Genomic DNA, 56592 nt, shown 5'->3' with positions numbered 1-56592 from the left:
ATGGCAACCACAGCTAACATTCATGCGCCGCTCGGAGCAGCTACCATCCTGCACGTGGCGGACGCGTTCTCAAACGTCGTCAAATCTGTTGCGAAATGGAACGACGCACGTAAAACACGGAACCTTCTGTCGGAGCTCAGCGACGCACAGCTGGAAGACATCGGTCTGACCCGCGAAAGCATCGCAAATATCTGATCCTTCGTCTGGATTACCGAATTGGAACAGCCGCCCGGAACCCCGAGCGGCTTTTTCTTTGTCAGCTTTGTACGTATTTCCCCGACAGGTCGGGTAGGAATGCTTCGACCGCTGCGGTTGCAACCACGTGTTTAGTGCCGGCCTCGTTATCCATCACGTCCAGCCCGCCTTTGACCGCGCGTACTTCGGCACGGCCCCGCGGCAGATCGGCAGCAACCAGATCACAATCCACCTGATCAGGCTTTTGGACACCAATGGTCACGCTGACACGCATTTGGGAATGATCAATGCCCAGTTTGGAGAACAGTGTGATTGATGAATGATGCAACGCATCCTGCACCGCGCGGCGCGCCGCTTTGGTATAATCCTGACCGTATAGGTCGTTGCCCGTTCCCATCTCCAGAATGATGCGTTTTTCACTCATTGCGCGGGCTCCATGTCAAAGGAAACGATCAGGGCAGCGTTTGCGATGACCGTGCACTTGTCCCCATGTGGCTTTTCGATATCCAGCCCACCTTTGGTGACGGTGATATTCGGCTGGCCATAAGGAAAGATTGCCTTCAGCGCGTTAGTGTTCACCTGATCTGGTTTCTGCACCCCGATTTCGGCATCGATGATCATTGCCTCTTTAGGAAACCCGAACAGTTCGGCCATGTTGACCGAGTTGTGCCACAGCGCATCCTTGATCGCCCGCAATGACGCCTCGGTATAGTCCATTCGGCGCAGGGATGTACCCATCCCAAATTCAACAAGAACCTGCGTTTTTGCCATTGGTTTCTCCAACATATGCAACAAAAAAGGCGCCCCGATCTGAGGCGCCTTTGAAACGTTCTGCTAGGACCAGATCAGATGGATTCGTCGATCCAGCTTTGCAGCGCGGCCTTGGGTGCTGCACCTGCGCGGTTGGAAACAACCTGACCGTCCTTGAAGATGAACAGCGCGGGGATACCGCGTACGCCCATCGCAGCGGCAGAGTTCGGGTTGCTGTCCACATCCACTTTGGCGATTTTCACCTTGTCGCCATACTCGGCGGCCAGCTCTTCCAGTGCGGGGCCGATTTGCTTGCAGGGGCCGCACCATTCTGCCCAGAAGTCCACGACCACGGGAACGGTCGAGTTCTTGACTTCGGCGTCAAAGGTGTCGTCGGTAACGGCTACGGTCGACATATTCTGTCTCCTGAATGGGGTAAACTCGGGAACAGAACGTAGGTGCCGCGTGGGGTAAGGTCAAGGTGCCCGAGCGCGGGTCAGGGCATCCGTCACAAGATCGTGTGGCAACCACATGAGGTTCGCGGTTCGGGTCCAAAGAATGGCGGTTCGAATGCTGCGGTCAGGATAGATCTGAGCAAGCGCCTGCGCATAGGCCCCCATTTGGCGTAACAGGCCCTCAGGGCAGTCTTCAACACGATATGGAACAGTTGCATTTGTTTTGAAATCAATCACTTGCACGTCCGTATCCGAAACGACCAGCCGGTCGATGACCCCATGCATGCGCTGCCCATTCAAATCTGCGGTTACTGGAACTTCGGCCAGAGTTTCAGGTGCAAAAACATTCCTCAGCGATTCAGCCGTCAGAACCCGGGTGGCTTCGGTCAAAAGCTCTTGCCGGTCTGTGTCTTGCGTATCCGGTAGCAGCCGTGCGCAAAGTTCGGGCCAAATCTCCGGTTCAGGTATCGGCAAGTGTTCCAGCAGCAGATGCAGACGTGTTCCACGCAGTTTCGCAGCGTCTTCATCCAAACCGACATCACCGGGCAACGCTTTGGCTCCACCCAGATCCGAAGGGCTGAGCGCGCTTACAGGCTCAATCGGCTCAGGTGCCGGGTGACGATACATGTCCGGCAAATCGACCTGCTCGGCGACCGTTTGAGGCTGATCGACCAAAGGCAGCGCATCCCAATCCCCGTGAGACAGGCGGCGAATGTTGGAACCCGGCAGCTGCACGGCTCCGGCCCTCTCCATCGCTGCCTCGACCATTTGATACCAGCTGTTGCCGTCTTTCCCCAATTCGCCGGCTGCGGCCAGGATTAACCACTTTTCGGCCCGTGTTAGAGCCACATATAGCAACCGGAGCCGTTCATTTTCCTCACGCGTGCGCGCCTCTTCCCGCGCCTGTGCGATCAGTTTGGGCGAGACATCTGCCGACACTTTCCACAGCGGAATGCCTTCGGTCACCATGATCTCGGCATCGCGCGGTGCCTGGCGTTTGCCGGTATCCGGCAGGATCACGATCGGAGCTTCAAGACCCTTTGATCCATGCACGGTCATTACGCGGATCATATTGCCCACACCGCTCATCTGCCGTTTGATTTCCAGATCGTCGGTTTGCATCCAGACCAAAAACCCGGTCAAGCTGGGGATATCGGTGCGCTCATAGGCCAGCGCCTGAGACAGCAACGCATTGATGCCGTCTTCCGCTTCGGCCCCCAGGCGGCCCAGCAATTTGCGCCGCCCGTCATGGCGGGTCAGAATGCGTTCGATCAGGTCATAGGGGCGCAAAAAGTCGATCTGGCTGCGCAAATCGTTCAAAATGGCGAGCGTTTCGGGAAACTCCTCAGCCCGGTTGCGCAACGCAGCCCAGAGGAATTGTTCCTGCCGCCGGTGCGCCAGATCGAAAAGCTGCTGTTCAGACCATCCGAACAAAGGGGATTTCAGAACCGTTGCCAATGACAGGCTGTCTTCGGGCGTGGCCAGAAAGCTCAGCAGCGCGGCGAGGTCTTTGACCGCCAGTTCAGCGCCCACCTTAAGCCGGTCGGCCCCGGCGATGGGCAGCCCGGCTGATTTGCAGGCGCGGATGATTTCGGCGAACAGGTCTGACCGCCGCTGCACGAGGATCAGGAAATCCCCCGGCTTCACCTTTCGTCTTACAAACGTGCCGTTCTTATCATCCTCAGGGATCGTTTCGCCCCGTTCGATCATGGCCTTGATCGATTGTGCAACCTGCTCGGCCAGAATGACGGTATGGTGCCGCGCACCGGGGCGATCCACCGGATCGGTCCAGTCGCCTTCCTCGGCCTCTTCGACCTTTTCCACGACAGGCCAAAGATCAACCCGGCCCGGCAGGTCAGCTTTGAAGGCGCGGTGCAGGCTGTCCTTGTGAAACCCTGCCTCGATCCGGTTTTCAAAAAGAATATCGACCAAAGACAGGATGGCGCTGGAGGAGCGGAACGAATATTCCAGCGTCATATCCCAAAGTTTAGAGTCTGATTCAGCCAGTTTCCGGCCAAACTCCTCTTGCATCCGATCAAACGCCTGCGGGTCGGCGCCCTGAAAGGAATAGATCGACTGTTTCTTGTCGCCGACCACAAAAATAGTGCGCTCAACCCCGGATCGGGCCCCTTCCCCGCTGGTGAATTCCTGCGCCAGCTTCTCGACCACGTCCCATTGGTCCGGACTGGTGTCCTGTGCTTCGTCCACCAGAATATGGTCGATGCCGCCGTCTAACCGATACAGCACCCATTCGGCCACCGCCGGGTCATTCAGCACTTGCCGCGCGCGCAGGATCAGGTCGTCGAAGTCCAGCCATCCCCGCAATTGCTTGCGTCGCTCGTACTCTGGCAAGAAGGCTGCGGCAAAGCGGTGCAGGACGGCGGTTTTCTGTGCCGCGACCAAGGCAAGGCGCTGTTCGCGCGCGGACTCGACCCGCAGCATGAAGGATTCCAATTGCGGCATCCGGTCGGCCAGTTCGCCCTCGCGCAGGGGTTTGGTCGGAAACCCGTTGATCTTGGCGGTGAAAGGCTCTTTTGCGCCTTTCCCGGTCAGCAGCACGCTTTCCAACATAGGCAGATATGCCAATCGGGCCTCAGTGAACCCGGCCAGCTTCACCGCTGCTTTGGCATTGTTGCCGCCGCTTTCTGTCAAAGCGGTCCGCATGGACTGGATCAATTCGACTTCGCCGCCCAGAAACACCCGCTCGGCCAGGGCCGTTTCGTCAAAGCCATCCGGAAGATCGAACCGTTTCAACAGGTCGGACCAGCCCAATGGCAGTGCAAACAGGTTGCGCCTGTGCGTGATCGCGGCGGTCAATTTGTCAAAGCCCGTATCGGTCACGAACCGGGCTACATCTTCAATCAACCCGGCCTGCGGGCCTTCGGCGAAATCTTCGACGATTTCTTCCCGCAAAAGCGCTGCTGCGCGGTCTTCCATTTCGGAGAACTGTGGGCTGACCCCAGCCTCCAGCGGGAACCGCCGCAGCAAAGAGGCGCAGAACGAGTGAATGGTCTGGATCTTCAGGCCACCCGGCGTTTCGATGGCGCGGGCAAACAAAGTGCGGGCTTGCGCCAATCTGTCCGAGTCGATGTCGCCGGGCACGCCCAGATCGGTCAATTGCTCCAAAAGAGCAGCATTTTCCAGCATTGCCCACTCACCAAGGCGCTTGAACAATCTGTTCTGCATCTCGCTGGCGGCCGCCTTGGTATAGGTCAGGCACAGAATGTGCTGCGGTTGGACCCCGCCCAGCAACAGGCGCGCCACGCGGTCGGTCAGAACCCGCGTTTTACCCGACCCCGCGTTAGCCGCCAGCCAGGTTGAGGCATCCGGTCGCGCCGCCTGCACTTGCCGTTCGGTTGCATCGTTTCGCGGGCTCATTTCAGGTCCTCAGGGCAAGTTTCAGCGGTTCGGTCCCATTCGCCGAACCGTGCCAGATGATCATAGTCGCCGATATCTGTGTCTTTGTGCAGCATCCGGCGGGATGAAAACCCCTGATCAGGCTCTAAATAAGCTGAAATCAGCTCTTTCAGCTCAGCAATAACTTTATCGGTCGGCTCTTTGATCAAGGGTGCGGCAACCTCTTTGTAACTGCCGCCCATGCCGATGAAGATGGCTTCGGCCACGTCTATCGGGTCAATGCCTTCGATACCGCCCTGCTCGGCCATGGCCGCCTCGATCAGCAGCTGTTTGTCGAACTTGGATTGCTGACTTTCTGTGGGCGGCGCGCCGGTTTTGTAATCGATGATCCGCAGCGCGCCCCGGCTGTTGCGATCAATCCGGTCCGCACGTCCGACGATGGTAAAATCCAGAGGATTCAGCACCAGTTTCATAGCTGCTTCAAACGCTATTGGCCCGCCGTCACCCCGGCGCGAGAGTTCAGCGCTCAGGAAGTCGTCTGCGATCCGTTCCAACCGGGCCAGCCAGAGTTTGCGGGCGGTGGGCCAGGCCACATGCTGGTCCAGAAGGCTGTGCGCCCGCTTGAGGAAATTCTCACGTGTCAGCAAAGCGCTGTCGAGAACGCTGTCTTTAACGAAATGTTCAAGGATTTCATGGATCACGATGCCCCGCAGCAAGGCATCGGGAGCCTGCACCAAGGGGTCAAGCGGTTTCAGGCGCAACACGTGTTTGGCATAGATCGCATAAGGATCGCGGATCAGCCGCTTGATTTCGGTCACTGACAAACGACGTGGCCTTGCAGCGACCGGCGGGCGTGGCGACGGGCGAGGCGCGGGTTCAATGCACGGCGCTTCTTCCAAAGCTTCTGACCAGTCCAGCCAGCGCTGACCACGCGCACCCATTTCTTCCAGAGCGTTGCGACCGCCCTGCTCCGGCAACCCTAGCAACAAGTTTGTCAGCCGGTTGAGCCAGCGCGACGGCACCGTTTCCGCGTCATCCGAGCGGGTCGCGCGGGTCAGCCAAACCTCGGGCGCGCCGACGGCTTGCTGGAAATCATGTGCCGACAAACCGATCCGACGTTCAGGCAGCAGCAACCCGGCCTTGTCGCGCATCTGGCGGTTCAGCCACGGATCTGGCGACGGGGCCTCGGGCCAGCTTCCTTCATTCAAACCGCCCAGAATCAGCAGGTCGGCACCTTGCACTCGCGCCTCAAGGGTACCCCAGATCATGATATGTGGATGCGGGGCATCGCGATCACGAACCTCTTCGCTGGCCAAAAGCGCGCCCAGAAAATCGGCAAAATCATGTGCCGTCATCGGGCCACCATGCTGCGCTTCATCTCTGAGAGAGTTCACGACCGCCAGCGCCTTTTGACCTGCGTTTTTGTCCCAAAGCGTGCCGGTTTCACCTGTGCTGCCAGCCGAGATCGCTTCGGCCAGTGTAGTCAGCCGGTCTACCCAGTCGGAAATATGCAGCTCGCCGCTGATTTGCTGGTCGCAAAAGTGATGTACGACCCATTTGACCCAGCTTTCAGGTGCTTCTTTGCGGATCGCAAATGCCGTCAGGCTGATCGTGTCAGGAAAAGGTGGGCCATGGCGACGCAGATCCAGTTCCAGATCACGTGTGTGCAACAGATGAGTGCCACGCTCACCCCCGTCATGGCACAGCGGTTGTTTCAGCAGCGTCAGCAACGCCTCGCCTTCAAGGCGGCGCGTGAACAGGTTGGCCACATGGCGCAGAAAACGACCGGGCGGTGAGAGTTGCAGAGGCAAGCCCGCACTGTCATCCGGTAGGATATTCCACCGATCCAGTGCGGCGCTGACCTGACGGGTCAACATGCGATCCGGTGTAATCAGGGCAGCGGTTTGACCGTCTTCAGCGGCTTGTCGCAGGCGCAAGGCGATGGCCAAAGCTTCGGCGCGGGGCGATTGCGCCTCGACCAGGGTCAGGTCCTTGGTTGCGCTTTCCAGGTCGGTCAGTTCCGGCCCTTCGGTCATCCAGGCGTCAGTTACCGGCGCTGGGCGTAAAGCGAGCGAAACCAAACGGTTGCGCGCGCGTGAAGGCGAGGACAAGTCAGTCCATGCAGCAACCTGATCAGGCGCAAGATCCAGCGCGCGCATCAGTTTGTGGAACCGGTATTGTGGGTGGTCTTCCGATGTCAGCGCATCGTCCAACCCCTGCCAAACGTGGTCTGGCTGGTCGAAATCATAACCCGGCAGGACCAAGGCCCCCTGTGGCAGACGCGCGATGGCCTCCATCAACATAAGCGTTGTTCCGCGCGACCCGGTGGAGCCTGCCAGAATGACTGGGTGCTGCGGAGGATTCTCCTGCCAGCGCGCGATCAGGTTTTCGACAACGCGGCGTTGGCGGGCTTGCGCATCCATCGCTTGTGCGCCGGTATCGATGAAGTGGTCTGCAATGCCAATGAAAGCCTGCGCTCGTGCCCAATGCCCCGACATGTCGCTGACATCCAACTGCCGAATGGCCTCGGGCGACACACCTTCGCCCTGCATTTCATCAATGAGGGCCGCCAAGCTGTCCGAGAGGTCGAAGACCGAAGAGCGCGCCGCCAGATCCGGTTGCTGTTCCAGCAGTTTGGCCACCAATTGCGTCAGTTCCAGACGCCGCCGCAGGGGTGGAATGGCAGGGGGAATCTTTGCCAAATCAACGCTTTCCCCCAAATCCGTGACCAGCGACAGGCGTGGCAGCAGGCAGGGCGGCCCTTGATTGAACAGCTCGCGAACGCGCCGTTCCATACGCCTTGTATTCAGAACCAATTCCACCCGCGCCAAAGCTTCCGGCGGGCCAGAGCAGCGCTGCCGCAGGCCATCCACCAGTGCTTTTGGGAAATCTGTGCCGGGCGGCACAGCAAAGACGCGGGGCAGGGTGCTGGGTTCAAACATCTGTCAGCAGACCTTCGGCCAGTGCGATCCCTTCGGGGCGACCGACGTCACACCATCGCCCCGGATACTCTATAGCAAACAGGCGATTTTGATCGTGCATTTGGTTCCAAAGCAAGTTTAGCGAGAACGCGGATTGCGGGAACGCGTGCAGCCCATCTGTTTTGACAATCTGCGCGCCCCCATAGACCAAACCCGGCCCGCGCGTGATACGCCCGTCCGCGTCGGCCGAGAAATCTCCGTCCCCCGTGTGACCAGTGGCTTGGGCAATAGGAACACACATCAAAAGCGCATCCATACGGGTCGGATCCCACGCTTTCTGCAACAGGGTCAGAGGGTTTGGGCCAGACCAGATGGCGTCGGTGTTCAGCGAGAAAACGGGGTCGGTGCCCAACAAGGGCAGGGCGGCCCTTAATCCGCCGCCCGTTTCCAGAATCTCTGGCTCTTCGCGTGAGATTATTACCCCTTTGGGGTTGAGATGCGCATACAGCTGATCGGCATGGTAATGCACGTTCGCCACGATGCGCACAGGGTCAAGTTCGTAAACAAGATCCAGCGCATGATCAATCAGAGGGCGCCCGGACACGTTGATCAACGGCTTGGGACGGTCCTTGGTCAAAGCGCCCATGCGCGTGCCAAACCCTGCTGCAAACAGCATCACGCCAAAGGGTGAACCGGTCATTGCACCCTCAGCTTGTTCAGGTTTTCGGGGGTTGGGCTGGGCAAAGCCTCGTGCAGCAATGGTGCGATCGACACCAGGGCCGGATGATCCAGATCGCGCATCAGATGGTCCCAGACCGCTGGTATCATGTCCACGTAGTGCGGTTTGCCAAAGCCCGTGGCAAGGCGCGCGAACACACCTAAAATGCGCAGGTTCCGTTGTGCGCCCAGCACGCTGTAAGCGGTGCGAAAATCGTGATCGTCCATGCCAGAGGCCGCAATATACCGATTGATCATCTGCATTTCGACCCCGGGAGAGACCTTGCGGCGAATGTCCTGCAGCAGAGAGACCAGATCATAGGCGGGATGTGCCAGAACGGCTGATTGGAAGTCCAGCAGGCCAACGCGTTTTAACCCGTCGCGATCCGGGAGCCAAATCAGATTTTCCGCGTGATAGTCCCTGAGCGCGACCACTTTCGCACCTGATGTTTCGCGGTGCAGAACATCCGCGAAACGGTGTTCAAACCGGCTTAGTGCGCGTGCGTCGTAAGACCCCACAATTCCGGCCGCGTAACTTGTAAAGGCCAGCGTGCACAGTTCGGTCATCAGCGGCGGGTCAAAGGATGTCAAAGACAAAGACGGCGCTTGATGCAGGTGCAGCAAAACGTCTGTTGCCGCTTCATACAAAACACGTTCTTTCGAAGGATCCTTTGCCAGCACCCGGCTAAAAAGATCGTCACCCAGATCTTCCAGCAACAGAAAGCCGTATTGCGCATCTTCTGCGTAGATCTCAGGCGCGCTCAGGCCAACCGAACGCAGGTAATTCCCGATGCGCACAAAGTCCTCGACATCCTCGCATTTTTCAGGTGGTGCATCCATCAAAACGGCCGTTTGTCCACTGGCCTGATCGGTCAGCCGTTCGTAGCGGCGGTCCGAAGCGTCGCCCGCCAGCGGTGCACGGGTGGCATCGGCCCATTGGGTTTGAGCAATCAGGGCCTCGGCAAGGATCGTCCTGTTTGTCATCCGAAGGTCTCCAGTTTCTTTGTCCATTTCGGATCAAGCCATGACAGGGTCAGATGGCGCATGCCTTCCGTGTTAGGGTCTGTTTCAAAGGTCAGTTTCAAAGCTGCATCTGGGGTAAGTGGACCAAGTTTGTCAGGCCACTCGACAAGGCAGATAGCGGTTTCGAAAGCGTCAATCAGGCCCAGTTCCTCAACCTCGTCTACTGCACTAAGACGATAGAGATCGCTGTGCCAGATTTCACCAATTGGCGTATCGTAGACCTGCACCAAGGTAAACGTGGGTGAGGGGACATCTTCGGGCTCGGACATGAGCGATTGAATAAGCGCGCGCGCAAAATGTGTCTTACCGCTGCCGATCTCACCTTCCAACAACACGACATCGCCCGATTGCAGGTTTGCACCAATACGCTCGGCGAATTTGGCGGTTTCTTCGGGGGACTGAAACGTCAGGGATCGCGGCTTTGTCGTCATGGCGCCACCATGGCCTTGCGTCTGACGGGCTGCAACCCGGTTCAAGCGCTGATCTGTTCTATCTGCTGGATTTTCGACGGGATTCTAGAAATGGAAAAACGAACTATGGTCGCGCCGTTCTGGAGCGGAGTGACCGTGCATTGAATAGGGGTACCGGTTCTCAAATGAATTTCAGCCGTCCATTCCGCCCGATCATCACGCATTTCCAAGAAATCCCTGATCTCGCCCAGGATCGGGGTTGCAAGACAGAGATCCTGCCAGCGTCGTGTGACATCTGTGGCCGTGTCAGTTTGAAAACCGGCATCTTCTGCATCACCCCAAAGTTTTTGATACGCGTAGTTGGTCAATGCCAGGGTGCCGTCATCTGCAAACACGGCAATTCCATCTGCAAGCTTGTCCAGTATGGACTGCATAAGGTCCATTTCAGACCGAAAGCGGCGCGTCAGGGTGATCTCGGCTGTGATGTCCTCAAATAAGAACGCCACGGCCCCGTCGGGATGTGGTCGACCACTGACCGAATAGACCGAACCGGATGGGAGCGACCATGTCTCGTGATAGTTTCCATCTTCTGCGGCTTCGAGAAGGTCATTCATCTGGCGCCGCCAACTGCGATAGTTCTTGGGTTCGGGCATCATGTGCTGATCCCGAAGGCGGTCGAAAAAGCTGCTTAGACTCGGACGACAGCTTAGAAAATCTGGCGGTAGGGTGGTCAGGTCGATCAAAGCTGGATTGAACAGTGCAAGCTGCCGGTTGCGATCGAAAATGGCCAAGCCGATTGAAAGCTGCGCAAAGGTCTTGGTCATCGTCTGGACAAACTTGCGCTGGGCGGTTTCTGCTTGGACGATGGCGTTGATGTCGACGGCATAACACAGGTAGCCGGACGCGTGTTCTACCTGAGTCAGATCGAACCAAAGCTTGTAACTGCTGCCTGAAACTTCAACAGACACTCTGGTCTTTCCAACGGACCGTTCCTCGGGCGTTGAAGGGAATAGGGGGTCGGTCAGGTCGGTGTCCTGATCGCGAGCTTTGCGCACGAGTGCGACATAGGCGGCGTTGCACCATTGTACCCGGTTGTTCTGACCCAGCAGCCACACTGGGTATGGGGCCTGATCCATGGCCAGCCGGGTTGGATCGTTCTGCGCTTCTGACCCTGCGGGCTTGGCCTTGGCAGCTTCACGCAGGCGGACACGGACAATGCCGTCAATCCACTCGCAAAGAACATCGCGCTCGACAGTGCAGTCGATAGGAGACACCACAACATATCCCTTATCGCGCACAGCGCCCGGAGATTCCGGAAAGGTCGGGAAATCCCTTTGTAGCAATCGGCGCAAGTCGGTCCAGTTTCTCACATGTTCGAAACCTGCCAGGGCGATGTCGGAATGGCTGATCAGCCTTTCTTCGTCGAACAGAAACACTGCGTCAAACAATGAAGTGTTTGAAAATAGCCCAAACGCATGGTCCCTTTGCGCACGACGCGGTAAGAGCCACTGAACGGCAAAACAGCCCGAGACAATGCTGATCGCGGCCAAAATGATCCAATCGGCCATTGTGTTCCCCAAAGCAGACTCCAACCCGCTTGAACTATGAGCAGGATTGGTTAACGGTCTCTTAACTCACACTTGAATGCGTTCGTTCAGACCCGATGGGACAGGCGTATCGCCCTTTTGTGCGTCAATCAGCTTGCGTGGCCAGGAGACTTTAACAATGGCGCCTCTGCGAGCAGGGTCGTCAGTCAGGCGTTGATAGGGATCAGCGCCATTGGCGAACTCCAATTCGGCACCACTGCGTTCCAGCAAGGTTTTGGCGATGAACAGGCCAAGGCCCATGCCTTCATATTCGGGGCGGGCCTTCTGGTCCGTTTCTGCCCGCCTGCGTCGCATAAAGGGATCACCGATGCGACCAATCATATGAGACGGATATCCGCGTCCGTCGTCCATAATACTGACGGTGATAAGGTTGTCGGTCCATTCAGCCTCGACCCAGACATTGTACCGTGCAAAATCCACTGCGTTCTGAATCAGGTTTCGCAATCCGTGGATGATTTCAGGCTTTCGCAGGATCGAAGGCTGTTGCACATCCCCGTCCTGCGCCGGCCCTTCGTAAAAGTGGACCTCTTTGCCGCGACCGACATGTGGTTCTGCGGCCTCATTCACCACGGTCGAAAGCGGGGCCTGCCGCAAATGAAGGTCGTCCTTACCAGCCCGGCCCATGTCCCTCAGAATGTCCCGGCACCGGTCGGCCTGCTCGCGGATCAAAGCGGCGTCTTCCTTGAGGTCGGGGTGGTCGTCCAGTTCCTCGATCAGTTCCGCGCTGGTCAGTTTGATTGTCGCCAGCGGCGTGCCCAACTCGTGCGCGGCGGCCGCAACAACGCCACCCAAATCAGTCAGCTTCTGTTCACGCGCCAGGGCCATGTGCGTCGCAGCCAAGGCTTCAGACATGGACTGAACCTCAGCGCTGACGCGGTGGGAATAGGCTCCGATAAAAACAATAGCGATGACAATCGCGGCCCAATTGCCAAACAGAAGAATATCCGGAATATCCAGAACCAGCCCCAGGCTGGTGCGCAGCGGCAGATGGAACTCGGCCAGCAGGGTCGTCAGCACAATCGCCACGGCCCCAACGATCAGGGTCGAACGCGTGCTCATGACATTGGCCGAGATCGTGACTGGCCCCAACAGCAGAAGTGCAAACGGATTGTTCAGCCCACCGGTCAGGTATAGCAATATGGACAGCTGCAAGAGGTCAAACAGAACCATCAAAAAGTTTTCAAACTCGGTCAGACGCTTGTTCTGTGGGAACAAAAGGATGGCCGTCAGGTTGCCCATGACCGAAATGCCGATGGCCAGATAGCACAGGCCCAGCTGCAACTGCACATCGTAATATTGCTGGGCAACAGTAATGGCTGTGAATTGGCCAATGATGGCCACCCATCGCAACAGGATCAGAGTGCGCAGGCGAATCCAGCTGCTCCGTTCCTGGCCGCGCCAAAAAGTCTGGTTGGATTCTGCCATCGGTTCCTTATGTCCTGTTGCAAAGGCTGATCATCTTGATAGGTGTCCCGGCCGAAACGATCAACAACCCCCTTGTGACCGGAACACTGAAATGACCCGTCTATACGCAATTCTCGCAACTGTTGTATTGGCAATTGGCCTTGGGGCCATGTGGCTTTTGACGCGGGGCAGCGGTTCTGATGACCAGTTTGCGCAGTGCCGGTCCAGCCAGATCGCAGGGGGAGCGGCCACTATCGGTGGGCCGTTTGAGCTGGTCAATGGCAAGGGCGAAACGGTGACTGACGCAGATGTGATCACCGAGCCGACGCTGGTTTATTTCGGTTACACGTTCTGCCCGGATGTCTGTCCTTTTGACATGTCGCGCAATGCTGACGCCGTGGATATCTTGGCCGAGCGCGGGTATTCCACGACGCCGCTGTTCATTTCAATCGACCCCGAACGTGACACGCCAGAGGTGGTGGATGACTATGCCTTCAACCTAGGGGGCAAGACCATCGCGCTGACAGGCTCGCCCGAGCAAGTGAAGGCGGCAAGCAAGGCTTACAAGACCTATTACAAGGCGCATGACAAAAGCGACGAGTACTATTTGGTCGATCACTCCACCTTCACATATCTGGTCACGCCCGAGCATGGTTTTCTTGAATTTTTCAAGCGCGATGACACGGCCGAGCAAATGGCGGACAAGGTCGGATGCTTTTTGGATCAGGCCGCTTCGTAACAAGGTTGTTTGACCTTTGTTCCCGCGCTGCTATTACTCATGTTCAAGCCAACGGCATGAAATAGCAGAAAGACCTAAGTATGGCAGACAGTTCTCAGCTTGATATTGGCCCTGATAAATCCCTGCTTCTGGTGGATGATGACGAGCCGTTTCTGAGACGTTTGGCCAAGGCCATGGAAAAGCGTGGGTTCGAAGTTGAAACCGCCGGATCCGTCGCAGCAGGCCGCGCTATTTCTACTGCACGCCCCCCGGCTTATGCCGTGGTTGACCTGCGGCTTGAGGATGGCAACGGCCTGGACGTGGTTGAAGTGCTGCGCGAAAAACGCCCGGACAGCCGGGTCGTGGTTCTGACGGGCTATGGCGCAATTGCGACTGCCGTGGCCGCCGTGAAGATCGGTGCTACAGATTATCTGTCCAAACCCGCCGATGCGACTGACATTACCAACGCGCTGCTGGCCAAGGGCGATGAACTGCCGCCGCCGCCGGAAAACCCCATGAGCGCAGATCGCGTGCGCTGGGAACACATCCAGCGGGTTTATGAGCTATGTGATCGGAACGTCTCGGAGACGGCGCGACGGTTGAACATGCACCGCCGGACGTTGCAGCGGATTTTGGCAAAGCGCAGCCCCAGATAGAGAAAAGCCGTTGGGTTCGGTCCGATCAGGGTCCTCTTCGGAGGATCCAAATTAGGGCTGCGCGTCAGGATTCGGATAAATGAACCCGTTCACCGGGTACAAGCTGCCATATTGACCCGGAAGGCTTTCGACCCGTACCAGCGTCCAGTCATTGTTTTTGGACACGTCTCTGACGCCCATCTTCAATGACACTTTGTTGCGGTGCCAATTGGCGTGGTTCACGATGACTTCGCGCTCGGTGACAACATCGGATACGACAGCCACATGGCCAAGTGGCATCCCGCGTGTTGCCCGAAACGACATGACAGAACCAACAACCGGCTCGTTGCCCCGATCAAACGCACTGCGCGCCTTGCCCCACCAATCCTTGGCGTTTCCACGAATTTCGATACCGCTGAGGTTGCGCGCATAGGGCACGCACCACACCCTTTGCCCGCGGGACTGCTTTTGCGAGACCTCGCGTAGCGCCATCAACTGACGGTCCGGGTCAAGCTGCGCATCGGTTGGGCCGTGGGCGCACGCAGAAATCAGACTCAAAAACCCCACCGCAATTGCGGCTCGGGTTGTGCCGGACAAACGCGGCCAATTCGTGTCTGTTTTGCGTATGCCTGTGTTCAAGAATCTTCACTGCCCATTCGAAGACATGTGAGTTTTAGGGCTAACGTGCGGGCTGTGAAAAGAGGTCTGCAAATACGCGGCAAGATTTCGCCGGTTCTCTGTTGCGTCGTTAAGACAATAGCGGGTCCCGAAGACGACTAAAAAACCGAAGTGTTTAATACTGAGCTTGGGTAGTTCGTCCGAGACGACACGATGTCTGAACATGCATCGTCGGACGTTGCAGTGGATTTTCGCAAAGCGCAGCCCGCGTTAGGGGCGTCTTTGTCTTAGCACACAGACCAAAGCGCTGACTGATCTTTGTCACGGTTGATTTGATTGGCACGGAACGTGAGCACAGAGCTGTTGGGCGAGATGCGCGTACCCGAGTGCATTGGGATGCAACCCGTCTGATGTCCAGTCGCGGACGTTATCACCGTATTCAAGTGGCGGTGCGAGAAAGGTACAGGTCTTCATGTTTGCACAGGCTTGTTGTGCAGCAGCGTTAAAAGCGGATCGGAACGCCTCGTTCTCGGGCGTCCAGGTTGCGTCTTTAACGGGCAGAACAGCGCTCCAGATCAATGTGTTGGCGGGTGCAAAAGTGTCCGCAAGCTGCGCGACAAAGCCCGGAACCTCTTCCAAGGGAGTGTTAGTCATTGCATCATTGACGCCTATCGCCAGATACCAGACCGGAATATGCGCTATGAGTTCTGGGTTAACCCTTGCAATCAGACCCGGCGTTGTGTCACGGCTAATCCCCAGGTTCAGAGAGTTTTTGACCACGTTACTGGTCAGCCACCCTTCAATGATGGAATCGCCGATAAAAGCGATTTGAATATCGGGTGAAGCCAATGCCTGAGAAGTTGGCCGTTCGTGCAACCAGACCATACGCTTGTAGTGATTGGTTTCAGTTACGGGAATGGAAGCTCCGCTGAATTTGCGGATTGTTTTTGAAAGGTATCCGGTTTTGATCAAAACGGCAGTAAGAGTCAAAAACAGAAGCAGATTAGTGAGCAGTAGAAGCTGGATTCCCATCTGTTTCTTCATCTCTTTACCACCATTTGTCGCTCGAACCGCCTGCTACAGCTGTGACAGCAGGTCTTCATGCCGTGCGGTATAAGCTTGCCGCACCTCAATTGGCGGGCGCAAGGTAATCGTCAGTCCTTCCATTACTGCTTTGTCCGGACGACCAAAAAACTTGGTGGCCTCGGCCTCTGAAAAGCCCGCAATCTGCGTCGCCTCCATCCATGCGCTGATCTTGTCTGCCTTCTTAATCTGCCGTTTCACCGTCTTCGGAACTTCGGCAGGCAAGCCGAACCGGATGTGGATCGCCGCCGCCAGACGGTCATCCAGTGCGCCATAATCCGGGCCGACGGCGGATTTGACCGGCGAGATCATGTCGCCGATCACATATTCCGGCGCATCGTGTAACAGCGCGGCCAGCCGCCATTTGATTGGCGCTTTGGGCGAAATTCGACCAAATATCTCTTCTACCAGCAAGGAATGCTCGGCCACGGAATAGGCAAAATCACCATTGGTTTGACCGTTCCAGCGCGCCACAAAGGCCAGTCCGTGCGCGATATCTTCGATCTCGATATCCACTGGGGTCGGGTCCAGCAGGTCCAGCCTGCGGCCTGACAGCATCCTCTGCCATGCTCGGGGTTGTGTTGCCATTTTGCCATGCCTTGTGAAGTCGGACACATAAAAATCGTATTTTTCTGCTATGATGTACCTGTCAGGATCACTAGCTGCCAACGTTTTCTTGAGCGTTCGTGCTTTGAAACATCACCACTCGATCCCGACATTAAAACCGAGGGGGGCACACGCTTCTCCCGGTGTGCTCCTCTCGCAAGCGAAACGCGATACGAAAGGAGTTCGCCATGTTCAAGCGTTTGTTCGCCATTACATTGACCTTTGGTATGGCTGCCACAGCCCCACCTGCTTTTGCCCAAAACTGCGCAGAGCGAGAATCGATCATCACCAAATTGCAGGAAAGCTACGCCGAGGAATTGGCCTTTGGTGGCTTGCAAAAGACGCGCGGTGCGCAATCGGTGATGGAGGTTTGGACCTCGAAGAAAACCGGTAGTTATACCGTTCTGGTCACCAATGCGAATGGCATCAGCTGTATTGTTGCCGTTGGCACGGATTTTTTTGAAGCAATACCAAAGATAAAAATTGACGGCACCCCAAGCTGACATCAGCCCTTAGCCTTCGGTTTCAACTCATCGACATTGCCACCTGCCCCAAGGAATGCTAGGGGCAGCCGGGACTGAGTAAAACCAGAAAAATGGAGCGCCTGATGGCTGGGGACTATATCGTTAAGGACATTTCACTGGCCGGGTTTGGTCGTAAGGAATTGGACATTGCTGAAACCGAAATGCCGGGGCTGATGTCCCTGCGTGCAGAATACGGTGAAAGCAAACCTCTGAAAGGTGCGCGTATCGTTGGATCGCTGCACATGACCATCCAAACTGCCGTTCTGATCGAAACGCTGGTGGCGCTGGGCGCGGATGTGCGCTGGGCCTCGTGCAACATCTTCTCGACCCAAGACCACGCGGCTGCTGCGATTGCTGAGGCCGGTATTCCTGTTTTCGCCATCAAAGGTCAGACGCTGGAAGAGCATTGGGATTATCTGGACAAGTCCTTCCTGTTCGACGAAGGCCCGAACATGATCCTGGATGATGGCGGCGACGCGACGCTTTACATCCTGCTGGGTGCTCGCGCTGAGGCGGGTGAAGACATTATCCCTGTTCCGGGCTCGGAAGAGGAAGAGGTGATCAAGAAGCAGATCGCCAAACGCATGGAAGCATCGCCGGGCTGGTTCACCAAGATGCGCGACCAAATTCAGGGTGTGTCCGAGGAAACCACCACTGGTGTGAACCGCCTGTATCAGCTGGTGAAAGACGGCCACCTGCCGTTCCCTGCGATCAACGTGAATGACTCGGTCACCAAGTCGAAATTTGACAACAAATACGGCTGCAAAGAGTCGCTGGTCGACGGCATCCGCCGCGCCACTGACACCATGATGGCCGGCAAGGTTGCCGTGGTTTGCGGTTACGGCGACGTGGGCAAAGGCTCGGCCGCTTCGCTGCGCGGCGCCGGTGCCCGCGTGAAGGTCACCGAAGTTGACCCGATCTGCGCCCTTCAGGCTGCGATGGACGGTTTCGAAGTCACCCTGTTGGAAGACGAAGTTGCCAGCGCGGATATCTTTATCACCACCACCGGCAACAAGGACGTGATCCGCATCGAGCATATGCGCGCGATGAAGGACATGGCGATCGTTGGCAACATCGGTCACTTTGACAATGAAATCCAGGTTGCCAGCCTGAAGAACCACAAATGGACCAACATCAAGGAACAGGTGGACATGATCGAGATGCCTTCGGGCAACCGCATCATTCTGCTGTCCGAAGGCCGTCTGCTGAACCTCGGCAACGCCACTGGGCACCCCTCGTTCGTGATGTCGGCATCCTTTACCAACCAGGTTCTGGCGCAGATCGAGCTGTTTACCAAAGGCGATCAGTACAACAACGAGGTCTACATCCTGCCCAAGCATCTGGATGAGAAAGTGGCCCGCCTGCACCTGGATCGCATCGGCGTGAAGCTGACCCAGATGGACGCCGATCAGGCTGCCTATATCGGTGTGAAGCCGGAAGGTCCCTACAAGCCGGAACACTACCGCTACTAAGCGCTGTCTGACGATGACGCAGACTTCTGGACGCCGCCGGTTTTTGTACTCGGCGGCGTCTTTCATTTTCCGGCTGGCAGTCGTGGTGATCCTGTTGGGCGGAGGGGGGTGGTGGCTGCTGGCGCATCCCAATACTCCGGTGCCTTCTTATTGGAATCCGTTGCGCGATCTGAAAATCAGCGCGCCGGTGACGCCGGTCACAAAATGGCAGCTGAATCGCGCGCTGGCGCATGAGGCACAGTGCCGGGCGGCTTTGGCAGAGGCTGGTGTGCAATTCCCGGCAATGCAGGATCTGGTTGTCGATCAGAATTGTGGCATCAGCGGCCGGGGTTTGCTGTCGCAACTGGTCACGGCGCGAATGGAGCCTGTGGAAACCAGCTGCACCACCACCTTGCGCCTGGCCATGTGGGAACACCACGTTGTGCAACCCGCTGCGCGCGATCTGCTTGGGACCGACATAACCCGATTGCGTCACATCGGCAGCTATAACTGCCGCCGTATGCGCACCGCGCAGGGTGAAAACAGCGGTTGGAGCAGCCACGCCCGCGCGGACTCGATCGACATTATCGGTATGGATACGGCTGATGGTCGAACGCTGACCTTGTTGTCTGACTGGCAGGGCGCAGAACCGGAAGCCGCTTTTCTGCGCCAGATCTGGCGCGGGGCTTGCGAGTGGTTTCGCGTTGTTCTTGGCCCTGATTTCAATCGTTTGCACGCGGACCATTTCCACCTGCAAGGCCCCGGTTGGGGATACTGCCGATAGACCTTTTGGCAGTTACTGTTCCAAACGCGATTTTGGGGGGAGAAATCGCGGATTTTTTTCCTTTTGGAAAAACCGTGGACGCGGCTACTCTTCCGGCCATCGGTGAGGATTGCCGGATTTATGGATTAAGGAGACTGGGATATGGGCAAGCGCGACGAGTTGATCGCTAAATACGCAGAAGATTTGAAAAGCAAATGTGGGATGGACCCCGATATGGACCTGTTGACCAAGGTCACCATCGGTTGCGGTCCGGCGATTTACGACGCAGACGCGGCAACAGTTGCAGCCAGCCAAGACTCCGAACTGGAAACAGTCAAGAACAACTTCCTGATCAAAAAGTTGGGTCTGGCCGACGGGCCGGAACTGATGGAGGGGATCAACAAAGCCATGGAAACCTACGGCATGTCCGAGCGCAACAAATACCGCGCCGTGGTTTATTACATGCTGACTAAGCATTTTGGCAAAGAAGCGGTATACGGCTGATTTGTCGATAAATTCATGCAACGCCCGTCTTCTTCGGCGGGCGTTTCTCATTTGAATCGTAGTTTAAATATTTGACGTTTGAACCACCGGCAACGGTTGGGCTAAGTTCAAACTGTGACCAGGACGGTCAGAACCTTCCCTTATTTATTACCTAAGCTCATTGAGTATGCGGTCTATAAAGGTCTCGAAGCTTGTCGGTTGCCGGTCTGAATCGCGGCTTACCCCTCCACCCGAGCCAGCCAGATAGACTTCAATGCGTCCAGGGCGTGTTTTGCTGCCAGAACCTGTGAAGTCCCGCGCAATACCACCCAAAGCCTTGGCAGCAAGATCGGCGTTCTCGGCGTCTGCGGGGTGATAATACCGCACCTGAGTTTCTCTGATCCGATAGCCTACGCGCGCCGTCGCAACCACATTCGCCTGGCTTTCGTTCAATAGTTCGAATGCTCGGTCGCTGGTGTCTTGCGAAACCCGTGCCGGAACGAACAGTGACACTTCAAGGTCGATCGAAGGTTTAGCGGGTTGAAGTGGTTTTACCTCAGAGTAATTTGGAGTCGCTGATTGCGTGATCTCTTTGGGCAATGGGTCGAAGACTGCTTGTGTCGGCTGCAAAGAACTACGCTTTTTCAGCAGGCCGGAATCGGGATATGGCGGCGCAACGGGAACTGAAAATGACACCGGTTTGGCAAGCGTTTCCGGATCCTCCAAAACAGGTTCAAGTGAGGCGGGAAGAAACACAATTGGCGGGGCAAGTGACGCTTCGGTTTCTTGCAGTGGTGTTTCATCAATTTCAATGGGAGGCGGAACTGGCTTTTTCTCAAGAATCGGAGCTTGGATTTCTTCTTCAAGCGCGGGCGCAGCAGGATCCTCTGGAATTTGCTCGGTTGATGCCGCCGTAGGCGAAAGTGTTTCGTCCAATGCAGGTTCGTCGCCAGAGTCATTCGACTGCACGACGGAGTTTTTGGGCGTGGACTGTTGGGCTTCAATCAGCTTTGTTCCTGCCCAATGCAGCAAAGCCCCACAAAACAGAGCCGCCACAATAATTGGGATTCGGCTTTTCGAAGGCGGTTTGCTGACAGGTTCATCCAGGTGGAGTGAGCGCACCCGTTCGGACACGATCTCGTCGATCTCAGTGTCATCTGTTGGCGGTAGAAGGTCTGTCTCAGTTGGTTTCAAGCGCGGTGGTTCGCGCGCTTCGACCTTTCCATCAGCCAGCGCGTTTGCACGCTTTTCGCGCGCCTCTTTCAGGCGCGCTTCCCAGGTTTTTGTGTTCTTCGCAGCGACGGCGTCTTCGAGAATCCCACTGCCGCCTTTAACGTCAGACATGGGGTCACACTTTTAAGAAAGACCGAATTTTATTCGGACACCACCAAGCGTCTGCGATTACAAAAAACAGCAGATGGCAAGCCCCCACCCGGCGAAGCCCAGAGAAACATAGCATTTTGTCGAGCGCTTGAGAAGTTTTACGCCAGACACAAGGTTTGCACGTCAATCAGGCTGCGTGTCGCCCAATGCGCAAATCACCTTCCATTCGTCCTCAGTCACCGGCTGCACCGACAAGCGCGAGTTCTTGACTAGCACCATTTCAGCTAGACGTTCGTCCCCCTTGATCTGGTCCAGCGTCACCGGTTTGGCAAAGGGACGAACTGCCTTGATGTCCACGCATTCCCATCGGTCATCATCGGTGGTGCTATCCGGATGAGCTTCGGCACAGACCTCGACGATGCCTACCACTGATTTGTCTTTTTGCGAGTGGTAAAAGAACCCGCGATCCCCAACGGCCATCTGCCGCATGAAATTGCGCGCCTGATAGTTTCGCACGCCATCCCATTCCTCGCCGCTATCCCCTTTTGCGGATTGCTGATCCCAGCTCCAGGTTGAAGGTTCGGACTTGAACAGCCAATACGCCATCAGCCGATCACCTTTTTCCACGGAATCAGCTCAACCGATTGAAACAACCCCGCCTTGGCGTAGGGGTCATTGTCGGCCCAGGTCTGCGCGGCGGCCGAATCGGCGACGTCCAAAATGATTAACGACCCGATCATAGCATCACCATTCAACAGGGGCCCCGCCTGAGAGACCACGCCCGTCTCTTCGATATAAGCTAGGTGAGCGGCGCGGTTGTCCAGCCTGGTTTGCTGCGCGTCGGGCTTGTCTTTGGCGATGAGAGCGATCAGCATTTATTCCTCCTTAAGGGGTCGATTGAGCAAGGTTTGAATGGCCTCAGACACACTGTATGCACCGTGGCTCAGATCCGCCACCGTAGTGCTGATAGGCATGTCCAACCCTTCTTTTTTAGCGATGTCCGACATGGCGCGCGCTGTGGCGACACCTTCGACTGTCGTCTGGCTGTCAAAACTCTGGTTTAGACCCAAACTCAGGCCAAAACGGTAATTTCGGGACAAGTCAGACGAACAGGTCAGAACAAGGTCACCCAGTCCCGACAATCCCATCAGAGTATCAGGACGCGCGCCTCGGGCCGTGGCGAATCGCTGCATCTCAACAAAGCCGCGGGTTAGCAACGCCGCGCGCGCACTGTCGCCCAATCCGGCTCCCATTGTCGCACCGCATGCGATGGCCATAACGTTTTTTAGCGCACCGCCCAGCTCGGCCCCAACCGTGTCGGTCGTGCGATAAAGACGAAGATTTGTCGTTGTTAGTTCGGCTTGCAGCGTTTTGCCGATCTGGGCATCTGCACACGCCAGTGTCAGCGCAGTTGGCAGGCCGCGTGCGATGTCGTCAGCAAAGCTGGGTCCGGTCAGCAGCGCGATGTTGGCAGTTGGTACAACGCTTTCAATCACGGCTATCGGCCCGAGGCCCGTGGACAATTCGATCCCTTTGCAGCAGGCAACCAGTGTTTTGCCCTGCAACAAGGGTGCATGATCCGTCAAAGCCTGTCGCAGTTTCTGCATCGGCACAGCCAGAAGAAGTGTATCTGCGGTACACGCTTCCTGTATATCTGCCGTAGCTGCAATGTTTGGCGGCAAGGTTACACCGGGTAGACGGGCTTGGTTTCTTCGTGCCTCTTGCATTTGTCGCGCTTGGTTTTCGTCACGCGACCACAGCGTAACCTGCCCATTGCCCGCCAATGAAATCGCCAGTGCGGTTCCAAATGCGCCAGAGCCCAGGACAGAAATGCTCATGCCTTGGCCCCTTTCTTGCCACTGCCCAGCATTGCGGGGCTGCGCTGATCCAGAGGCCAACGGGGACGTGCGGTAAGGTCTAGACCGTCGCGCGCGCCGGTGCGAAAACGCTCCAGCCCGGCATAGGCGATCATTGCGGCGTTGTCCGTGCACAAGGGCAGCGGCGGGGCCGTGAATCGCGTGCCTTTTTCCGCACAAACAGTCTCTAACGCAGCACGAATGGCTGAATTTGCCGCCACGCCCCCGGCAACGGCGATGACGGGTTCGGAAGGGTTGAGGACCAGATACTGGTCCATCGCGCGTCGGGTTTTCTCGGCCAAGGTGTCCACAATCGCTTGTTGGAACCCGGCGCATAAATCCGCGCGGTCCTGACGGGTCAGCCCGCCCTTTTCGGCAACGATCTGGTCGCGCATCCGCATCAAAGCCGTTTTCAACCCCGAGAAGGACAGATCGCAACCGGGCCGGTCCAGCAGCGGCCGCGGAAAGCGAAAGCGTTTGGGATCCCCTGCGCGGGCCTCAGCTTCAACAGACGGACCACCGGGTTGTGGCAGGCCCAGAAGGCGCGCTGTTTTGTCGAAGGCTTCTCCGGGCGCGTCATCAATTGTGCCGCCAAGGCGCGTGAATTGCTCTGGTCCGTGAGCAATCAGGTATTGGCAATGGCCGCCCGAAACCAGAAGCATCAAATAGGGAAAGCTGATCCCGTCTGTCAGGCGCGGTGTCAGCGCGTGCCCGGCAAGGTGGTTGACGCCGATCAGGGGCAAGCCGGTCGCGGCACTCAGCCCTTTGGCGCACATGACGCCAGACATGACGCCGCCGATCAGGCCCGGGCCAGCGGTCACGGCAATGGCGTCCATATCGCGCAGATCAAGGTCAGCGGCCTCCAGCGCTTGTTTTACGCAGATGTCGAGCTTTTCCGCATGCGCTCGCGCGGCGATTTCGGGCACAACACCGCCATAGGCGCTGTGCAGATCGGTTTGACCATGTACCACCGACGACAGGATTTCAGCATCCGCGCCGTCGGTTTGGCGCACAACGGCGGCAGCCGTGTCGTCACAGCTACTTTCCAAACCCAGCACGGTAAGTGTTTGCACCATCACCCTGATCCGTTGCATCATGTCATCAACGGCGGGGTATCACCCTGCGCGGATGCAAACAATCCTCAAGGGCCAAGGCGCCATACGTTGTATTTGTTGATGACCCGCCCGCGCGCAGCCTCGAAACGGTTTGTCGCGCAGTTGCCAACCCGCGTCAGATCCCGGGTTCAGGTTATCTATTCCCCAATTCTCGAGATTCGGCCCTTGAGCGTCGCGGTCGAAACAGAGGGGGTGAAGGGCCTGATTTTCACCTCGGCCAACGCGGTGAATGCGGCGGCTTCTAGAGGTGTTGATCGCACATTGCCTGCTTATTGCGTCGGTCCGTCGACGACCGGGACCGCCAAAGGTTACGGCTGGCAGGCCGAGATGGTTGGGGGCACAGCCGAAGAGCTTGTGGGATATTTGCTGAAGAATCGGCCCGAAAGCCCTTTGTTGCATTTACGGGGCGAGCACACGCGCGGCAACATCGCGGCTCGACTTACCGAATCCGGTCTGACTGTGCGCGAGCAGCCGGTTTATCAGCAGCTTCTGTTGCCGCTAACACCCGAGGCGGCAGACGCCGCAGACCGAAATTTGCCAGTCATCGCCCCATTATTTTCACCGCGCACGGCGCGACATTTTGCCGATATTTGGTCCGGCTCAGCGCCGCTTTGGCTTGCCGCAATCAGTCAGGCAACGGCTGATCCCCTTTATTCCATGGACTATGCGCACCTGAAGATCGCCAAAGCGCCGACACCCAAGAAAATGCGTAAGGCAGTTAAAAAGCTTGTAAAACATGTGTTGCGGGTTGAGGGAGGCGAGGTCCCCGATTAACTTAACTTGGGCTGTTATTCATCTGAATTTGGATTCGATAAGGGGAATATTGCGGTGGCTGGTAAGAAGAAATCCGACGAAAAGCCGGTGGAAGACCCCAAGGCAGACGACGTTGTTGAATCCGAGCTGCAACCGGAAGATACGCCTGTTGACCCCGATGAACCTGTAGCAGAAGACCTTTCCGAAGCCGAAGCCGAAGCCGAAGCCGAAGCCGAAGCCGAAGCCGAAGCCGAAGCCGAAGCCGAAGCCGAAGCCGAAGCCGAAGTACCGCCGGAAGATACCGCTCCGGTCGAAGAAAAAACTGTCGAGCGTGTGGTGGAAAAGCGCGGTGGATTTGTGCCCGCTTTGTTGGGCGGGGCTGTCGCCGCTGTAGTCGGATTTGCGCTGGGCAATGGTGGGCTGTTACCGGGTGGAACCGACAACTCGGACGCTCTGGCGGCACTGGAATCGAAACTGACGGATCAGTCGGATCAGATTGCGAAGCTGTCTCAAACGCTGGCAAGCACTCCAGACGTTTCTGGTCTGACCGATCAGGTCAAAGCCCTGTCTGACAAGCTGGCACCGGTCGAAGGTGACCTGAACGCGGTCAAATCATCAGTTGATGCGCTGTCCGGTCAGGTCGCGCCTTTATCGGAACGGATCGCAACGCTTGAGAAAGCCCAAATCGAAGCCAACACATCACCCGAGGCCACTGCCGCATTCGAGGCTGAGCTGAAAAAACTTCAGGATTCGCTGGCGGCGCAACGGGCTGAGGTTGAAAAGATGGTGTCGGACGCGCAAGCGCTCGAGGCGAAAGCATCTGCCGAAGCTCAGGCTGCTACAAATGCTGCGGTTCTGTCTCGTGTGCATGGGCAGTTGGATGCGGGCCAACCTTATTCCGAACTGGTTGCGGAATTGAAGGCGGGTGGTGTCAATGTGCCTGACGCATTGAGCGCGCCGGCTGACAAAGGTGTGGAAACCTTGTCGTCACTTCGGGCTTCTTTTGAGCCAGCAGCCCGAAATGCTCTGGCAAACGCGCGTGATGCGGACAAGGGCACCGGCCTGATTGCCTTTTTGCAACGGCAAACGGGTGCGCGTTCGGTCACGCCACAAGATGGGGATGGGCCGGACGCCGTTCTGTCGCGCGCTCAGGCTGCGCTGGCGGACGGAGACCTGTCCAAAGCGTTGAGCGAGCTGAAATCACTTCCCGAAGCGGCGCAGACCGCGATGGCCGATTGGGAGCAGGCGGCTCAGACACGGGTCGCTGCCGTCGATGCGGCGAATACTTTGGCTTCTGGCCTGAACTCGAACTGAAGGACCTGCCATGCTGTGGTCACTGTTTAAGATCCTCGTTTTTGTTGCGATTATTGGCCTGCTGGCGCTAGGCGGTCAGTTCCTGATGCAAACCAGCGGTGGGGTGCAGATCACCGTCGCGGGCACGGAATTCACGCTTGGGCCATTGCAGTCCGTGATTGCGCTGGGCGTGCTGGTATTTGCGGTTTGGCTGTTCTTCAAACTGCTCAGCCTTTTAGTTGCCACGCTTAAGTTCCTCAACGGGGATGAAACGGCCCTGTCGCGGTACTTCGACCGCAGCCGCGAACAGCGCGGGTATCAGGCGCTGTCGGATGGTCTGATGGCACTGGCTTCGGGTGAGGGGCGTGCAGCAATGACCAAAGCCAACAAGGCCGAGAAGCTGCTGAACAAGCCAGAACTGACAAATCTGTTGGTGGCGCAGGCGGCCGAGATGACGGGCGACACCAAAAAAGCGGCTGAAACCTACAAGAAACTTGTCACCAACAACGCGACCCGTTTTGTCGGCGTGCGCGGGATCATGAAGCAGAAGCTGGCCGAAGGTGATGACGAAACGGCCCGCAAGTTGGCCGAAAAGGCTTTGGCGATCAAACCGCGCCATGAAGAAACGCAAGACGTTCTGCTGAACCTGCAAACCAAGGCCCAGGACTGGGCCGGGGCGCGTTCGACCCTGTCTTCCAAATTGAAAGCGGGCTATCTGCCGCGTGACGTGTTCAAGCGCCGCGACGCGGTTTTGGCTTTGTCCGAAGCGAAGGATATTCTGAACGAAGATGCGAGCGTAGAACAGCAGGAACACGCGATCGAGGCCAATCGACTGTCACCTGATCTGGTGCCTGCCGCGGCCATGGCCGCCCGTGCTTACATCGCCAAAGGCAAACCTCGCCCCGCGACCAAGATTCTGAAAAAGGCCTGGGAGGCGCAACCTCATCCAGATTTGGCCCATGCCTTTGCCGAGATTGCGTCGGATGAAACGCCTGCGGAAAGGCTCAAGCGTTTTACCGCGCTGACCCGCATTCATCCCGAGAATTTGGAAACCCGTTTGATTCTTGCCGAGTTGAACATCGTGGCCGAAGATTTCCCTGAAGCCCGCCGTGCGCTGGGAGATGTGGTGGAAAAACAAGGAGATGCGCGTGCTTTCACGTTGATGGCCGCCATTGAGCGCGGCGAAGGTGCTAAGGACGCTGTTGTACAGGGCTGGCTGGCAAAGGCGCTCAACGCACCGCGTGGTCCGCAGTGGGTGTGTGACAATTGTCATGACATCCAACCCGAATGGGCCCCGGTTTGCCAGAATTGCGGCAGCTTCGATACGCTCAGCTGGCAAACACCCCAGACGCCCGAGATCGCAAGTGCGACCGGCGTTCACATGTTGCCATTGATCGTCGGTGCACTTGAAGACAAAACGGACGATCCGGAAGAGGCAGAGCCGCTGGACGAGACTGAAACGGTTGAAGCGACAGCGGAGCCCGTCGAAGTTGCAGAAGAGACCGAAGTTCAGAAGCAGGCCTGAGCCTGACACAGACCAATTTGGTCATCACATCTGAATCAGTGTGCCTTTGAGCCTCCGGTCGCTGATCGGAGGCTTTTCTGTGTCGAAAGCTATGGCGCAGTCAGCTCCTCCGAATTGCGAATACCTTGATCCGCTTCAATTTCGGACTTTAAGCGATGTGCTTCAGGGCAAGCTGTGGCGTTTTGATTTGCACCCGGAGCAGGGATCAGAACAGGACGCACAACGCAAACAGAGCTTAACGTAGACAGGTACGCTCTGCCGCAACCGCGTTTATTTTCAGCATGTTAGGAAGAAATTTGGTGCCCAGGAGAGGACTCGAACCTCCACGTCCATACGGACACTAGCACCTGAAGCTAGCGCGTCTACCAATTCCGCCACCTGGGCAGGTGTCGTGAGGGCGCGTTTAAGCCCAGCGGCGGAGGGCGTCAACCAGATTCGCAGAGATTTTTGAAAGTTTTTTGAATTTGCTTCTGGGCCGCTGAATTGGCTCGGCGCATTTCACTCCTCACGCGGCGAATTAGCGCCTTGTTAGGAAGGCTTGCGGGCGTTAGGTCTAGGGCGCAATTTCTCAGCAGGAGCCCTCTCATGTCGAAACTGGTGACGATTTATGGCGGATCGGGATTTGTCGGTCGCTACATCGCGCGGCGCATGGCAAGTGAGGGGTGGCGTGTACGGGTAGCAGTGCGCCGCCCGAACGAGGCGATGTTCGTGAAGCCCTATGGCGTCGTCGGCCAGGTCGAACCGGTGTTGTGCAACATCCGCGATGACGCGTCCGTTGCGTTGGCCATGCACAGTGCGGATGCTGTGGTCAACTGCGTTGGTGTTCTGAACGAACTGGGCAAAAACGATTTTGGTGCTGTACAGGCAGAAGGAGCCGAGCGTATTGCGCGATTGGCGGCTGAGCAGGGGATTGAACGGATGGTTCATGTCTCGGCCATTGGCGCGGATGCCGATGCGGCCAGCGAATACTCTCAGACCAAGGCGCAGGGCGAGGCGGGCGTGTTGAAGCACATGCCAAACGCGGTGATCCTGCGGCCATCTGTGATTTTTGGCACAGAGGATCAATTCTTCAACCGCTTCGCCGGAATGACGCGCATGGGGCCGTTCCTGCCATTGGTTGGGGCCGAAACCAAATTCCAGCCGGTTTTTGTGGATGATGTGGCCAAGGCTGCGGTCAAAGGTGTTCTGGGACAGGCCGAACCTGGCGTGTATGAGCTGGGTGGCCCCGAGGTCAAAACCTTCCGCGCTTTGATGCAGCAGATGCTGGAAGTGATCCATCGTCGTCGCGTTATCATCGGTATGCCGTTCTTTGCCGCTCGGATCATGGCGGGTGTTCTGGATATCGTGAAGTTTGTCAGTTTCCAGTTGTTCCCGAACAACATTCTGACCCGCGATCAGCTGAAGAACCTGCGGAACGACAATGTGGTGTCCGATGGAGCAAGGTCTTTCGCCGATCTTGAGATCACGCCGACCACATTGGAGTCGGTGCTGCCGGAATACCTGTGGAAGTTCCGCCCCTCGGGTCAGTATGACGAGATTCAGAATTCGGCGAAGAACCTGCGGACTGATCAGCTGTAGGCCATGAACAGCAGGATCGCGCCAAGAATGACGCGGTAGATGACGTAGGGTGTGAAGCTGATGCTGCGCAGTAGCCGCATCATCAGGCTGAGTGCCAAAAGAGCTGAGATAAAAGCAAACACCGCAGCAATGGCGCCGTCGCGCGCCAACTGTGCGTCGGCGTTTCCTATCACATCCAAAGAAAGCAAGGTGCCAGAGGCAAGGATCGTCGGGATCGACATCAACATGGCAATCCGCGCGCCGTCTTCGCGGGTATAGCCTAACTGGCGCGCGCCAGTGATGGTGATTCCAGACCGTGATGTGCCTGGGATCAGGGCAAGAACCTGCCACAACCCCATTTTGAACGCGTCGCGTACGCCCCAATCAGCGCTTTCTTTGGTTTGTGGGGCTTTCTGGTCCATCCAATACAGCAACAGACCGAAACCCAACATGGTCCAACCAATTACTGTGATGGAACGCATAGCCTCACTCAGCCCGGTCATATGCAGGATAAAGCCTGCGATCACCGTCGGGATTGTTGCGATGATCAAGCCCAAAGCTAAGCGCGCCTGCTCTGTGTCAGTACGGCCAATCAAGGCATGCGGCAGGCCGGAAATGGCGCGTTTAACGTCCGGCCAGAAATACAGAACGACCGCGCCAAGGGTTCCCACATGCACCGCAACGTCTATGGTTTGCCCCTGATCCTGCAGGCCCGTCAGGTTTGGCAAAAGGATCAGGTGACCTGATGAAGATATGGGCAAAAACTCAGTGATTCCCTGAATAATTGCTACGAGAATCAGGTGAAAAAGACTCATCTGCCCTGCCGAGTTACGGTCACTATTGCTTTCCTTGTATGGGTATAAGGGTGGTACAAGAAAAGAAAGCACACAAATAGGTCCGAAGCGGAACTAAAATTCGGTTACTTTTTCTGAAATTGACTTGCAGATGGCCGATTTTCTCAATTTAGGTCAGCATAATTGACTTTTAATCCGAAAGACTATCTCGTAAAGAGACCGGACCAAGCCAATTCATGGAGTCTGACCCGTGGCCAAGCAACCGATGCTGAAATTTGTGCAGATCGACCGGGACATGCCGGAAAAACGCGCCGCTGATGTGCGCAAGGAAGACTTCAACGAGATCTATGCGGAATATGCCGCTGCCAAAGCGGAAGAACAAGCCAGCCGGTGCAGCCAATGTGGCGTGCCCTATTGCCAGTCGCACTGCCCGCTGCACAACAACATCCCCGACTGGCTGAACCTTACGGCCACCGGTCGTCTGGAAGAGGCGTATCAGACCAGCCAGGCGACCAATACCTTCCCCGAGATCTGTGGCCGTATCTGTCCGCAGGACCGTTTGTGCGAAGGCAATTGTGTGATCGAACAATCGGGGCATGGCACCGTGACCATCGGCACGATCGAGAAATACATCACCGACACCGCTTGGGACAAAGGCTGGGTGAAGCCTGTTTCGCCCACCGCAGAGCGCAGCGAAAGTGTGGGTATTATCGGGGGCGGCCCCGGTGGGTTGGCCGCTGCAGACATGCTGCGCCGCGCCGGAATTCAGGTCACTGTCTACGACCGTTATGATCGTGCGGGTGGATTGTTGATGTATGGTATTCCGGGTTTCAAACTTGAAAAGGATGTTGTGCAACGGCGCAACGATCTGCTGGCTGAAGGCGGCGTGACATTTGAGCTGAACTGCGACGTTGACGCCGAGAAATTTGCAGAAATTCATGCCAAGCATGACGCGGTTATCATTGCAACTGGCGTTTATAAATCGCGTGACTTGTCCATGCCAGGAAGTGGGTTGGGTGGAATCGAGAAAGCCATCGATTTCCTGACCGCCTCGAACCGTAAAAGCTTTGGCGACGACGTAGAAGACTTCGACAATGGCCGCCTGAATGCTGAAGGCAAGAAAGTGGTTGTGATCGGTGGCGGCGACACGGCAATGGACTGTGTGCGTACCTCGATCCGTCAGGGCGCGACCTCGGTCAAATGTCTGTACCGACGCGACCGTGCCAATATGCCTGGCTCGCAACGTGAAACACAAAATGCCGAGGAAGAAGGCGTTGTCTTTGAATGGCTCAGCGCGCCCAAAGGGTTCACCGGTGACGACAAAGTAACCGGCGTGATGGTGCAGAAGATGCGTCTGGGGCAACCCGATGCTTCGGGCCGTCAGGCTCCGGAAGTCATCGAAGGTGCGGATTATGTGGAAGAGGCCGATCTGGTCATCAAGGCGCTGGGTTTTGAGCCTGAGGACCTGCCCACTCTGTTCGGCCAACCGGATTTGCCTGTGACACGCTGGGGCACCGTTAAGGCTGCATTCCAGACAGGTGAGACCGAAATGGATGGCGTCTATGCCATTGGTGATATCGTGCGCGGTGCATCGCTGGTCGTCTGGGCGATCCGCGACGGTCGCGACTGTGCCGACGCGATCATCGACCGTTTCAACGCCAAAGCGGCCATCGCAGCCGAATAAGCTCAAGGATTATCAGGGTTCGACGCCAAGACGTCCCCTTGAAAGAAGGAAACAGCCAATGACCAAATATGATGCCGATTGGGTCCGAGCCGAGGAAGCCAAACGCGAATGGATGGCGGAAAACAGTCTCTATTCCAAGGATGAAGAGCATTCATCGTGTGGTGTGGGCCTAGTTGTATCTGTAGATGGTAAGCCGTCACGCAAGGTGGTAGATGCGGGGATTGATGCACTAAAGGCGATTTGGCACCGTGGTGCTGTGGACGCCGACGGCAAAACCGGCGACGGCGCGGGTATTCACGTTCAGATCCCTGTTCCCTTCTTCTATGACCAAATTCGCCGTACGGGGCACGAACCCAAACTGGACGAGCTTATCGCAGTGGGTCAGGTATTCCTGCCGCGCACAGATTTTGGTGCACAGGAAAGCTGCCGGACCATCGTGGAAACCGAAGTTCTGCGCATGGGCTACTACATCTATGGCTGGCGTCACGTGCCGGTCGATGTGACTTGCCTGGGCGAAAAAGCCAATGCGACCCGCCCCGAGATCGAACAGATTCTGATCTCGAACTCCAAGGGTGTGGACGAAGAGACATTTGAGCGTGAGCTATACGTGATCCGGCGCCGCATCGAAAAAGCCGCGACTGCCGCGGGTATTTCAGGGCTTTATCTGGCGTCGTTGTCCTGCCGTTCGATCATCTACAAGGGCATGATGCTGGCCGAACAGGTCGCCGTGTTCTATCCCGACCTGATGGACGAGCGCTTTGAGTCCGCTTTTGCGATCTATCACCAGCGTTACTCCACCAATACGTTCCCGCAGTGGTGGCTGGCCCAACCCTTCCGAATGTTGGCCCATAACGGCGAGATCAACACGCTGAAAGGCAATATAAATTGGATGAAAAGCCATGAGATCCGCATGGCCAGCGGTTCTTTTGGTGACTACGCTGAAGACATCAAGCCGATCATCGCAGGCGGATCGTCGGATTCGGCTGCATTAGACTCGGTTTTCGAGGTTTTAGTGCGTGCGGGCCGATCTGCGCCCATGGCGAAAACCATGCTGGTCCCGGAAAGCTGGTCCAAACAGGCGGTAGAGCTGCCTCAGGCGTGGCGCGACATGTATTCCTACTGCAACTCGGTGATGGAGCCGTGGGATGGACCTGCTGCACTGGCGATGACCGATGGTCGTTGGGTCTGTGCCGGACTGGATCGGAACGGTCTGCGCCCGATGCGCTATGTGGTTACCGGTGACGGGCTTGTCATTGCAGGGTCCGAGGCGGGCATGGTTCCGATCGACGAGGCAAGCGTCACTGAAAAAGGCGCGCTTGGCCCCGGTCAGATGCTGGCCGTGGACATGAAGAAAGGCAAGCTGTACCGCGACAGACAGATCAAGGACAAACTGGCACGTGCGTTGCCCTTTGGTGAGTGGGTTGGCAAGATCAACGATCTGGACGACACGTTGGCCGGTGTCAGCGAAGCCCCGATTTTTTCTGGCGAAGAGCTGCGTAAGCGTCAGATCGCTGCGGGGTATTCGGTTGAAGAGCTAGAGCAGATCCTTGCCCCGATGGCCGAGGATGGCAAAGAAGCACTTGCTTCAATGGGGGACGACACGCCCTCGGCTGTTTTGTCGAAACAGTACCGGCCACTCAGCCATTTCTTCCGCCAGAACTTTAGTCAGGTGACCAACCCACCGATCGACAGTTTGCGCGAATACCGGGTGATGTCGCTGAAAACACGCTTTGCCAACCTCAAGAACGTGTTGGATGAGGACAGCAGCCAAACCGAGATCATCGTTTTGGAAAGCCCCTTTGTCGGAAACGCCCAATGGGACAAGTTGGTCGAGAATTTTGATGCGCCCTTGGTTGAAATCGACTGTAGCTTTGAACCAGGCCGTGGTGCACTGAGCGCCGCTTTGGCCCGTGTTAGAGCCGAATCAGAAGAAGCCGTTCGGTCCGGTGCAGGACATATCGTGTTGTCTGACATGAACACGGGCGAGGGCCGGATTGCGATGCCGATGATTTTGGCAACCAGTGCAATTCACTCACACCTGACCCGGCAAGGGCTACGGACGTTCTGCTCTTTGAACGTGCGTTCCGCTGAATGTATCGACCCGCATTATTTTGCCGTTCTGATCGGGTGCGGTGCGACCGTAGTGAATGCCTATCTGGCAGAAGATTCTCTGTCCGATCGCATTGATCGTGGTCTGTTGGACGGAACCCTGACCGAGAATGTCGCCCGTTATCGCGAAGCTATCGATCAGGGCCTGCTGAAGATTATGGCCAAGATGGGTATTTCGGTGATCTCGTCCTATCGTGGCGGGCTGAACTTTGAGGCCGTGGGCCTCAGCCGCGCCATGGTGGCCGAGTATTTCCCGGGCATGACCAGCCGGATTTCGGGGATCGGTGTGACGGGTATTCAAGCCAAGCTTGAAGACATCCACGCTAAGGCTTGGGACAGCGGTCTGGATGTTCTGCCTATTGGTGGTTTCTACAAGGCGAGGAAATCGGGTGAAACCCACGCGTGGGAAGCGACCTCGATGCACATGATGCAAATGGCCTGTAACCGCGCTTCTTATGAGTTGTGGAAGCAGTATTCGGCCAAGATGCAATCGAATCCGCCGATCCACTTGCGCGACCTGATGGACTTTAAACCTATGGGCAACGCGATCCCGATTGAAGAGGTCGAATCGATCACCTCGATCCGCAAGCGCTTTGTAACGCCGGGCATGTCTTTGGGTGCACTCAGCCCCGAGGCGCATAAGACGTTGAACGTGGCGATGAACCGGATTGGTGCGAAATCCGATTCAGGCGAGGGTGGCGAAGATCCGGCGCATTTTGTGCCCGAGCCCAATGGCGACAACCCATCCGCTAAGATCAAACAGGTGGCTTCGGGCCGGTTCGGTGTAACCGCAGAATACCTGAACCAGTGCGAAGAGCTTGAGATCAAGGTGGCTCAAGGTGCCAAACCGGGTGAGGGTGGTCAGCTGCCGGGCATGAAGGTCACTGACCTGATCGCGCGTCTGCGTCACTCGACCAAGGGCGTGACGCTGATCTCTCCGCCGCCGCACCACGATATCTACTCGATCGAGGATCTGGCGCAGTTGATCTACGATCTCAAGCAGATCAACCCGCGTTGCAAGGTGACGGTCAAGCTGGTTGCGTCTTCGGGCGTGGGCACGATTGCGGCTGGTGTAGCCAAGGCGAAAGCAGATATTATCCTTATTTCGGGTCACAATGGTGGCACTGGTGCGTCTCCGGCGACCTCGATCAAGTATGCTGGTCTTCCGTGGGAGATGGGCCTGACCGAAGCGCACCAGGTGCTGGCGATGAACAACCTGCGCGATCGTGTGACACTGCGGACCGATGGTGGTCTGCGGACCGGGCGTGACGTTGTCATGGCTGCGATGATGGGGGCCGAAGAATACGGAATCGGCACCGCTGCGCTGATTGCGATGGGCTGCATCATGGTGCGTCAGTGCCAATCGAACACCTGTCCGGTTGGTGTGTGTACGCAAGACGAAAGCCTGCGCGCCAAGTTCACCGGAAATGCGGACAAGGTGGTGAACCTGATCACCTTCTACGCGCAGGAAGTGCGAGAGCTTTTGGCAAGCCTTGGTGCACGCTCGATGGATGAGATCATCGGCCGTGCCGATCTACTGGCTCAGGTCAGCCGTGGGTCTGCGCATCTGGATGATCTGGACCTGAACCCGTTGCTGATCACCGTCGATGGTGCACACAACATCGTCTACAACCGCGACAAGGATCGGAATGCTGTACCCGATACTCTGGACGCCGAAATCGTACGAGACGCGGCGCGGTTCCTGAAGGACGGCGAGAAGATGCAACTGTCTTACGCGGTGCAGAACACGCATCGGACGGTGGGTACTCGTGTCTCCAGTCATATCGTTCAGAATTTTGGTATGCGGAATACGTTCCAGGACGACCACCTGCACGTGAAACTGCAAGGGTCAGCCGGTCAGTCGTTGGGTGCATTTGCCGCGCCGGGTCTGAAGCTGGAAGTTTCGGGCGATGCCAACGACTATGTCGGCAAGGGACTTTCGGGTGGCATGATCGTTGTACGCCCACCGCAGGTCAGCCCACTGAAAGCAGACGAGAACACCATCATCGGCAACACCGTTTTGTACGGTGCAACCGATGGCCATCTGTTTGCCGCCGGTCGAGCGGGCGAGCGGTTCGCCGTGCGCAACTCGGGCGCCAAGGTGGTGATCGAGGGCTGTGGCTCGAATGGCTGTGAGTACATGACAGGTGGTGTTGCGGTGATCCTTGGCGACATCGGTGCCAATTTTGGTGCCGGCATGACAGGTGGCATGGCCTATCTGTATGATCCCGAAGGCAAAGCCCAAGCGCTGATGAACATGGAAACCCTTGTCACCTGCCCGGTTTCTGTCGCGCATTGGGAAGAGCAACTGAAAGCGCTGATCACGCGCCATGCAGAAGAGACCTATAGCCGGAAAGCCGCAGACATCTTGCAACATTGGGACGTTGAAAAAGGCAACTTCCTTCAAGTGTGCCCCAAAGAGATGCTGAATAAGCTGAGCCATCCGCTGAGCATCGAAGCCACCGCAGTTCCAGCGGAATAAAGCCTGCTGCAAAGCTTTATAGGCTGAAAAACACTAAATTACGGGCCTCGCGTGTCATTTGCACCACGCGGGGCCTGGTTTGTTTACACTGTTTTTTCGGGATTCTTGCCTGTGCACCGGAATTTCGCCAATCTTCCTCGGAATTCGAGCGAAAACCATGGGCTGCTTCAGAAGTCCCGTGGTGTAAATCAGGGGCGGTAGAGTGCCAACAACATATCGCGACCAGTTCTACACCTTTGATCCGGCGAACCCTCCGCCTGTGGGAACGGCAATTGCTGTCGCCAGTTTCGATTTCACGGACGTTGATGATGACAACGAAATCGATGCGCCCAGTGGTGATACTGTCAATGGGCAGGACGTCACATCGTCATGGCCAGGGGATACGGTCACCATCAATGTGACCGGAGTTGGTAATGTCACCTATGTTGGAACCACGTTCTATCTGGCCGATGGGTCTCGGGTGTTCACCCCGACAGACGGTCAGGTTTTACAGCCAGGGACGTTGGTTTCGACAAGTTTCGTCAACACACAGGGACCGCTGGATGTTGGTACTCTGGGTCCGCCCTGTTTCACGCCGGGCACAATGATTGCAACGCCTGACGGGGAACGCGCGGTGGAAGACCTGAAAGCTGGTGATCTGGTCACGACACTGGACCATGGCCCTCAGCCCTTGATCTGGGTTGGGCGCACAAGGGTCGAGGCCAAAGGGAAACTGGCCCCAATCCGGTTTGAGGCAGGCGTTTTCGAGCTGGACTGTCCGCTTCTTGTCTCGCCGCAGCATAGAATGCTTATCGAGGATTGGCGCGCATCCTACTTGTTTGGACACGCCGAGGCGCTGATCGCGGCCCATGTTCTTGTCAACGGCGATACAGTGACCCGCGTTGAAGGCGGGGAGGTGGAATATGTTCACCTGCTGTTCAAGAGGCATGAAATCGTCATCGCCAATGGGGCAAAAAGTGAAAGCTACTATCCGGGTCATGCTTTGACGGCCGCGGACCGAGAGACCCAAAGCGAAGTGTTGCACCTGTTTCCTGAACTGGCCGGAGCGGACCCGATGTCGCTGGAAACGGCGCGCCCGGTCGTCCACCCGCGAGAGGCGCGCGCCTTGGGAATTTAGGCCGTTTCAAACCCCGGCGACGCGTCGTATAGCTGAGATATGGCGAAGAAAGCAGCCCGCAAATCAGGCGGAAAAAAAAGTAAGGCGACCAAACGGAAATCAACTGTGGCCCAAACGGTCCGTCGTTGGGCGACACGTGCCGCTTTGGCGATTGCCGGCCTCGTGGTCGCCTTGGTCTTGTTCTATTCGGTTGTAAACCCGCCGGTAACCCACACCATATGGTCCGAGTGGCGGCGATTGGGCAAAGTTGAACGCGAGTGGGTTCCGATAGAAGAGATTTCCCCGATCATGGCTCGATCGGTCGTCGCGGCGGAAGATGCGAATTTCTGCCAGCACTGGGGATTCGATGTTGAAGCCATACGTGACGCACTTGAAGGCGGCGGCAATCGCGGTGCGTCGACTATCACGCAGCAGGTGGTGAAGAACGTGTTTCTCTGGCAAGGGCGCAGCTGGGTGAGGAAGGCGATGGAAACCTCAATCACCCCGGTGGTTGAGATCTTCTGGAGCAAGCAGCGTATTCTCGAGGTCTATCTGAACGTTGCAGAAACCGGCAACGGCGTGTTTGGCGTTGAAGCAGCGGCACAGCGCTATTTCAACCGAAGTGCTGCGCAATTGACTTCTGTTCAGGCGGCCCGGATTGCTGCCATTCTGCCATCACCGCGCAATCGTTCGGTCACAGACCCAAGTGTGCGCACGCGTCGACGCGCGGCTTCGATTCTGGACGGGGCGGCCACCATCCGCGCAGATGGTCGCGCAGATTGTTTCGAGGATTGAAACCCGCTGCCCTCAAGGGCTAAATCAGTCGGGTATTCACTGGTTCGATTGGAAGCCCATGGCGCGTCTGTTTCACGTTCCCCTCTCTCCGTATTGCCGCAAGGTCCGATTGTCTTTGGCCGAGAAGAAGATCGAAGTTGAATTGGTCGAGGAGCGATACTGGGAACAGGATCCGGACTTTCTGCGCCGAAATCCGGCGGGAAAAGTGCCGGTGTTGCGTTTGGACGGGCAAATCATGTCGGAAAGTGCGGCGATCTGCGAATATATCGAAGAAACCCGCCCCGAACCGCCCTTGATGCCGAAAAACCCCGAAGCCCGGTTTGAAGTTCGTCGCCTTGTGGGATGGTTTGACGACAAGTTCCATCACGAAGTGACATCGAAGCTTTTATATGAGCGGGTGAACAAGAAGGTGACCGGTCAGGGATACCCGGACAGCAAGAATGTCAAACAGGGTGCCAAGGCGATCAAGTATCATCTGGACTATATGGCCTGGCTGCTGGATCACCGCCGATGGCTGGCCGGGGATCAAATGACTTTGGCCGATTTCGCGGCGGCGGCACATTTGTCGGCGCTGGATTATATCTCGGACGTGGACTGGAACCGCAGCCAGGTGGTCAAGGATTGGTACGCGAAGATCAAGTCGCGCCCGGCGTTTCGGTCCATTCTGGCGGATCAGGTGCCAGGGTTTCGGCCGCCGCCTCATTACGCCGATCTGGATTTCTGATAGGGTTCAGCAGGGGGCTGCCTGCCCCCATCGCGCCGGGGGCGCGATTCCCCCGGAGGTATTTTAGGCCAGATGAAGAGCGGATCGGACCTGAAGAAAAAGCTGGTGCAACAGGCCCTGGCAGAGGGGTTTGTGGCGTGTCGGGTGTGCCGCCCTTGGGATGTTCCGCAGGTGCCCGAACGCCTTGGGGCGTTTTTGGAGGCCGGGTATCACGGACAGATGGGGTGGATGGCTGAGCGGGTGCATTGGCGCGGTGATCCCGCCGCCCTGTGGCCCGAGGCGCGGTCTGTGATCATGTTGGCTGAAAGCTACACGCCAGAGCATAACCCGACAGAGGTTCTGAACCATCCGGATCGCGGCGCTATTTCCGTTTATGCACAGAACAAGGACTACCATGATCTGGTCAAGAAACGCCTCAAGCGATTGGCGCGATGGTTGATTGCTGAGGCGGGGGGCGAGGTAAAGGTTTTTGTCGACACCGCTCCGGTTCCGGAAAAGGCCTTGGGGCATGCTGCTGGCCTTGGTTGGCAGGGTAAGCATACCAACCTTGTCAGTCGTGAATGGGGGAATTGGGCTTTTATAGGCTCTGTTTTTACGACAATTGAGTTACCGTCGGACGCGCCGGAGGTAGATCACTGTGGTTCGTGTCGCGCCTGTCTGGACAGCTGCCCGACCGATGCGTTTCCGGCCCCGTATCAATTGGATGCACGGCGGTGCATTTCGTACCTGACCATTGAACATAAAGGTCCCGTTGAGCCCGAGTTGCGCAGTAAGATGGGCAATCGAATCTATGGTTGCGATGATTGCTTGGCGGCTTGTCCCTGGAACAAGTTTGCCGTCGCTGCCAGCGATATACGGTATGCCGCCCGAGCTGATCTGAAAGCACCGTCGCTGGCAGAGCTGGCGGCGCTGGATGATGCGGCCTTTCGTTCGAAGTTCTCTGGTTCACCCATCAAGCGCATCGGGCGGGACCGGTTCGTCCGGAATGTGCTTTACGCCATTGGAAACTCGGGCCACTCAAACTTGAGGCCGGTTGCACAGGTGTTGACAAGCGACCCGGATGAAACCGTGGCCGACGCGGCGCGCTGGGCGGTAGAACAGCTGTCATAAATGCCGCAAACAGGCTGGACGCGTCGCGCATAACCGCTACACCCAATCGCAGCGAACAGTAAGGAGGACCCGATGACTCTGTCTTTGGGGGTGGATACGGGCGGAACCTATACCGATGCGGTGTTGATCCGGGATGAGAAAGAGGTGATCGCCTCGGCCAAGTCGCTGACCACGCGTGCGGATTTGGCCATTGGTGTGGGCAAGGCGATCTCTGCCGTGCTGGAAGACGCCCAGGTCTCGCCGGAGCAGATTGCGATGGCGTCATTGTCCACGACACTGGCCACAAATGCTCTGGTTGAAGGGCAGGGTGGACGTGTCGCGCTGATCTATATCGGGTTCAAGACGGGTGATCTGGTAAAGCATGGCTTGAAGGACGCGCTGAAAGATGATCCGGCGCTTGTGATTGCGGGTGGTCATACACATTCCGGCGGCGAAGCTGCGCCGCTGGATACTGCCGCCTTGGAGCAGTTTTTAGACACTCACAAAGGCATTTCTGGCTTTGCGATTGCGGCCCAATTCGCAACCCGTAATCCAGCGCATGAACTGGAGGCGGCGCGGATCGTATCTGAAAGGACCGGTGCGCCGGTGACATGTTCGCATCATTTGTCGGCCAAGTTGAACGGGCCGAAACGTGCTGTGACGGCGGTGCTGAATGCGCGTCTGATTGGAATGATCGACCGCTTGATCGGGCGCGCGCAAGATCAATTGCGCGTTCTGGGAATCTCGGCCCCGATGATGGTTGTGCGTGGCGATGGAGCTTTGATGAGCGCCGAACAGGCGCGGGAGCGCCCGATTGAGACCATCCTGAGTGGACCGGCGGCTTCGATTGTCGGGGCGCGCTGGCTGACCGGGGCTGACAATGCGCTGGTGTCGGATATCGGAGGCACCACAACTGATGTAGCGCTGATCCGGGACGGCAAGCCAGCTATTGATCCGGGCGGCGCGCAGGTTGGTGGATTTCGAACCATGGTCGAGGCTGTGGCGATGCGCACACATGGTTTGGGTGGGGACAGCCAGGTTCATGTTGTGACCGAAGGATTGCAGGGTGGCGTGTTTCTGGGCCCCCGGCGTGTTCTGCCCGTGTCTTTGATCGCAGCGGAAGCGCCCGAAGTTGTGCACGCCATTCTGGACGAACAATTGCGGGCGACCACGGTGGGCGAGCACGACACCCGATTTGTACGACGCGTGCCGGGTGTGCATGCTGATGGTGTCGGCGCTCGGGAAGAGATGTTGTTGGAACGTCTGGGCGATCAGGTTCTTCCGCTTGGCGCACTGCTGCGGTCGCGGATGGAGAATGGCGCACTGAATCGCTTGGTCGACCGCGGGATCGTCCAGGTCTCGGGCGTGACGCCGTCGGATGCGAGTCATGTATTGGGCCGCGTCGACGCTTGGGATTCTGAAGCTGCACGCAAGGCCTTGGAGCTGGTGGCCCGGAAACGGGTCGGATCCGGGGACATGCTGGCAAATTCGCCAGAGGCATTGGCGCAGATGATCGTGGATCAATTGACGGAACAGACCAGTTTGACTTTGTTAGAGGCTGCTTTTGACGAAGAGCAGGATGATTTCGGATTGTCACCTCAGGAATTGGCGCGGCATGTGTTGACGCAGCGTGGGTTGGCGCAACATCGTGGGTTGTTGTCGTTAAATGCCGCGTTGAACGTGGATGTGGTGGGCCTTGGAGCGTCAGCCCCCAGCTATTACCCCGCAGTGGGTGAGCGGTTGCACTGTCGCATGATCCTGCCCGAGCACGCTGGCGTAGCGAATGCGATCGGTGCGGTTGTTGGACGGCTGACATTGCGGCGGTCTGGTACGGTCACGTCACCGACCGAAGGGCGGTATCGTGTGCATCTTGAGGACGGGCCACAGGATTTTTCTGCATCGGATGAAGCGCTGGCGTTGTTGGAGCGGATTCTGAAATTCGAAGCCGAGAGTGCAGTCAGAGAAGCTGGCGCGGAAGATATTCGGGTGATCGTGGATCGCGATATCAAAACGGCGCGGGTCGAGGCCAAGGATGTTTTTGTCGAAGCCATGATTACGGTCGAGGCAAGCGGGCGACCAAGGGTGGCTACAGGCTAGCCCCCCTGAAGAGTTCAGAGGGGCCGGGCAGGTGGTGCTTTATTCTGCGGCGCTGGCGCGTTTAGGAAGGACCCAATCCGGGCGCGGGAAGTGGCAGGTATAGCCGTTCGGAATGCGCTCCAGATAATCCTGATGCTCTGGCTCGGCCTCCCAGAAATCTCCGACAGGTTCAACTTCGGTCACGACCTTGCCGGGCCACAGGCCACTGGCGTTCACGTCAGCGATGGTATCGACCGCAACCTGCTGCTGAGCGTCGTCCACATAATAGATCGCCGAGCGATAGCTCATGCCGCGATCGTTGCCTTGACGGTTAATCGTAGTCGGGTCGTGGATTTGGAAAAAGAACTCCAACAGGTCGCGATAGCTGATCTGCGACGGATCAAACCAGATCTCGATCCCTTCGGCGTGGGTGCCGTGGTTGCGATAGGTCGCGTTGGGCACATCGCCGCCGGTGTAACCGACGCGGGTGCGTGAAACGCCCGGCATTTTGCGGAACAGGTCCTGCATGCCCCAAAAGCAGCCTCCGGCCAGTACAGCGCGTTGTTCGGTCATCAGATGTCCTCCACATGAATCAGATATTCGCCATATCCTTCGGCTTCCATTTCGTCACGATGGATGAACCGAAGAGAGGCGGAGTTGATGCAATAGCGTAGCCCGCCATGTTCGCGCGGGCCATCGGGAAAGACATGCCCCAGATGGCTGTCGCCGTGTTTCGAGCGGACCTCGGTCCGGATCATACCATGCGTTGTATCGCGAAACTCTTCCACATGTTCATGGATAATCGGCTTGGTGAAACTGGGCCAGCCGCACCCAGATTCGTATTTGTGGGTCGAGGCGAAAAGCGGCTCACCTGATACGATGTCCACATAGATCCCCGGTTCCTTGTTGTTCAGGTATTTTCCGGTGCCTGGACGTTCAGTTCCACTGCGTTGAGTGACGTGAAATTCTTCGGGCGAAAGCGCAGCGATGGCCGTGGGGTCTTTGGTATAGCGGGTCATGGATCCTCCGGCTGGTAAAGTATTGTGCCATAATCTGGGGACTGCAGAGGGGAAAGCAAAGCGATATTTCAACCGGCTCTCGCAGTCGTGCAAGTGATCTGAAGACTGACGAACCGCGTATCAGATTTAAAGGGAGGACAAGACATGTTCAGATTGCTGCTTTTGACTGCCCTGATCTTACTGGGACGTGCCGTTCAGGCCGCGCCAGTGACCGGTGAGTTCGCCTCGATCGACGGGGGAACATTGGCCATTGAAGATTGGCGTGGCCAACCCGTACTGGTGGTCAATACCGCGTCACACTGCGGCTTCACCGGACAGTATGCGGCTCTACAAAAGGTGCATGAGGCGTACTCCGACAAAGGGTTGGTCGTTCTCGCGGTCCCCTCAGATTCGTTCAATCAGGAACTTGGGTCCGCCGAAGAGGTAAAACAGTTCTGCGAGATGAACTATGGGCTGACGTTACCGATGACGGATATAACGCCGGTTAAGGGAAAAGACGCCCACCCGTTTTACAAAGCCGTCGCCGCCCAGACTGGGTTCACGCCCAAATGGAACTTTAACAAGATCCTGATCGATCCAGCGGGCGAAGTGGTCGCGACCTATGGTTCAAACGTCAAACCCGATTCTCGCAAGCTTTTGTCTCAGGTCGAAGCTTTGCTGCCCTGAGCGGGTTGCCGCGAGAGTTGGACGGCAAGAATGCCAAGTGTTGTGACGCCAACCCCAACGGCATCCATTGCTCCTAACTTCTCGCCCAGTAGGATCGCCGCGATTGTGACCCCGAATACAGGGTTAAGAAAATGAAATGTTGCCGCCCTGACGGCACCTATGCGGTCCAGCAGCAGGAACCAAATCAGCGTCGCTAGCAGCCCGGGGAACAAAGTGGTATAAGTGAACGCCAGTGCCAGTGGCAGAGTCGGGCGAATGTAAATCGTTTCAAAGACAGGTGCTGCGACAAACAAGGCCGCTGAGCCAACCAACATTTGAAGCCCTACCACCATCATAAAGTTCCCGCCGGACGTCGCGCCGCGAACCGCGAGCGTGGCAAATGTCAACGCCAGTGCCCCGATACCGCAAAGCGCGACCCCGAACATATCGACGCCCGCACTGACCCGACTGCTCATGATAAGCGCAACACCTGCGAAACCTGCGAACAAACCAAGTATACCAAGAGGGCGTAGCTTTTCCTTGAAAATCAACCACCCAGCCAGCGCCACCAATAAGGGCATTGTGGATGCGATAATGGCGGCGACCGAGGCCTCGACCGTCTGCATCGCATAGAAGTTTAGACCCAAATAAAGGGCATTTTGGCAAATTCCGAACAGGATCGTTGCGCGCCACTGGTTCCGGGTCAGGTGCCAGCTTTGGCCCATTGCCCTTGCAATCATCACGCCCAGAACACCAGAGATCAGAAATCGTAGCGCCAACGAAAACAAAGGCGAGGCATCTGCAACGATAATACGCGCCGAGGTAAAGGCGGATGACCAGATCAGAGCAAATGTAAGCCCCATGGCTATGGCGCGCAGATCCATGGAGACCCCCTGTCATGTTGGGCGGACTGTTCCCGATTTTCCCACTCGCTGCAAGTTGCCTGCGCCAAAAAAGACACGCAGGTAACATGCGGTGTGATTTGTGCATGTTTTTATTGATTGATCAGCCAATAAACTATAACGGCGTGACGATCTGACCAAACAAGGGAGGTTTGTCAGTGCTTCTGGAGTACATACTATCTTTTGGCGTCCTGCTGGCATTGGGCCTGGTCGCTTTCTTCGTCGTGAAATGGTGGAACCTGCGTTGCGTTGGTGTGACACCGGTTCATCTGTTCACGTTCATCGCGATCCTGTTCACATCCGGTCTGGATGTCGGCCTGATCATGTTCCCGCTGACCGAATTCGGCGGCTATGCCGAAGACCCTGCTTATGCATTCGCCAATCCGCTGGCGATCGAGTTTGGGTTCTGGGGTTTTCTGATCTGGGCGTTCTACTTCCTGACAGCCTTCTATTTCTGCGTCATCGAGCCGCGCGTGAAGTTCTTTGAAATCCCACTGGTCAAGCTGATCAACAACGTGGTCATCATTGGCACCTGCGCTTTCACCGCCAGCCTGTTCCTGATCTATCTGCCCGGCTACTTGCCTGAAGTCGGAGACGGCGAGTCCGTCGTAACCACGTTCTACATCATCGTCTTCGTGGTTATCCTGGCGGCGGCCTATTCGTCGACTGACCTGAAATACGTACGCATCCTGTCGGTGGGTTCGACCTTCCTGTTCCTGGCTTTGATCATCGGTATGTGGGCCGCAGCAGGAATGGGCGTAACCGGGTTTGTGGAAACCGGCAGCAATATTGGTGCCTATTTCGCCAACCTGCACAAGTTTGTCCTGCCGCTGACCGACTATCACGCCTTCTACCTGTTCTGGTGGTTCGCTTGGTCGATCATGATCGGTCAGTTCACCTCGCGCTTTGTGGGCGGTCTGACCACGTGGCAATTGCTGGCGGCACTGTTGATCTTTCCGTCCATCCCGCTGGGTATCTGGTTCACGGTTCTGTACTATTACCACCTCAACGGCATCAGCACCGCTGGTATCACCAACATCGCGATGGTGATCGTTGGCGTGACCTTTGTGATCAACTCGCTCGACTCGCTGATCCGCCTGTACACAGACAACCTGAACATGACGGTTGAGCGGTTCGGTAAGGCCCCTTATGTGGCGGGCAACGTTGTGCTGCTGTTCGTCCTGACTTTGCTTTTCCAAAGCCAGTGGCTGCAAATCCAGTGGATCGGCGCGGTAGTTGTTGGTCTGTACCTCGCCTGCGTGGTCTATATCCTGATCACCAAGCGCAAAGAGGTGTTGAGCATCTATGCGATGCCTGAAGGCCGCGATCTGGACTTCCATAAGGTTGAGACGGTTCACTAATCGTCGATCAAATCACTGATCCGAGGGGCACCCCAAAGGTGCCCCTTTTTCGTTGCATCTTGGCGACCATCAGGTTTGCGCTATGCTTCACGGGGAAAGACGAAAGGTGTGCAGAGTGCTGGAAGAAAAACGCAAAGATCTTGACTCAGAGAAACAGAAGAAAATTCTGATGCGTCTGGTCGAAGCACTTAGCCAACTTGATCCTGATCTGTATTACAGACCGACTAGTGACATTGCCTTGCATCTGGAAAAGTATATTCGCGGTGACGCGAAGCTGACGTCTGACGAACGGTCGCTGATGGAGCGGTTGAGCCGCCGTGACCTGGAGGTCTTGCTGAGCTTGCATTGAGGCCAAAGAAAAAGGGCCCCCAATTGGCGGCCCTTGATCATGTCGAAAAAACGGAACTTAGCCGTTCACGCTGTCCTTCAGCGCTTTCGCGATGGTCATTTTCACAACCTTGTCGGCTTCTTTGGTGAAGGTTTCACCAGTGGCCGGGTTGCGGACCTGACGCTCGGGGCGCTCGCGGCAGTAGATTTTGCCGACGCCGGGCAGCGTCACTGCGCCACCGGCAGAAACTTCGCGGGTGATCAGGCCGGTGATGGCCTCCAGCGCCGCATTCGCGGATTTCTTGTCGGTTCCCATTTCCTCAGCGAGAGCAGCAACCAGCTGAGTCTTAGTCATAGGCTTTGCCATTTCTTGGTCTCCTTAACGTGCCCGATCTATAGGGCCTCACCGCGTAACTGTAACGGGATATTGTGGGCGAACACAACGAATAGTAGCGCTGAAACCCCTAAAAATATGGGGAAAACGTTGCTTTTTTGCGTCAGAGGAAGGCTGTTTCGTCAAAGGAACGCAATTTCCGGCTGTGTAACCGCTCAAGCGGCATGCCGCGCAAGTGCTCCATCGCCTTGATACCGATGGCCAGATGACGGCTGACCTGAGTGGTATAGAAGGACGATGCCATACCTGGCAGTTTCAGTTCACCGTGCAACGGCTTGTCCGAAACGCACAGCAAAGTGCCGTAGGGTACGCGGAAGCGATAGCCGTTTGCAGCAATGGTCGCGCTCTCCATGTCCAGCGCAATTGCGCGCGATTGGCTGAGACGCTGGACCGGGCCGGTTTGATCACGCAATTCCCAGTTGCGGTTATCGACCGAGGCCACAGTTCCTGTCCGCATGATCCGCTTCAGCTCATAGCCTTCCAACTCCGTCACTTCAGCCACGGCGCGTTCCAGCGCCACCTGAACCTCGGCCAACGGAGGAATCGGAACCCAGACAGGCAAATCGTCGTCCAGAACCTTGTCGTCACGGAGATAGGCATGGGCCAGTACAAAGTCGCCCAAGGCTTGCGTGTTACGCAACCCGGCGCAATGGCCAACCATCAACCAGGCATGAGGGCGCAGAACGGCGATATGGTCTGTTGCGGTTTTTGCGTTGGACGGGCCAACGCCGATATTCACCAGAGTGATCCCCGAACCGTCTTCCCGCTTGAGGTGATAGGTCGGCATCTGCGGCAGTTTCAGCGGTTGTTCGATCGCTGCCTCTGGGTCCGTGATCTCGGCGTTTCCGGTTGAGACAAAGCTGGTATAGCCGCTGGCGGGATCTGCCAATTGCTCGCGGGCGTAGTTTTCGAACTCTGAGACATAGAACTGATAGTTCGTGAACAGTACATGATTCTGAAAATGGCTTGCATCGGTCGCCGTGTAATGCGCCAGACGGGCCAGAGAATAATCCACGCGTTGGGCGGTAAACAGCGACAAGGGACCGACGACATCCTCGTGATCGTGTACACCGTTGACGATGTCGTCGTTGGTGGTGCTCAGATCCGGCACGTCAAACACATCGCGCAGTGTAAACGCGGCCGCGCCCTGATGTGGCACAACCAGATCTGAATTGTTTGCCACTGCGAAATGCACCGGGATGGGTGTGTCCGAGGCTGCAATCGTGACTGGCTGGCCGTGATTCTTGATCAACAAAGCGATCTGTTGGGTTAAGTAAGACCGGAACAGATCGGGCCGCGTTACGGTGGTGGCATGGACACCGGGTTCAGAAACGTGGCCAAAGCTCAGGCGGCTGTCGACCTGCGCGTATGTGGACGTTCGGATGCGAATTTCCGGGTAATAGGCTCTGTATCGTGCGGATGGGGCACCTTCCTGCATCGCTTTTGAAAAGCTGTCGCACAGGAATTCCGTGGCTTGTGTGTAAAGCTCTTCCAGACGAGCAACGGCGGCTGCCGGATCAGTGAATTGCTCTGGCGCTTGTGATTCAGGGGTCAGAAGTGTCGTCATGCCAAAGGTTCCAAAAGGTCGATTTTTTCAAAGGTGCGTACGTCCACCAGCCCGAGGTCCGAGATTCGAAGCTCTGGAATCACGACCAGCGCCAGTAGTGAGTGCTGCATATACGCGTTGTTTAATTGACAGCCGCAGTCCTGCATGGCTTGCACCATCCTATCGGCTTTGGCTGCGACCTCGGCGGCGGGGCTGTCGGACATCAGGCCAGCGATGGGCAATTCCACCAAAGCCAGTTCCTGTCCGTCTCGGAACAGGGTGATGCCACCACCCACTTCGGCCAGACGGTTGGCGGCCAAGGCCATCTGTTCCCGGTCCGTGCCGACAACGATCATGTGGTGACTGTCATGCGCCACGGTCGAGGCCATGGCCATCTTGCCCTGATAGCCGAAACCCGAGACAAATGCGTTGGTCACACCACCTGTCGCGCGGTGCCGCTCGACCAAAGCGATCTGGCAGACACCACCTTCGCCCTCGACCAGCCCACCTATGATCGGCAGTTCAGATTTCAACGCTTTGGTCGGGGCCTGGTTTTCCACCACACCGATAACATTAGCCTGCACCCGGTTCGCCCCGTCCGGGGCCTTGATCTCAAAATCGGTCGCGCTCAGATCGTGCCCCAAGTGAACGGTGTTACGTGCCTTTTCGGGCCAGTTCAAATGCGGGCAATCCACCGCAATCTTACCGTTTTCCGCAACCACTTTCCCACGGGCGATCACTGTTTCGATCGGCAAGCTCGTCAGGTCCGAGCTGAGAAGGATGTCTGCCCTGCGCCCCGGTGTCACAGACCCGATTTCACGTTCCAGCCCGAAATGTGTGGCTGTATTGATCGTTGCCATTTGCAGCGCGATCAAAGGGTCACATCCACAGGCAATGGCGTGGCGCACGACACGGTTCATATGCCCGTCATTGACCAACGTGCCCGAGTGGCAATCGTCGGTGCACAGAATGAAGTTACGCGGATCCAGCCCTTTCTCGGTCACGGCGGTGATCTGACTTTCGACATCATACCAGGCTGATCCCAAACGCATCATCGACCGCATTCCCTGCCGCACCCGGGCAATGGCGTCGGCTTCGCAGGTGCCTTCGTGATCATCCGCTGGTCCACCGGCCACATAGGCTGCAAAATCAGACCCTAAAACGGGCGAAGCGTAATGTCCGCCCACGGTTTTACCCGCCCGTTGCGTGGCTGCAATCTCGGCCAGCATTTTGGGGTCGCCATGGATCACGCCGGGAAAATTCATCATTTCACCCAGCCCGATGATACCGGGCCAGTTCATGGCTTCCGTCACATCTTCGGGCGTGATTTCATAACCGGTCGTTTCCAGCCCCGGCGCAGATGGCGCGCAGGACGGCATCTGGGTGAAGATATTGACCGGCTGCATCATGGCTTCGTCATGCATCATGCGCACACCGTCCAGACCAAGCACGTTAGCGATCTCATGCGGATCGGTGAACATGCTGGTCGTACCGTGCGGGATGACCGCGCGTGCGAATTCGGCGGGGGTGAGCATACCAGACTCGATGTGCATATGCGCGTCGCACAGGCCGGGCAGAATATAGCGGCCACGCGCGTCGATGATCTGTGTTTCCGGGCCTATGCAGTGCGAGGCGTCGGGCCCGACAAAAGCAATCCGCCCGGCTGCAATTGCAACCGAATGATCCGGCAACAGTTCGCGTGTATGTACGTTTACCCAGATTCCGCCCTGAATCACGGTGTCGGCGGCGTCGCGGCCGGCGGCAACTACGATCAATTTCGGGGCGACGTCGGGCCAGCTGGGGAAGGGTGTGTATTCCATGGCTCAACTTTCACGAATGCGCCAGCGTGTGCAACCCCGGTTCTGCGCTGTCACAAACAGATCATAAATTCCTGTTTGGCCTGCATCCATTTGCTGCGCGCCCATGGCGCCCGGCCATTGGACAGGTGCGCACTGGCCTTGGGCATGGGCGAAAGCTTACCGGGTTACGTATCTGACCCAATTTCGCGCCGAATCCAATTCGCAAAGGCCACGGCTCCGGGCGTGTCCTCGGCCTGTGGAGACAACAGCAGATAATATGCCTCAGGCATCGGCGCGCGATGTTCAAACGGCGCGACAAGCTGCCCGCGTTCGATCAGGTGGTGTGCAATGGCGTCATGCGCCAGGCACAGGCCCCCGCCCGCCATGGCTGCAGAAAGGCAAACCAGATAGGTTGTTGCATAGGTAATCGACGGATTTCCCCATGTTAGACCCTGTTCTTCTGCCCAGTTTGACCAATTGGACAGCAGATTGGAGCAATCGAACAATGGCTTTTCCTGAAGATCGTCCAGACTCACCTGATACCCTGGGGCACAGACCGGATAATAGTGTTCAGTGCGCAGCATCTCGGTCCGGGTGGTGTCCGATGGGCGCAACGAGAAACGAATCTCAACCGCAGCGCCTTCGGCCATCTCTCGCGGTTCCCAGAGTTCGGTGAAGATATTTAACTGTACATCAGGATGCTCGGCCTGAAACATCGGCAGGCGCGGGGCCAGCCAATTGACGGCAAAGCTGATGTTGCATTGCACCTGAACCGCGTTTGGCTGCGCACCGGTGACAGCCTGTGTGCCGCGCATAAGCGTCCGAAACGCTTCTCGGACCACTGGCAAATAGGTGATTCCGGCCTCGGTCAGTTCTAACGCTTTGGGGCGGCGCAGGAATAAGGGCTGCCCCAGATGGCCTTCCAACGATTTTATCTGCTGACTAACAGCGCTTTGCGTCATGTTCAGATCCCGCGCTGCGCCGGTGAAAGACAGATGCCGTGCTGCGGCCTCAAACGTGCGCAGCCAGCCCAGCGGAGGCAGTTTGTTCTGCATCAACATAACCTCGGCATAAGTTCAGCTAATGAGATAGCTTTGTTTTTTTCGTTGGTCAAACGCGCAAGTCAAATGCAGGCTTTATCCAAGGTCAGCCGCAACAGGAGCCGCCGCATGAGTGTTACCAACCTTCGCCCCAATATCGATCACTGGTCCGAGCGTGTGGATATGGCTGCCGCGTTCCGCTGGACCGCGCGGCTGAACATGCACGAGGCCGTCGCCAACCATTTCAGCCTTGCAGTGAACGAGGACGGCACGCAGTTCCTGATGAATCCCAATCAGGCGCATTTCTCGCGCATTCGCGCGTCAGACTTGTTGTTGTTGGATGCCAACGATCCTGACGTGATGTCCCAACCCGGTGCACCGGACCCCACGGCATGGGGGTTGCATGGGTCAATTCATCGCCACTGTCCGCATGCGCGCTGCGTCATGCATGTGCATTCGATCTTTGCGACTGTTCTGGCTTCGTTGGCCGACAGCACCTTGCCGCCGATCGATCAGAACACGGCAACCTTCTACAATCGCTATGTGATTGACCAAGAGTTCGGCGGGCTGGCCTTCGAAAGCGAAGGCGAACGCTGTGCCGGGATGCTGACGGACCCAAAGAAAAAGGTCATGATCATGGGCAATCATGGCGTGCTGATCATCGGCAGCGATCCTGCAGATACGTTCAACCGGCTGTATTACTTTGAACGCGCGGCCGAGACGTATATCCGCGCATTGCAAACGGGCCTGCCTCTGCGCGTTTTGTCGGATGAGATTGCCGAGAAAACCGCACAAGAACTGGACGACTACCCTGACCAGGCCAAAGCCCACCTGCGTGAGATCAAGGCGATTCTCGACGCAGAGGAATCAGACTACGCAACCTGACTGCACATCCCTAAGAGAGCATCATGACGGATATCGCCCCGGATCCCGAAACCGCCCGCTGGCACTATCACCCCGAAGGCCCCGTAGGCCTGAACCCATTGTTCAGCTGGCCACCGCGCCCCGCGGCAGTGCTGAAATGGTACAGCGGCGCGTGGTTGCAGATCACGTCCCTGACCTTGTGCATGGTTCTGGCGATAATTGCCTATGCCTTCTTTTTTCCTGCATTAGAGACTATGCAGAGCTTTGCACCCGGCTGGATGCTCCGGATCTGGCTGTTGAACATGGTGCCGCAAATCCTGGTGGCTGGGGGGCTGCATTGGTGGCTTTACATGCGAAAAGGGCAGGGCATGTACAAAAAGTTCGACCGCCGGGATCTGACGCGGAACAACGGAACGTTTACTTTCCGCAATCAGGTTTGGGACAATATCTGGTGGACGCTGGGCAGCGCCATGACGGTTGCCACTGTTTACCAGTGGATCATCTACTGGGCCATGGCCAATGGCTGGGCGCCGACGATCACCTGGGCTGAAGCTCCGGTTTGGTTTGTCGTGTGGATGATGTTCATTCCGATGTGGTCCGGCCTGCACTTTTACTGGGTGCACCGGCTTGAGCATCACCCAAAGCTCTACAAACACGTCCACGCTGTGCATCACCGCAATGTCAATATCGGGCCGTGGTCTGGGATTTCGAACCACTGGTATGAAAACCTGCTTTATTTCACCACCTACTTCATCCACCTGATTGTGCCGTCTCATCCGCTGCATCTGCTGTTTCACAGTTCATTCCAGCAGATCAGCCCGGTTCTGTCCCATTCAGGGTTCGAAAAACTGAAAGCTGGCGAGACCGAGGCCGCGCGAGCTGGGGATTTCTTCCACCAGCTTCATCACAGGTATTTCGAGTGCAACTACGGCACGTCCGAAATCCCGTTCGACAAGTGGTTCGGCACCTACCACGATGGCTCGGCTGAGGCGACAACGCGTACGCGCGCGTACAAAAAGCAGATGTACACCTGATGGTTTCGGTCTGATTACCTCAGTTTAAACCCGCTCAAACAAAGCAATGAACGCCGTGTCGTCTTTGTTGGGGCCAGCAGCAAGATCGCCATAAATACGAACTTCGGGCAGGGTCAGATTTCGAATCTGACCCTGTTCCAATTGACGCAGTTTTTCTGCGAAACCCAGTTTTTCGAAATGACGGGCATTGATCGAAAGAGCGAACTGCGCACCAGGCCGTGCGACACGCAAAAGCGCGGGAAAGACCTCGGGGCCGAGATGGCCGTGGGTGAAGGTCCCGGATGAGACGATGCCAGAATAGCTTTCACGCGGTACCGGAATACCCTGGGTCAGATCAGCTTCAATAGCGTCGCGGTAGATATCCTTGCGCATGGCCTGATCCAGCATGTCCGCGCTGATATCGGTCGCATCAATTGGCCCAACGCCTAGCCCGGACAACACTGCGCCGCAAAGGCCTGTGCCCGCGCCAATATCCAGAACCGGGCCTTGACCGCCCGCACCCACAAATGCCCGTGCGGTATGGGTGTGAAGCTGGTAATCCTCGCGCGCGGCGAAGCCGTCATCATAATCCCCGGCCCATTCCGCATAGAGGCGTTTGTGTTCATTTGGGGAGTTCAGCGCATAGGCCGAATGCAAATCGGGTTTCTTGTCGCTCATACCCAACAGAAAGCCGCATCCAAAGATTCGATTCAAGTGCGTCCATGCAGCGCTTGCATCCCGGTACACTGAGGCCCATCAAAGGGACATGACTCAGACGCTTTTCTCATTTGGCCATGGTTATTCCGCACAGGCCCTGTCCCGACATATTGCTCCGAAAGGCTGGCGCATTGTTGGCACCACACGTGACAGCGGAGGCATGGATGCTATCCGAGGCTCGGGTGCCGAGCCGTTGGTCTGGCCTGGACAGGAACCGAATCTTGATGGGGTGACGCATCTTCTGATTTCGACCGCCCCGAATGTAGAGGGTGATCCGGTTTTGGCGGCGCTGGGTGAGGAAATCGCCCGCCGCGCGGCTCAATTCGCATGGATTGGGTATTTGTCGACAACTGCCGTTTATGGCGATCATCAGGGCGGATGGGTTGACGAAGACACGCCTCCGGCTCCGACCGCCAAACGCGGCAAATGGCGCATGTTGGCCGAGCAGCAATGGTCATCTATTCCCGGCCTGCCTGTACATATCTTCCGGCTGGCTGGCATCTATGGCCCGGGCCGAGGTCCCTTTTCCAAGCTTAAACGCGGTGGGTTGCGGCGTATCATCAAGCCCGGTCAGGTGTTTTCGCGCATTCACGTGGAGGACATCGCGCAAATCCTTGAAGCCTCGATGACCAAGCCCAACCCGGGTCGCGTCTACAATGTATGTGACGATGAACCCGTCCCGCCCCAGGACGTCATCGGTTACGCCGCTGAGCTACAAGGTCTTCCCCTTCCGCCGGCGGTATCCTTTGAAGAGGCCGACCTGACGCCAATGGCGCGCAGCTTCTATAATGAGAACAAGCGTGTGCGGAACAGTCGGATCAAGGACGAGTTGGGCGTGAGATTGATCTACCCCAACTACAGGGTCGGGTTAGACGCTTTGATGAAAGGCCAATAGCACTTTAACACGCTGCTGCCTTGATCATGTCCGCCGCTTTTTCCGCAATCATGATGGTTGGCGCGTTTGTATTGCCAGACACAAGTGTTGGCATGACCGACGCGTCGACTACGCGCAGCCCTTCTATGCCATGTACGCGCAGTTCGGGATCCACCACCGCCATCGGGTCCTGCCCCATTTTGCAGGTGCCGACCGGGTGATAAATTGTATCGGCGCGGGCGCGGATGTGCCTTTCCCAATCCGCGTCGGTTTGGGCGCTATCTGTTCCGAACATCTCTTTGTGTCGGTATTTCGCCAAAGCGGGCGCTTCGAGGATGTCCCGTGTCATACGCGCCCCTTTGATCATGGTCTCAATATCCCTGTCGTCTGACAGAAAGGCCGGGTCGATGTTGGGTGTGTCCATCGGGTCAGCACTGCGCAGCCCGACTGTTCCGCGGCTGTCCGGGCGCAACTTGCAGATATGGCAACCATATCCGTATCCGTAGTGCAGTTTGCGAGCGTGATCATCGACCATTGCGATAGTGAAATGCAGCTGAATATCCGGGCGCTCGAGATCTGGACTGGTTTTCAGAAAAGCCGCGCCTTCGGCAAACGGGGTGGCAGCCATGGATACACCTGTCTTGCGCCACCTGTGAATATGTCCAAGCAGTCGGGCGGCCCCCACAGGTCCTATGCCGAACGTGTTTGTGTCTTTGCTGCGGTACGTGAGAATGAAGTCCAGATGGTCCTGCAGGTTTTGTCCAACGCCCGGCAACTCATGACGTATGGCGATTCCGTGCGGTTTCAGATCAGCTACCGCACCTATGCCGGATAGCTGTAACAGTTGCGGCGACTTCAACGCACCGGCGCACAGCAAGACTTCGCGCGTGGCTGTCACAGTGAAATCTGCGCCTTTGCCTTTTTTTTGATAGGTCACTCCGCTGGCACGTCTTCCTTCGAACGTCAGTTCTTTGACATGGGCATGTGTGACGACGGTCAGGTTGGGGCGGCTCAGTGCTGGAAACAGATACGCCGCCGCCGCAGAGCAACGCTCGCCATTCTTTGCCGGATCGTGAAACTGCGTGACCTGATAAAGCCCGACGCCTTCATTATCACCGCGATTGAAATCGTCTGTGCTGTGGTGTTGCAATTGCTCAGCGGCTTCAACAAAGGCGCGGGTTACAGGGCGCGGTTCTTTTTGGTGCGAGACATGCAGAGGTCCGCTATCGCCATGCATGTCATCTGCGCCTTGCTCGTTATTCTCAGCGCGTTTAAAATAAGGCAATACGCTGGTCCAATCCCACCCATCGCACCCCAGGTCCGCCCATCCATCATAGTCTTGTCGTTGCCCCCGGATATAAAGCATCGCATTGATCGCACTTGAACCGCCCAGGGCCTTACCACGTGGTTGATAGCCCCTGCGTCCATTCAAACCGGGCTGCGGAACGGTCTCGAAGGCCCAGTTGTTAATTCGAGGACGCCCCGGCAAAGCTGCAACAACAGCGGACGGTACCCTGACAACCATGCCATCGCCGCGACCTCCAGCCTCAAGCACACATACGCGTATGCTGGGATCTTCGCTGAGGCGATGTGCCAGTACAGATCCCGCAGAACCTCCGCCAACGATGACATAGTCGAATTGCAATACTGTGCTCCCAACTTCTTTCAGCAGTGGCCGCTGGGTCTTTGGCGTCCTGATCTAGCGGTTTGGGGAACACTGCGGGATTTTAGTAAAAAAACAATTATAACCCCAAGTCAGTTACCAGGGCCTTTAAGTTGTTGTTCCAATATTCGACCGATGCGGACCGGGGCTCGCAATGGCTTTTGGGGTGTCGATGATCCTCTGCGCACCGCGATTCCGCCTCTGAGGCTCGTTTCGCCTAGTTTCTCAGGTTTCCTAAGCGCTCAAAGTACGTCTGCGAGATTGATTTATTAACGTAATATGTTGTTTTAATTAATGAACTGAAGAAAACGATGGGAAATGTGAAGTTTTTTCAAAATGGGGGTTGCAGGTCCCAGACCTAATCCGTAAATACCCCTTCACTGGCGCTGCTGAGGCGCTGGGACGCTGCGGAAGCGGCGGTGACACATCGGAGAGAC

51 protein-coding genes, 1 tRNA gene and 2 pseudogenes are annotated in these 56592 nt (G+C 56.9%); 25 read left to right on the top strand and 29 right to left on the bottom strand.

Annotated elements, in window-relative coordinates; translation table 11 throughout:
* Entirely contained in the window at positions 1-195 is a 195-nt protein-coding gene (locus GS636_RS14155; protein WP_171092756.1) for a DUF1127 domain-containing protein, read from the top strand.
* Between the two features lie 61 nt (positions 196-256).
* Here GS636_RS14155 and GS636_RS14150 read toward each other — a convergent pair whose 3' ends face one another.
* From GS636_RS14150 to regB, 10 genes and pseudogenes are all read right to left on the bottom strand, one after another.
* Positions 257-619, bottom strand: a complete 363-nt coding sequence (locus GS636_RS14150; RefSeq protein ID WP_171184710.1) for a Lin0512 family protein — start codon at positions 617-619, stop codon at positions 257-259.
* Positions 616-966, bottom strand: coding sequence for a Lin0512 family protein (locus GS636_RS14145; protein WP_171670011.1), 351 nt, complete (start codon positions 964-966; stop codon positions 616-618). Before GS636_RS14145 ends, GS636_RS14150 begins: the two co-directional genes overlap by 4 nt.
* Positions 967-1040: 74 nt before the next feature.
* Positions 1041-1379: pseudogene (gene trxA, locus GS636_RS14140) on the bottom strand (thioredoxin); the annotation flags it as partial.
* Between the two features lie 42 nt (positions 1380-1421).
* Positions 1422-4778: a double-strand break repair helicase AddA gene (addA, locus tag GS636_RS14135; RefSeq protein WP_171670009.1), complete on the bottom strand. Its 3357-nt coding sequence runs from the start codon at positions 4776-4778 to the stop codon at positions 1422-1424.
* Positions 4775-7699, bottom strand: coding sequence for a double-strand break repair protein AddB (gene addB, locus GS636_RS14130; RefSeq protein WP_171670006.1), 2925 nt, complete (start codon positions 7697-7699; stop codon positions 4775-4777). Before addB ends, addA begins: the two co-directional genes overlap by 4 nt.
* Positions 7692-8378, bottom strand: a complete 687-nt coding sequence (locus GS636_RS14125; RefSeq protein ID WP_171670004.1) for a nucleotidyltransferase family protein — start codon at positions 8376-8378, stop codon at positions 7692-7694. The genes addB and GS636_RS14125 overlap by 8 nt, the downstream gene beginning before the upstream one ends.
* On the bottom strand, positions 8375-9379 hold the full coding sequence (locus GS636_RS14120; protein WP_171670002.1) for an aminoglycoside phosphotransferase family protein: 1005 nt from the start codon (positions 9377-9379) through the stop codon (positions 8375-8377). The genes GS636_RS14125 and GS636_RS14120 overlap by 4 nt, the downstream gene beginning before the upstream one ends.
* The gene (gene tsaE / locus GS636_RS14115; RefSeq protein ID WP_171669999.1) at positions 9376-9849 is read right to left on the bottom strand and encodes a tRNA (adenosine(37)-N6)-threonylcarbamoyltransferase complex ATPase subunit type 1 TsaE; all 474 of its coding nucleotides are present in this window, start codon (positions 9847-9849) and stop codon (positions 9376-9378) included. The genes GS636_RS14120 and tsaE overlap by 4 nt, the downstream gene beginning before the upstream one ends.
* Positions 9850-9890: 41 nt before the next feature.
* On the bottom strand, positions 9891-11396 hold the full coding sequence (locus GS636_RS14110; RefSeq protein WP_171669996.1) for a PAS-domain containing protein: 1506 nt from the start codon (positions 11394-11396) through the stop codon (positions 9891-9893).
* Between the two features lie 66 nt (positions 11397-11462).
* The gene (gene regB, locus GS636_RS14105; RefSeq protein WP_171092738.1) at positions 11463-12860 is read right to left on the bottom strand and encodes a sensor histidine kinase RegB; all 1398 of its coding nucleotides are present in this window, start codon (positions 12858-12860) and stop codon (positions 11463-11465) included.
* Positions 12861-12951: 91 nt separating this feature from the next.
* On the opposite strand from regB, the gene GS636_RS14100 reads away from it, so the two are divergent.
* On the top strand, positions 12952-13578 hold the full coding sequence (locus GS636_RS14100) for an SCO family protein (RefSeq protein WP_171184727.1): 627 nt from the start codon (positions 12952-12954) through the stop codon (positions 13576-13578).
* A gap of 80 nt (positions 13579-13658) precedes the next feature.
* Positions 13659-14213: an ActR/PrrA/RegA family redox response regulator transcription factor gene (locus tag GS636_RS14095; RefSeq protein ID WP_050604676.1), complete on the top strand. Its 555-nt coding sequence runs from the start codon at positions 13659-13661 to the stop codon at positions 14211-14213.
* A 51-nt stretch (positions 14214-14264) separates the two neighbouring features.
* Here GS636_RS14095 and GS636_RS14090 read toward each other — a convergent pair whose 3' ends face one another.
* The gene (locus GS636_RS14090; RefSeq protein WP_371732110.1) at positions 14265-14759 is read right to left on the bottom strand and encodes a CHAP domain-containing protein; all 495 of its coding nucleotides are present in this window, start codon (positions 14757-14759) and stop codon (positions 14265-14267) included.
* Positions 14760-15009: 250 nt separating this feature from the next.
* Here GS636_RS14090 and GS636_RS14085 point away from each other — a divergent pair.
* Positions 15010-15084 (top strand): annotated as a pseudogene (locus tag GS636_RS14085) (two-component system response regulator); the annotation flags it as partial.
* 47 nt (positions 15085-15131) lie between these two features.
* On the opposite strand, the gene GS636_RS14080 reads toward GS636_RS14085, so the two are convergent.
* Together GS636_RS14080 and GS636_RS14075 are read right to left on the bottom strand one after the other, a co-directional pair.
* Positions 15132-15854 (bottom strand): SGNH/GDSL hydrolase family protein, encoded by a 723-nt coding sequence (locus GS636_RS14080; protein ID WP_171669994.1) that lies wholly within the window; start codon positions 15852-15854, stop codon positions 15132-15134.
* 33 nt (positions 15855-15887) lie between these two features.
* Complete coding sequence (locus GS636_RS14075; protein ID WP_171184731.1) at positions 15888-16481, bottom strand: HD domain-containing protein; 594 nt, start codon at positions 16479-16481, stop codon at positions 15888-15890.
* 206 nt (positions 16482-16687) lie between these two features.
* On the opposite strand from GS636_RS14075, the gene GS636_RS14070 reads away from it, so the two are divergent.
* The 4 genes from GS636_RS14070 (at position 16688) to GS636_RS14055 (ending at position 19741) form a co-directional block, all read left to right on the top strand.
* Positions 16688-17002 carry a hypothetical protein gene (locus GS636_RS14070; RefSeq protein WP_171092729.1) on the top strand — a complete coding sequence of 105 codons (315 nt, stop codon included), beginning with the start codon at positions 16688-16690 and terminating at the stop codon, positions 17000-17002.
* 104 nt (positions 17003-17106) lie between these two features.
* On the top strand, positions 17107-18495 hold the full coding sequence (ahcY, locus tag GS636_RS14065; protein ID WP_171093342.1) for an adenosylhomocysteinase: 1389 nt from the start codon (positions 17107-17109) through the stop codon (positions 18493-18495).
* A gap of 13 nt (positions 18496-18508) precedes the next feature.
* Positions 18509-19258 (top strand): extensin family protein, encoded by a 750-nt coding sequence (locus GS636_RS14060; RefSeq protein ID WP_171184735.1) that lies wholly within the window; start codon positions 18509-18511, stop codon positions 19256-19258.
* Positions 19259-19399: 141 nt separating this feature from the next.
* Positions 19400-19741, top strand: coding sequence for a DUF2853 family protein (locus GS636_RS14055; RefSeq protein WP_171184737.1), 342 nt, complete (start codon positions 19400-19402; stop codon positions 19739-19741).
* A gap of 147 nt (positions 19742-19888) precedes the next feature.
* Here GS636_RS14055 and GS636_RS14050 read toward each other — a convergent pair whose 3' ends face one another.
* The 5 genes from GS636_RS14050 to tsaD form a co-directional block, all read right to left on the bottom strand.
* Entirely contained in the window at positions 19889-21064 is a 1176-nt protein-coding gene (locus GS636_RS14050; protein WP_171669991.1) for a hypothetical protein, read from the bottom strand.
* 162 nt (positions 21065-21226) lie between these two features.
* On the bottom strand, positions 21227-21649 hold the full coding sequence (locus tag GS636_RS14045) for an EVE domain-containing protein (RefSeq protein ID WP_171092721.1): 423 nt from the start codon (positions 21647-21649) through the stop codon (positions 21227-21229).
* Entirely contained in the window at positions 21649-21918 is a 270-nt protein-coding gene (locus GS636_RS14040; RefSeq protein WP_171669989.1) for a YciI family protein, read from the bottom strand. Before GS636_RS14040 ends, GS636_RS14045 begins: the two co-directional genes overlap by 1 nt.
* Positions 21919-22881, bottom strand: a complete 963-nt coding sequence (locus GS636_RS14035; RefSeq protein WP_171669986.1) for an NAD(P)H-dependent glycerol-3-phosphate dehydrogenase — start codon at positions 22879-22881, stop codon at positions 21919-21921.
* Positions 22878-23975 carry a tRNA (adenosine(37)-N6)-threonylcarbamoyltransferase complex transferase subunit TsaD gene (tsaD, locus tag GS636_RS14030; protein WP_171669984.1) on the bottom strand — a complete coding sequence of 366 codons (1098 nt, stop codon included), beginning with the start codon at positions 23973-23975 and terminating at the stop codon, positions 22878-22880. Before tsaD ends, GS636_RS14035 begins: the two co-directional genes overlap by 4 nt.
* A 99-nt stretch (positions 23976-24074) precedes the next feature.
* Here tsaD and GS636_RS14025 point away from each other — a divergent pair, with 99 nt between their 5' ends.
* The 3 genes from GS636_RS14025 to GS636_RS14015 are packed head-to-tail and all read left to right on the top strand — an operon-like array spanning position 24075 to position 27585.
* A complete protein-coding gene (locus GS636_RS14025) occupies positions 24075-24788 on the top strand; it encodes a uroporphyrinogen-III synthase (RefSeq protein ID WP_171669981.1) in 714 nt (237 codons plus the stop codon).
* 54 nt (positions 24789-24842) lie between these two features.
* Positions 24843-26081 carry a hypothetical protein gene (locus GS636_RS14020; RefSeq protein WP_171669978.1) on the top strand — a complete coding sequence of 413 codons (1239 nt, stop codon included), beginning with the start codon at positions 24843-24845 and terminating at the stop codon, positions 26079-26081.
* Positions 26082-26091: 10 nt separating this feature from the next.
* A complete protein-coding gene (locus GS636_RS14015; protein ID WP_171669975.1) occupies positions 26092-27585 on the top strand; it encodes a heme biosynthesis protein HemY in 1494 nt (497 codons plus the stop codon).
* A gap of 297 nt (positions 27586-27882) precedes the next feature.
* On the opposite strand, the gene GS636_RS14010 is transcribed toward GS636_RS14015, so the two are convergent.
* Positions 27883-27969, bottom strand: a tRNA-Leu gene (locus GS636_RS14010).
* 201 nt (positions 27970-28170) lie between these two features.
* Here GS636_RS14010 and GS636_RS14005 point away from each other — a divergent pair.
* The gene (locus GS636_RS14005) at positions 28171-29163 is read left to right on the top strand and encodes a complex I NDUFA9 subunit family protein (protein ID WP_171669973.1); all 993 of its coding nucleotides are present in this window, start codon (positions 28171-28173) and stop codon (positions 29161-29163) included.
* Here the strand turns inward: GS636_RS14005 and GS636_RS14000 are convergent.
* Positions 29154-29957, bottom strand: a complete 804-nt coding sequence (locus GS636_RS14000; RefSeq protein WP_171669970.1) for an undecaprenyl-diphosphate phosphatase — start codon at positions 29955-29957, stop codon at positions 29154-29156. The genes GS636_RS14005 and GS636_RS14000 overlap by 10 nt on opposite strands.
* A gap of 229 nt (positions 29958-30186) precedes the next feature.
* On the opposite strand from GS636_RS14000, the gene GS636_RS13995 reads away from it, so the two are divergent.
* The 7 genes from GS636_RS13995 (at position 30187) to GS636_RS13965 (ending at position 42012) form a co-directional block, all read left to right on the top strand.
* Positions 30187-31620 (top strand): FAD-dependent oxidoreductase, encoded by a 1434-nt coding sequence (locus GS636_RS13995; protein WP_171669967.1) that lies wholly within the window; start codon positions 30187-30189, stop codon positions 31618-31620.
* Between the two features lie 58 nt (positions 31621-31678).
* Positions 31679-36211, top strand: a complete 4533-nt coding sequence (gene gltB / locus GS636_RS13990) for a glutamate synthase large subunit (protein ID WP_171669965.1) — start codon at positions 31679-31681, stop codon at positions 36209-36211.
* A gap of 202 nt (positions 36212-36413) precedes the next feature.
* Positions 36414-37328, top strand: coding sequence for a Hint domain-containing protein (locus GS636_RS22725; protein WP_171669963.1), 915 nt, complete (start codon positions 36414-36416; stop codon positions 37326-37328).
* Between the two features lie 39 nt (positions 37329-37367).
* Positions 37368-38102 carry a monofunctional biosynthetic peptidoglycan transglycosylase gene (gene mtgA / locus GS636_RS13980; protein WP_171184762.1) on the top strand — a complete coding sequence of 245 codons (735 nt, stop codon included), beginning with the start codon at positions 37368-37370 and terminating at the stop codon, positions 38100-38102.
* Between the two features lie 58 nt (positions 38103-38160).
* Entirely contained in the window at positions 38161-38826 is a 666-nt protein-coding gene (locus GS636_RS13975) for a glutathione S-transferase family protein (protein ID WP_171093340.1), read from the top strand.
* A gap of 72 nt (positions 38827-38898) precedes the next feature.
* Positions 38899-39936 (top strand): tRNA epoxyqueuosine(34) reductase QueG, encoded by a 1038-nt coding sequence (gene queG, locus GS636_RS13970; protein WP_171669960.1) that lies wholly within the window; start codon positions 38899-38901, stop codon positions 39934-39936.
* Positions 39937-40008: 72 nt separating this feature from the next.
* Positions 40009-42012 (top strand): hydantoinase/oxoprolinase family protein, encoded by a 2004-nt coding sequence (locus GS636_RS13965; RefSeq protein WP_171669958.1) that lies wholly within the window; start codon positions 40009-40011, stop codon positions 42010-42012.
* 39 nt (positions 42013-42051) lie between these two features.
* Here GS636_RS13965 and msrA read toward each other — a convergent pair whose 3' ends face one another.
* Positions 42052-42564: a peptide-methionine (S)-S-oxide reductase MsrA gene (msrA, locus tag GS636_RS13960; protein ID WP_171669956.1), complete on the bottom strand. Its 513-nt coding sequence runs from the start codon at positions 42562-42564 to the stop codon at positions 42052-42054.
* Positions 42564-43010, bottom strand: coding sequence for a peptide-methionine (R)-S-oxide reductase MsrB (gene msrB / locus GS636_RS13955; RefSeq protein ID WP_171092690.1), 447 nt, complete (start codon positions 43008-43010; stop codon positions 42564-42566). Before msrB ends, msrA begins: the two co-directional genes overlap by 1 nt.
* Before the next feature lie 144 nt (positions 43011-43154).
* On the opposite strand from msrB, the gene GS636_RS13950 reads away from it, so the two are divergent.
* The gene (locus GS636_RS13950) at positions 43155-43676 is read left to right on the top strand and encodes a glutathione peroxidase (protein WP_171669954.1); all 522 of its coding nucleotides are present in this window, start codon (positions 43155-43157) and stop codon (positions 43674-43676) included.
* On the opposite strand, the gene GS636_RS13945 is transcribed toward GS636_RS13950, so the two are convergent.
* Positions 43652-44539: a DMT family transporter gene (locus GS636_RS13945; RefSeq protein ID WP_171105750.1), complete on the bottom strand. Its 888-nt coding sequence runs from the start codon at positions 44537-44539 to the stop codon at positions 43652-43654. The genes GS636_RS13950 and GS636_RS13945 overlap by 25 nt on opposite strands.
* Before the next feature lie 182 nt (positions 44540-44721).
* Between GS636_RS13945 and GS636_RS13940 the strand changes: the two genes are divergently transcribed.
* The gene (locus GS636_RS13940) at positions 44722-45918 is read left to right on the top strand and encodes a BCCT family transporter (RefSeq protein WP_171670248.1); all 1197 of its coding nucleotides are present in this window, start codon (positions 44722-44724) and stop codon (positions 45916-45918) included.
* A gap of 115 nt (positions 45919-46033) precedes the next feature.
* Positions 46034-46267: a hypothetical protein gene (locus GS636_RS13935; RefSeq protein ID WP_171092684.1), complete on the top strand. Its 234-nt coding sequence runs from the start codon at positions 46034-46036 to the stop codon at positions 46265-46267.
* A gap of 57 nt (positions 46268-46324) precedes the next feature.
* Here the strand turns inward: GS636_RS13935 and GS636_RS13930 are convergent, their stop codons facing one another.
* The 4 genes from GS636_RS13930 to GS636_RS13915 all read right to left on the bottom strand — a co-directional run bounded on the left by GS636_RS13930 (position 46325) and on the right by GS636_RS13915 (position 51039).
* Positions 46325-46612, bottom strand: coding sequence for an HU family DNA-binding protein (locus tag GS636_RS13930; protein ID WP_068347305.1), 288 nt, complete (start codon positions 46610-46612; stop codon positions 46325-46327).
* A gap of 130 nt (positions 46613-46742) precedes the next feature.
* Complete coding sequence (locus GS636_RS13925; RefSeq protein ID WP_171669951.1) at positions 46743-48206, bottom strand: AMP nucleosidase; 1464 nt, start codon at positions 48204-48206, stop codon at positions 46743-46745.
* Positions 48203-50005 carry an adenine deaminase gene (gene ade / locus GS636_RS13920; RefSeq protein WP_171669949.1) on the bottom strand — a complete coding sequence of 601 codons (1803 nt, stop codon included), beginning with the start codon at positions 50003-50005 and terminating at the stop codon, positions 48203-48205. The genes GS636_RS13925 and ade overlap by 4 nt, the downstream gene beginning before the upstream one ends.
* 164 nt (positions 50006-50169) lie before the next feature.
* A complete protein-coding gene (locus GS636_RS13915) occupies positions 50170-51039 on the bottom strand; it encodes a LysR family transcriptional regulator (RefSeq protein ID WP_171669947.1) in 870 nt (289 codons plus the stop codon).
* A gap of 114 nt (positions 51040-51153) precedes the next feature.
* On the opposite strand from GS636_RS13915, the gene GS636_RS13910 reads away from it, so the two are divergent.
* Together GS636_RS13910 and GS636_RS13905 are read left to right on the top strand one after the other, a co-directional pair.
* Entirely contained in the window at positions 51154-51909 is a 756-nt protein-coding gene (locus GS636_RS13910) for a class II aldolase and adducin N-terminal domain-containing protein (RefSeq protein ID WP_171669946.1), read from the top strand.
* A 23-nt stretch (positions 51910-51932) separates the two neighbouring features.
* Entirely contained in the window at positions 51933-52922 is a 990-nt protein-coding gene (locus GS636_RS13905) for a sterol desaturase family protein (RefSeq protein ID WP_171669945.1), read from the top strand.
* Between the two features lie 24 nt (positions 52923-52946).
* Here the strand turns inward: GS636_RS13905 and GS636_RS13900 are convergent, their stop codons facing one another.
* The gene (locus GS636_RS13900) at positions 52947-53579 is read right to left on the bottom strand and encodes a class I SAM-dependent methyltransferase (protein ID WP_171669944.1); all 633 of its coding nucleotides are present in this window, start codon (positions 53577-53579) and stop codon (positions 52947-52949) included.
* An 88-nt stretch (positions 53580-53667) separates the two neighbouring features.
* Here GS636_RS13900 and GS636_RS13895 point away from each other — a divergent pair, with 88 nt between their 5' ends.
* Complete coding sequence (locus tag GS636_RS13895; RefSeq protein ID WP_171669941.1) at positions 53668-54513, top strand: SDR family oxidoreductase; 846 nt, start codon at positions 53668-53670, stop codon at positions 54511-54513.
* A 4-nt stretch (positions 54514-54517) separates the two neighbouring features.
* On the opposite strand, the gene GS636_RS13890 is transcribed toward GS636_RS13895, so the two are convergent.
* A complete protein-coding gene (locus tag GS636_RS13890) occupies positions 54518-56137 on the bottom strand; it encodes a GMC family oxidoreductase (RefSeq protein ID WP_171669939.1) in 1620 nt (539 codons plus the stop codon).
* Between the last annotated feature and the right edge of the window lie 455 nt (positions 56138-56592).

The organism is Ruegeria sp. HKCCD4884, assembly GCF_013110855.1.
GTDB lineage: Bacteria > Pseudomonadota > Alphaproteobacteria > Rhodobacterales > Rhodobacteraceae > Ruegeria.
Note: the sequence above shows the minus strand (reverse complement) of the source record. Positions and strands in the feature narration are given on the sequence as shown.

Excerpts from the sequence above, each read along its gene's own strand:
- GS636_RS14155 (WP_171092756.1), top strand. The coding sequence starts at position 1 with ATGGCAACCACAGCTAACATTCATGCGCCGCTCGGAGCAGCTACCATC.
- GS636_RS14150 (WP_171184710.1), bottom strand. The coding sequence starts at position 619 with ATGAGTGAAAAACGCATCATTCTGGAGATGGGAACGGGCAACGACCTA.
- GS636_RS14145 (WP_171670011.1), bottom strand. The coding sequence starts at position 966 with ATGGCAAAAACGCAGGTTCTTGTTGAATTTGGGATGGGTACATCCCTG.
- addA (WP_171670009.1), bottom strand. The coding sequence starts at position 4,778 with ATGAGCCCGCGAAACGATGCAACCGAACGGCAAGTGCAGGCGGCGCGA.
- addB (WP_171670006.1), bottom strand. The coding sequence starts at position 7,699 with ATGTTTGAACCCAGCACCCTGCCCCGCGTCTTTGCTGTGCCGCCCGGC.
- GS636_RS14125 (WP_171670004.1), bottom strand. The coding sequence starts at position 8,378 with ATGACCGGTTCACCCTTTGGCGTGATGCTGTTTGCAGCAGGGTTTGGC.
- GS636_RS14120 (WP_171670002.1), bottom strand. The coding sequence starts at position 9,379 with ATGACAAACAGGACGATCCTTGCCGAGGCCCTGATTGCTCAAACCCAA.
- tsaE (WP_171669999.1), bottom strand. The coding sequence starts at position 9,849 with ATGACGACAAAGCCGCGATCCCTGACGTTTCAGTCCCCCGAAGAAACC.
- GS636_RS14110 (WP_171669996.1), bottom strand. The coding sequence starts at position 11,396 with ATGGCCGATTGGATCATTTTGGCCGCGATCAGCATTGTCTCGGGCTGT.
- regB (WP_171092738.1), bottom strand. The coding sequence starts at position 12,860 with ATGGCAGAATCCAACCAGACTTTTTGGCGCGGCCAGGAACGGAGCAGC.
- GS636_RS14100 (WP_171184727.1), top strand. The coding sequence starts at position 12,952 with ATGACCCGTCTATACGCAATTCTCGCAACTGTTGTATTGGCAATTGGC.
- GS636_RS14095 (WP_050604676.1), top strand. The coding sequence starts at position 13,659 with ATGGCAGACAGTTCTCAGCTTGATATTGGCCCTGATAAATCCCTGCTT.
- GS636_RS14080 (WP_171669994.1), bottom strand. The coding sequence starts at position 15,854 with ATGAAGAAACAGATGGGAATCCAGCTTCTACTGCTCACTAATCTGCTT.
- GS636_RS14075 (WP_171184731.1), bottom strand. The coding sequence starts at position 16,481 with ATGGCAACACAACCCCGAGCATGGCAGAGGATGCTGTCAGGCCGCAGG.
- GS636_RS14070 (WP_171092729.1), top strand. The coding sequence starts at position 16,688 with ATGTTCAAGCGTTTGTTCGCCATTACATTGACCTTTGGTATGGCTGCC.
- ahcY (WP_171093342.1), top strand. The coding sequence starts at position 17,107 with ATGGCTGGGGACTATATCGTTAAGGACATTTCACTGGCCGGGTTTGGT.
- GS636_RS14060 (WP_171184735.1), top strand. The coding sequence starts at position 18,509 with ATGACGCAGACTTCTGGACGCCGCCGGTTTTTGTACTCGGCGGCGTCT.
- GS636_RS14055 (WP_171184737.1), top strand. The coding sequence starts at position 19,400 with ATGGGCAAGCGCGACGAGTTGATCGCTAAATACGCAGAAGATTTGAAA.
- GS636_RS14050 (WP_171669991.1), bottom strand. The coding sequence starts at position 21,064 with ATGTCTGACGTTAAAGGCGGCAGTGGGATTCTCGAAGACGCCGTCGCT.
- GS636_RS14045 (WP_171092721.1), bottom strand. The coding sequence starts at position 21,649 with ATGGCGTATTGGCTGTTCAAGTCCGAACCTTCAACCTGGAGCTGGGAT.
- GS636_RS14040 (WP_171669989.1), bottom strand. The coding sequence starts at position 21,918 with ATGCTGATCGCTCTCATCGCCAAAGACAAGCCCGACGCGCAGCAAACC.
- GS636_RS14035 (WP_171669986.1), bottom strand. The coding sequence starts at position 22,881 with ATGAGCATTTCTGTCCTGGGCTCTGGCGCATTTGGAACCGCACTGGCG.
- tsaD (WP_171669984.1), bottom strand. The coding sequence starts at position 23,975 with ATGGTGCAAACACTTACCGTGCTGGGTTTGGAAAGTAGCTGTGACGAC.
- GS636_RS14025 (WP_171669981.1), top strand. The coding sequence starts at position 24,075 with ATGACCCGCCCGCGCGCAGCCTCGAAACGGTTTGTCGCGCAGTTGCCA.
- GS636_RS14015 (WP_171669975.1), top strand. The coding sequence starts at position 26,092 with ATGCTGTGGTCACTGTTTAAGATCCTCGTTTTTGTTGCGATTATTGGC.
- GS636_RS14005 (WP_171669973.1), top strand. The coding sequence starts at position 28,171 with ATGTCGAAACTGGTGACGATTTATGGCGGATCGGGATTTGTCGGTCGC.
- GS636_RS14000 (WP_171669970.1), bottom strand. The coding sequence starts at position 29,957 with ATGAGTCTTTTTCACCTGATTCTCGTAGCAATTATTCAGGGAATCACT.
- gltB (WP_171669965.1), top strand. The coding sequence starts at position 31,679 with ATGACCAAATATGATGCCGATTGGGTCCGAGCCGAGGAAGCCAAACGC.
- mtgA (WP_171184762.1), top strand. The coding sequence starts at position 37,368 with ATGGCGAAGAAAGCAGCCCGCAAATCAGGCGGAAAAAAAAGTAAGGCG.
- GS636_RS13975 (WP_171093340.1), top strand. The coding sequence starts at position 38,161 with ATGGCGCGTCTGTTTCACGTTCCCCTCTCTCCGTATTGCCGCAAGGTC.
- queG (WP_171669960.1), top strand. The coding sequence starts at position 38,899 with ATGAAGAGCGGATCGGACCTGAAGAAAAAGCTGGTGCAACAGGCCCTG.
- GS636_RS13965 (WP_171669958.1), top strand. The coding sequence starts at position 40,009 with ATGACTCTGTCTTTGGGGGTGGATACGGGCGGAACCTATACCGATGCG.
- msrA (WP_171669956.1), bottom strand. The coding sequence starts at position 42,564 with ATGACCGAACAACGCGCTGTACTGGCCGGAGGCTGCTTTTGGGGCATG.
- msrB (WP_171092690.1), bottom strand. The coding sequence starts at position 43,010 with ATGACCCGCTATACCAAAGACCCCACGGCCATCGCTGCGCTTTCGCCC.
- GS636_RS13950 (WP_171669954.1), top strand. The coding sequence starts at position 43,155 with ATGTTCAGATTGCTGCTTTTGACTGCCCTGATCTTACTGGGACGTGCC.
- GS636_RS13945 (WP_171105750.1), bottom strand. The coding sequence starts at position 44,539 with ATGGATCTGCGCGCCATAGCCATGGGGCTTACATTTGCTCTGATCTGG.
- GS636_RS13930 (WP_068347305.1), bottom strand. The coding sequence starts at position 46,612 with ATGGCAAAGCCTATGACTAAGACTCAGCTGGTTGCTGCTCTCGCTGAG.
- GS636_RS13925 (WP_171669951.1), bottom strand. The coding sequence starts at position 48,206 with ATGACGACACTTCTGACCCCTGAATCACAAGCGCCAGAGCAATTCACT.
- ade (WP_171669949.1), bottom strand. The coding sequence starts at position 50,005 with ATGGAATACACACCCTTCCCCAGCTGGCCCGACGTCGCCCCGAAATTG.
- GS636_RS13915 (WP_171669947.1), bottom strand. The coding sequence starts at position 51,039 with ATGCAGAACAAACTGCCTCCGCTGGGCTGGCTGCGCACGTTTGAGGCC.
- GS636_RS13910 (WP_171669946.1), top strand. The coding sequence starts at position 51,154 with ATGAGTGTTACCAACCTTCGCCCCAATATCGATCACTGGTCCGAGCGT.
- GS636_RS13905 (WP_171669945.1), top strand. The coding sequence starts at position 51,933 with ATGACGGATATCGCCCCGGATCCCGAAACCGCCCGCTGGCACTATCAC.
- GS636_RS13900 (WP_171669944.1), bottom strand. The coding sequence starts at position 53,579 with ATGAGCGACAAGAAACCCGATTTGCATTCGGCCTATGCGCTGAACTCC.
- GS636_RS13895 (WP_171669941.1), top strand. The coding sequence starts at position 53,668 with ATGACTCAGACGCTTTTCTCATTTGGCCATGGTTATTCCGCACAGGCC.